At 73.6% G+C, this 54,385-nt stretch carries 58 protein-coding genes and 1 riboswitch (1 of these 59 cut by a window edge); of the genes, 17 read left to right on the top strand and 41 right to left on the bottom strand.

All coding sequences use genetic code 11. From position 1 onward, the window contains the following. Positions 1–258, bottom strand: partial view of a DMT family transporter gene (locus DSZ44_RS13460; protein WP_220035199.1) — the beginning only. It extends 759 nt beyond the left edge of the window; 258 of the gene's 1,017 nt are visible here — the first part of the coding sequence; the start codon lies at positions 256–258; its stop codon lies beyond the left edge, outside the window. Between the two features lie 145 nt (positions 259–403). Further along, positions 404–491, bottom strand: a riboswitch (glycine riboswitch). Positions 492–692: 201 nt separating this feature from the next. Between DSZ44_RS13460 and ald the strand changes: the two genes are divergently transcribed. After that, a complete protein-coding gene (gene ald, locus DSZ44_RS13455) occupies positions 693–1,808 on the top strand; it encodes an alanine dehydrogenase (protein WP_110853152.1) in 1,116 nt (371 codons plus the stop codon). Position 1,809: 1 nt separating this feature from the next. On the opposite strand, the gene purQ is transcribed toward ald, so the two are convergent. The 5 genes from purQ to purD form a co-directional block, all read right to left on the bottom strand. Continuing rightward, positions 1,810–2,544, bottom strand: a complete 735-nt coding sequence (gene purQ, locus DSZ44_RS13450) for a phosphoribosylformylglycinamidine synthase subunit PurQ (RefSeq protein ID WP_110853151.1) — start codon at positions 2,542–2,544, stop codon at positions 1,810–1,812. Continuing rightward, positions 2,544–2,807, bottom strand: coding sequence for a phosphoribosylformylglycinamidine synthase subunit PurS (gene purS, locus DSZ44_RS13445; RefSeq protein ID WP_110853150.1), 264 nt, complete (start codon positions 2,805–2,807; stop codon positions 2,544–2,546). Before purS ends, purQ begins: the two co-directional genes overlap by 1 nt. Positions 2,808–2,862: 55 nt before the next feature. After that, complete coding sequence (locus tag DSZ44_RS13440; protein WP_110853149.1) at positions 2,863–3,948, bottom strand: fatty acid desaturase family protein; 1,086 nt, start codon at positions 3,946–3,948, stop codon at positions 2,863–2,865. 107 nt (positions 3,949–4,055) lie between these two features. Further along, entirely contained in the window at positions 4,056–4,922 is an 867-nt protein-coding gene (locus DSZ44_RS13435) for a phosphoribosylaminoimidazolesuccinocarboxamide synthase (protein WP_110853148.1), read from the bottom strand. Beyond that, the gene (purD, locus tag DSZ44_RS13430) at positions 4,919–6,193 is read right to left on the bottom strand and encodes a phosphoribosylamine--glycine ligase (RefSeq protein WP_110853147.1); all 1,275 of its coding nucleotides are present in this window, start codon (positions 6,191–6,193) and stop codon (positions 4,919–4,921) included. Before purD ends, DSZ44_RS13435 begins: the two co-directional genes overlap by 4 nt. Positions 6,194–6,327: 134 nt before the next feature. On the opposite strand from purD, the gene DSZ44_RS13425 reads away from it, so the two are divergent. Next, positions 6,328–7,350, top strand: a complete 1,023-nt coding sequence (locus DSZ44_RS13425) for an LppM family (lipo)protein (RefSeq protein ID WP_110853146.1) — start codon at positions 6,328–6,330, stop codon at positions 7,348–7,350. A gap of 68 nt (positions 7,351–7,418) precedes the next feature. Here DSZ44_RS13425 and DSZ44_RS13420 read toward each other — a convergent pair whose 3' ends face one another. Together DSZ44_RS13420 and DSZ44_RS13415 are read right to left on the bottom strand one after the other, a co-directional pair. Continuing rightward, on the bottom strand, positions 7,419–7,718 hold the full coding sequence (locus DSZ44_RS13420; protein WP_110853145.1) for a DUF2249 domain-containing protein: 300 nt from the start codon (positions 7,716–7,718) through the stop codon (positions 7,419–7,421). Between the two features lie 107 nt (positions 7,719–7,825). Then, complete coding sequence (locus DSZ44_RS13415; protein WP_110853201.1) at positions 7,826–9,112, bottom strand: adenylosuccinate synthase; 1,287 nt, start codon at positions 9,110–9,112, stop codon at positions 7,826–7,828. A 167-nt stretch (positions 9,113–9,279) separates the two neighbouring features. On the opposite strand from DSZ44_RS13415, the gene DSZ44_RS13410 reads away from it, so the two are divergent. Further along, positions 9,280–9,609, top strand: coding sequence for an STAS domain-containing protein (locus DSZ44_RS13410; protein WP_110853144.1), 330 nt, complete (start codon positions 9,280–9,282; stop codon positions 9,607–9,609). Between the two features lie 8 nt (positions 9,610–9,617). Here the strand turns inward: DSZ44_RS13410 and DSZ44_RS13405 are convergent, their stop codons facing one another. Then, entirely contained in the window at positions 9,618–11,819 is a 2,202-nt protein-coding gene (locus DSZ44_RS13405) for an ATP-binding SpoIIE family protein phosphatase (RefSeq protein ID WP_110853143.1), read from the bottom strand. Between the two features lie 85 nt (positions 11,820–11,904). On the opposite strand from DSZ44_RS13405, the gene DSZ44_RS13400 reads away from it, so the two are divergent. Further along, positions 11,905–12,291 (top strand): STAS domain-containing protein, encoded by a 387-nt coding sequence (locus DSZ44_RS13400; RefSeq protein ID WP_258369500.1) that lies wholly within the window; start codon positions 11,905–11,907, stop codon positions 12,289–12,291. Between the two features lie 70 nt (positions 12,292–12,361). Here DSZ44_RS13400 and fbaA read toward each other — a convergent pair whose 3' ends face one another. The 5 genes from fbaA to pyrE form a co-directional block, all read right to left on the bottom strand. After that, positions 12,362–13,384, bottom strand: a complete 1,023-nt coding sequence (gene fbaA / locus DSZ44_RS13395; RefSeq protein ID WP_110853142.1) for a class II fructose-bisphosphate aldolase — start codon at positions 13,382–13,384, stop codon at positions 12,362–12,364. 34 nt (positions 13,385–13,418) lie between these two features. Then, entirely contained in the window at positions 13,419–14,078 is a 660-nt protein-coding gene (locus DSZ44_RS13390) for a TrmH family RNA methyltransferase (RefSeq protein ID WP_110853141.1), read from the bottom strand. Next, positions 14,075–14,713 (bottom strand): LemA family protein, encoded by a 639-nt coding sequence (locus DSZ44_RS13385; protein ID WP_110853199.1) that lies wholly within the window; start codon positions 14,711–14,713, stop codon positions 14,075–14,077. Before DSZ44_RS13385 ends, DSZ44_RS13390 begins: the two co-directional genes overlap by 4 nt. An 18-nt stretch (positions 14,714–14,731) precedes the next feature. Next, positions 14,732–14,911 carry a hypothetical protein gene (locus tag DSZ44_RS18105; RefSeq protein ID WP_146237558.1) on the bottom strand — a complete coding sequence of 60 codons (180 nt, stop codon included), beginning with the start codon at positions 14,909–14,911 and terminating at the stop codon, positions 14,732–14,734. Between the two features lie 150 nt (positions 14,912–15,061). Next, positions 15,062–15,643, bottom strand: coding sequence for an orotate phosphoribosyltransferase (gene pyrE, locus DSZ44_RS13380; protein ID WP_110853140.1), 582 nt, complete (start codon positions 15,641–15,643; stop codon positions 15,062–15,064). Positions 15,644–15,676: 33 nt separating this feature from the next. Here pyrE and DSZ44_RS13375 point away from each other — a divergent pair, with 33 nt between their 5' ends. Further along, the gene (locus DSZ44_RS13375; RefSeq protein ID WP_110853139.1) at positions 15,677–16,459 is read left to right on the top strand and encodes an exodeoxyribonuclease III; all 783 of its coding nucleotides are present in this window, start codon (positions 15,677–15,679) and stop codon (positions 16,457–16,459) included. 6 nt (positions 16,460–16,465) lie between these two features. Here the strand turns inward: DSZ44_RS13375 and DSZ44_RS13370 are convergent, their stop codons facing one another. From DSZ44_RS13370 to clpB, 3 genes are all read right to left on the bottom strand, one after another. Continuing rightward, positions 16,466–18,025 carry a patatin-like phospholipase family protein gene (locus DSZ44_RS13370; protein WP_110853138.1) on the bottom strand — a complete coding sequence of 520 codons (1,560 nt, stop codon included), beginning with the start codon at positions 18,023–18,025 and terminating at the stop codon, positions 16,466–16,468. A 15-nt stretch (positions 18,026–18,040) separates the two neighbouring features. Beyond that, the gene (locus tag DSZ44_RS13365) at positions 18,041–18,847 is read right to left on the bottom strand and encodes a serine hydrolase domain-containing protein (RefSeq protein ID WP_110853137.1); all 807 of its coding nucleotides are present in this window, start codon (positions 18,845–18,847) and stop codon (positions 18,041–18,043) included. 184 nt (positions 18,848–19,031) lie between these two features. After that, complete coding sequence (clpB, locus tag DSZ44_RS13360; RefSeq protein ID WP_110853136.1) at positions 19,032–21,644, bottom strand: ATP-dependent chaperone ClpB; 2,613 nt, start codon at positions 21,642–21,644, stop codon at positions 19,032–19,034. A gap of 165 nt (positions 21,645–21,809) precedes the next feature. Here clpB and DSZ44_RS13355 point away from each other — a divergent pair, with 165 nt between their 5' ends. Continuing rightward, on the top strand, positions 21,810–22,019 hold the full coding sequence (locus tag DSZ44_RS13355) for a hypothetical protein (RefSeq protein WP_110853135.1): 210 nt from the start codon (positions 21,810–21,812) through the stop codon (positions 22,017–22,019). Positions 22,020–22,056: 37 nt separating this feature from the next. Here the strand turns inward: DSZ44_RS13355 and DSZ44_RS13350 are convergent, their stop codons facing one another. Beyond that, positions 22,057–23,484, bottom strand: a complete 1,428-nt coding sequence (locus tag DSZ44_RS13350) for an amidase (protein ID WP_110853134.1) — start codon at positions 23,482–23,484, stop codon at positions 22,057–22,059. Positions 23,485–23,631: 147 nt separating this feature from the next. Here DSZ44_RS13350 and DSZ44_RS13345 point away from each other — a divergent pair, with 147 nt between their 5' ends. Beyond that, complete coding sequence (locus DSZ44_RS13345) at positions 23,632–23,796, top strand: antitoxin (RefSeq protein WP_110853133.1); 165 nt, start codon at positions 23,632–23,634, stop codon at positions 23,794–23,796. Positions 23,797–23,858: 62 nt separating this feature from the next. After that, a complete protein-coding gene (locus tag DSZ44_RS13340; RefSeq protein WP_110853132.1) occupies positions 23,859–25,940 on the top strand; it encodes a prolyl oligopeptidase family serine peptidase in 2,082 nt (693 codons plus the stop codon). A 60-nt stretch (positions 25,941–26,000) separates the two neighbouring features. Here the strand turns inward: DSZ44_RS13340 and DSZ44_RS18570 are convergent, their stop codons facing one another. The 11 genes from DSZ44_RS18570 to DSZ44_RS13285 form a co-directional block, all read right to left on the bottom strand. Continuing rightward, positions 26,001–26,858 (bottom strand): hypothetical protein, encoded by an 858-nt coding sequence (locus tag DSZ44_RS18570; RefSeq protein WP_220035198.1) that lies wholly within the window; start codon positions 26,856–26,858, stop codon positions 26,001–26,003. 49 nt (positions 26,859–26,907) lie between these two features. Further along, positions 26,908–27,354, bottom strand: coding sequence for a hypothetical protein (locus DSZ44_RS13330; RefSeq protein ID WP_110853131.1), 447 nt, complete (start codon positions 27,352–27,354; stop codon positions 26,908–26,910). Between the two features lie 23 nt (positions 27,355–27,377). Continuing rightward, on the bottom strand, positions 27,378–27,782 hold the full coding sequence (locus DSZ44_RS13325) for a heat shock protein transcriptional repressor HspR (protein ID WP_110853130.1): 405 nt from the start codon (positions 27,780–27,782) through the stop codon (positions 27,378–27,380). 19 nt (positions 27,783–27,801) lie between these two features. After that, entirely contained in the window at positions 27,802–28,788 is a 987-nt protein-coding gene (locus DSZ44_RS13320; protein WP_110853129.1) for a DnaJ C-terminal domain-containing protein, read from the bottom strand. Positions 28,789–28,865: 77 nt separating this feature from the next. Beyond that, positions 28,866–29,495, bottom strand: coding sequence for a nucleotide exchange factor GrpE (locus tag DSZ44_RS13315; RefSeq protein WP_110853128.1), 630 nt, complete (start codon positions 29,493–29,495; stop codon positions 28,866–28,868). Continuing rightward, positions 29,492–31,348: a molecular chaperone DnaK gene (dnaK, locus tag DSZ44_RS13310; protein WP_110853127.1), complete on the bottom strand. Its 1,857-nt coding sequence runs from the start codon at positions 31,346–31,348 to the stop codon at positions 29,492–29,494. Before dnaK ends, DSZ44_RS13315 begins: the two co-directional genes overlap by 4 nt. Before the next feature lie 158 nt (positions 31,349–31,506). Next, positions 31,507–32,178, bottom strand: coding sequence for a response regulator (locus DSZ44_RS13305; RefSeq protein ID WP_110853126.1), 672 nt, complete (start codon positions 32,176–32,178; stop codon positions 31,507–31,509). Continuing rightward, complete coding sequence (locus DSZ44_RS13300) at positions 32,175–33,518, bottom strand: sensor histidine kinase (RefSeq protein WP_110853125.1); 1,344 nt, start codon at positions 33,516–33,518, stop codon at positions 32,175–32,177. Before DSZ44_RS13300 ends, DSZ44_RS13305 begins: the two co-directional genes overlap by 4 nt. A 40-nt stretch (positions 33,519–33,558) precedes the next feature. Beyond that, the gene (locus DSZ44_RS13295) at positions 33,559–34,401 is read right to left on the bottom strand and encodes a hypothetical protein (RefSeq protein WP_146237557.1); all 843 of its coding nucleotides are present in this window, start codon (positions 34,399–34,401) and stop codon (positions 33,559–33,561) included. Continuing rightward, positions 34,394–35,215 (bottom strand): hypothetical protein, encoded by an 822-nt coding sequence (locus DSZ44_RS13290; protein ID WP_110853123.1) that lies wholly within the window; start codon positions 35,213–35,215, stop codon positions 34,394–34,396. Before DSZ44_RS13290 ends, DSZ44_RS13295 begins: the two co-directional genes overlap by 8 nt. Beyond that, the gene (locus DSZ44_RS13285) at positions 35,212–36,126 is read right to left on the bottom strand and encodes an ATP-binding cassette domain-containing protein (RefSeq protein ID WP_110853122.1); all 915 of its coding nucleotides are present in this window, start codon (positions 36,124–36,126) and stop codon (positions 35,212–35,214) included. The genes DSZ44_RS13290 and DSZ44_RS13285 overlap by 4 nt, the downstream gene beginning before the upstream one ends. 188 nt (positions 36,127–36,314) lie before the next feature. Between DSZ44_RS13285 and DSZ44_RS13280 the strand changes: the two genes are divergently transcribed. The 3 genes from DSZ44_RS13280 to DSZ44_RS13270 all read left to right on the top strand — a co-directional run bounded on the left by DSZ44_RS13280 (position 36,315) and on the right by DSZ44_RS13270 (position 40,163). Continuing rightward, a complete protein-coding gene (locus DSZ44_RS13280; RefSeq protein WP_146237556.1) occupies positions 36,315–37,208 on the top strand; it encodes a hypothetical protein in 894 nt (297 codons plus the stop codon). A gap of 134 nt (positions 37,209–37,342) precedes the next feature. Then, complete coding sequence (locus DSZ44_RS13275; RefSeq protein ID WP_110853120.1) at positions 37,343–38,653, top strand: alkaline phosphatase; 1,311 nt, start codon at positions 37,343–37,345, stop codon at positions 38,651–38,653. Between the two features lie 112 nt (positions 38,654–38,765). Next, on the top strand, positions 38,766–40,163 hold the full coding sequence (locus DSZ44_RS13270) for an APC family permease (RefSeq protein WP_110853119.1): 1,398 nt from the start codon (positions 38,766–38,768) through the stop codon (positions 40,161–40,163). A gap of 4 nt (positions 40,164–40,167) precedes the next feature. Here the strand turns inward: DSZ44_RS13270 and DSZ44_RS13265 are convergent, their stop codons facing one another. After that, positions 40,168–40,602, bottom strand: coding sequence for an NUDIX hydrolase (locus DSZ44_RS13265; protein WP_110853118.1), 435 nt, complete (start codon positions 40,600–40,602; stop codon positions 40,168–40,170). A gap of 100 nt (positions 40,603–40,702) precedes the next feature. Here DSZ44_RS13265 and DSZ44_RS13260 point away from each other — a divergent pair, with 100 nt between their 5' ends. Beyond that, on the top strand, positions 40,703–41,449 hold the full coding sequence (locus tag DSZ44_RS13260) for a DinB family protein (protein ID WP_110853117.1): 747 nt from the start codon (positions 40,703–40,705) through the stop codon (positions 41,447–41,449). Here the strand turns inward: DSZ44_RS13260 and DSZ44_RS13255 are convergent, their stop codons facing one another. Beyond that, the gene (locus DSZ44_RS13255) at positions 41,450–41,941 is read right to left on the bottom strand and encodes a GrpB family protein (RefSeq protein ID WP_181424643.1); all 492 of its coding nucleotides are present in this window, start codon (positions 41,939–41,941) and stop codon (positions 41,450–41,452) included. It lies immediately after the preceding gene. Positions 41,942–42,132: 191 nt separating this feature from the next. Here DSZ44_RS13255 and DSZ44_RS13250 point away from each other — a divergent pair, with 191 nt between their 5' ends. Genes DSZ44_RS13250 through DSZ44_RS13240 form a run of 3 tightly spaced genes read left to right on the top strand, consistent with a single transcriptional unit; the run spans position 42,133 to position 44,832 of the window. Continuing rightward, positions 42,133–42,936 carry an ABC transporter ATP-binding protein gene (locus DSZ44_RS13250; RefSeq protein WP_110853115.1) on the top strand — a complete coding sequence of 268 codons (804 nt, stop codon included), beginning with the start codon at positions 42,133–42,135 and terminating at the stop codon, positions 42,934–42,936. A gap of 26 nt (positions 42,937–42,962) precedes the next feature. Beyond that, positions 42,963–44,000: an aliphatic sulfonate ABC transporter substrate-binding protein gene (locus DSZ44_RS13245; protein WP_110853114.1), complete on the top strand. Its 1,038-nt coding sequence runs from the start codon at positions 42,963–42,965 to the stop codon at positions 43,998–44,000. Position 44,001: 1 nt separating this feature from the next. Then, positions 44,002–44,832, top strand: a complete 831-nt coding sequence (locus DSZ44_RS13240) for an ABC transporter permease (RefSeq protein WP_258369499.1) — start codon at positions 44,002–44,004, stop codon at positions 44,830–44,832. A 33-nt stretch (positions 44,833–44,865) separates the two neighbouring features. Here DSZ44_RS13240 and DSZ44_RS13235 read toward each other — a convergent pair whose 3' ends face one another. The 4 genes from DSZ44_RS13235 to DSZ44_RS13220 all read right to left on the bottom strand — a co-directional run bounded on the left by DSZ44_RS13235 (position 44,866) and on the right by DSZ44_RS13220 (position 46,788). Continuing rightward, positions 44,866–45,063, bottom strand: coding sequence for a DUF1918 domain-containing protein (locus DSZ44_RS13235; protein WP_110853112.1), 198 nt, complete (start codon positions 45,061–45,063; stop codon positions 44,866–44,868). Between the two features lie 92 nt (positions 45,064–45,155). Further along, positions 45,156–45,704 carry a DUF1697 domain-containing protein gene (locus DSZ44_RS13230; RefSeq protein WP_258369498.1) on the bottom strand — a complete coding sequence of 183 codons (549 nt, stop codon included), beginning with the start codon at positions 45,702–45,704 and terminating at the stop codon, positions 45,156–45,158. After that, positions 45,698–46,249 carry a hypothetical protein gene (locus DSZ44_RS13225; protein WP_110853111.1) on the bottom strand — a complete coding sequence of 184 codons (552 nt, stop codon included), beginning with the start codon at positions 46,247–46,249 and terminating at the stop codon, positions 45,698–45,700. The genes DSZ44_RS13230 and DSZ44_RS13225 overlap by 7 nt, the downstream gene beginning before the upstream one ends. Beyond that, positions 46,246–46,788 carry a hypothetical protein gene (locus DSZ44_RS13220; RefSeq protein WP_110853110.1) on the bottom strand — a complete coding sequence of 181 codons (543 nt, stop codon included), beginning with the start codon at positions 46,786–46,788 and terminating at the stop codon, positions 46,246–46,248. The genes DSZ44_RS13225 and DSZ44_RS13220 overlap by 4 nt, the downstream gene beginning before the upstream one ends. Positions 46,789–46,878: 90 nt before the next feature. Here DSZ44_RS13220 and DSZ44_RS13215 point away from each other — a divergent pair, with 90 nt between their 5' ends. Beyond that, the gene (locus tag DSZ44_RS13215; protein WP_110853109.1) at positions 46,879–47,235 is read left to right on the top strand and encodes a VOC family protein; all 357 of its coding nucleotides are present in this window, start codon (positions 46,879–46,881) and stop codon (positions 47,233–47,235) included. 4 nt (positions 47,236–47,239) lie between these two features. Here the strand turns inward: DSZ44_RS13215 and DSZ44_RS13210 are convergent, their stop codons facing one another. The 3 genes from DSZ44_RS13210 to DSZ44_RS13200 form a co-directional block, all read right to left on the bottom strand. Continuing rightward, positions 47,240–47,731 (bottom strand): pyridoxamine 5'-phosphate oxidase family protein, encoded by a 492-nt coding sequence (locus DSZ44_RS13210; protein ID WP_110853108.1) that lies wholly within the window; start codon positions 47,729–47,731, stop codon positions 47,240–47,242. 66 nt (positions 47,732–47,797) lie between these two features. Continuing rightward, positions 47,798–48,235 (bottom strand): ATP-binding protein, encoded by a 438-nt coding sequence (locus DSZ44_RS13205; RefSeq protein ID WP_110853107.1) that lies wholly within the window; start codon positions 48,233–48,235, stop codon positions 47,798–47,800. Between the two features lie 99 nt (positions 48,236–48,334). Continuing rightward, positions 48,335–48,637: an STAS domain-containing protein gene (locus DSZ44_RS13200; protein WP_110853106.1), complete on the bottom strand. Its 303-nt coding sequence runs from the start codon at positions 48,635–48,637 to the stop codon at positions 48,335–48,337. Positions 48,638–48,958: 321 nt separating this feature from the next. On the opposite strand from DSZ44_RS13200, the gene DSZ44_RS13195 reads away from it, so the two are divergent. Then, a complete protein-coding gene (locus tag DSZ44_RS13195; protein WP_110853105.1) occupies positions 48,959–49,681 on the top strand; it encodes a GAF and ANTAR domain-containing protein in 723 nt (240 codons plus the stop codon). Between the two features lie 9 nt (positions 49,682–49,690). On the opposite strand, the gene DSZ44_RS13190 is transcribed toward DSZ44_RS13195, so the two are convergent. Genes DSZ44_RS13190 through DSZ44_RS13180 form a run of 3 tightly spaced genes read right to left on the bottom strand, consistent with a single transcriptional unit; the run spans position 49,691 to position 54,168 of the window. Further along, the gene (locus tag DSZ44_RS13190; protein WP_110853104.1) at positions 49,691–50,896 is read right to left on the bottom strand and encodes an MFS transporter; all 1,206 of its coding nucleotides are present in this window, start codon (positions 50,894–50,896) and stop codon (positions 49,691–49,693) included. A gap of 24 nt (positions 50,897–50,920) precedes the next feature. Next, positions 50,921–53,251: a glycoside hydrolase family 65 protein gene (locus tag DSZ44_RS13185; protein ID WP_110853103.1), complete on the bottom strand. Its 2,331-nt coding sequence runs from the start codon at positions 53,249–53,251 to the stop codon at positions 50,921–50,923. After that, a complete protein-coding gene (locus DSZ44_RS13180) occupies positions 53,248–54,168 on the bottom strand; it encodes an SDR family oxidoreductase (protein WP_110853102.1) in 921 nt (306 codons plus the stop codon). Before DSZ44_RS13180 ends, DSZ44_RS13185 begins: the two co-directional genes overlap by 4 nt. Between the last annotated feature and the right edge of the window lie 217 nt (positions 54,169–54,385).

Below are 54,385 nucleotides of genomic sequence, written 5' to 3'. Positions count from 1 at the left end.
CAGCACCGACAGCCGGCGGCCCGCAGCGAGGACGAGGACCATCCCGAGAGCGCCCACGGCCATCCGTCCCAGCGTGAGCGTCTCGCCGATGACGGCGCCGGGCGGTGAGGCGAGCCGCCCGAAGAGGCCGGCCAGACCCATGGCACTGGCCGAGGCGACGATCGCGACGATCCCGAGCCGGCGGCGCATGCGCGGGACGACCGGACGGGCAGCGGTGGGCGCGGGGGCGCGCAGGGGGGTGTCGACAGCCAGGGCCAACGGGACTCCTCGGGATGGCGGGCGCGCACGAGCGCGCGTGAGCAGGGACCGTTCCCCGCTCTGTCATCGGACCTGAGAGTTTTCTGCGGGCGTGGTGCCCGCACTTCCCCGTCGGTGAGCCCTGAGGGCTGCTTTCCAGAGGTGCCTCGCCGTGGCGGTATGGGGGCCTGAGAGTTTCCGGGGAGGTTGCTCCTTCGGCGCCCGCCTGAGCGGGTCTCTCCCGCCGCGAATCGAAGGCTGTGAAGTTGTCGCGACAAGTCTCTCACACCGGCGGTGCCGACCCCGGACGAGCCTCCACAGCTCAGTCCACAGGCTGCGAGCGCTTCCTGTGTGTATGTGCACAACCCTGTGGACACAACCTGTGGACAGATGACCACCCGGTGACCGCCGGGTGAACACGCGCCCGGCTCGGACGAACCTGGGAGGATGCCCGCATGAGGATCGCCGTGCCGCGAGAGGTCATGGACTCCGAGGGCCGCGTGGCCATCACCCCCTCGGGGGTGCACGAGCTGGTCCGCCACGGGCACGAGGTGGCCGTCGAGGCCGCAGCCGGGACCTCCGCCTCGATCACCGACGCGGACTTCACCGCCGCGGGTGCCACGGTGCTCCCCGACGCCGCGGCCACGTGGGACTTCGGCGAGCTCGTGCTCAAGGTCAAGGAGCCCGTCCCGGAGGAGTACGGCCTGCTCCGCGAGGGCCAGACCCTGTTCACCTACCTCCACCTCGCGGCCGACCGGGAGCTGACCGAGGAGCTCCTGCGGCGCCGGGTCACGGCCGTCGCCTACGAGACCGTCGAGCTGCCCGACCGCTCGCTGCCGCTCCTCGCACCGATGAGCGAGATCGCCGGCCGGCTCGCCCCGCAGATGGGGGCCCACAGCCTGATGAGCGCCCAGGGCGGCCGCGGCGTGCTCCTCGGTGGGGTGTCAGGGGTGTACTCGGCACGCGTCGTCGTCATCGGCGCCGGCGTGGCCGGCATGAACGCCGCCGCGATGGCGGTGGGCATGCACGCGGACGTGGTCCTCATGGACCGCGACGTGAGCCGGCTGCGGCAGGCCGACGCCCTGTACCGCGGACGCTGCCAGACCGTCATGTCCAACGCCTACGAGATCGAGCGGGCCATCACCCAGGCGGACCTCGTCATCGGCGCGGTCCTGCTCCCCGGGGCGCGCACGCCCCGGCTCGTGACGAACGAGCAGATCGCGACGATGAAGCCCGGCTCCGTCGTCGTCGACATCTCCGTGGACCAGGGCGGCTGCTTCGCCGACTCCCGGCCGACCACGCACTCCGACCCGACCTACCGGGTGCACGACACGCTGTTCTACTGCGTGAGCAACATGCCCGGCGCCGTCTCCCACACCTCGACCTATGCGCTGACCAACGTCACCGTCCCCTACGCGCTCGCACTGGCGAACGGGGGCTGGCGCGAGGCGATGCGCGCGGACCGCGCCCTCGCCCTGGGCCTGGCCACCCACGACGGCGCGCTCGTCTCCGCCCCGGTGGCCGAGGCGCACGGGATGGAGCACACGCCGCTGGAGGCGGTCCTCGCCTGACTCAGGCGGAGACGAGGACCCCGAGGACGGAGGCGAAGATCGCCAGGCCGTCGGTGCCTCCACCGGCGGCGGAGTCGGGGCCGAAGCCCGGCTCGACGGCGTGCTCCGGGTGCGGCATGAGCCCCACGACGTTGCCCGTCGCGTTGCTGATGCCGGCGATGTCGTGGAGCGAGCCGTTCGGGTTGTGGCCCTCGTAGCGGAAGACGACCCGCCCCTCCCCCTCGAGCTCGGCGAGGGTGCGCTCGTCGGCGACGAAGCCACCCTCCCCGTTCTTCAGCGGGATGGTGATCGTCTGGCCCACGGAGTACCCGGTGGTCCAGGCGGTGTCGTTGTTCTCCACGCGCAGCTGCTGGTCGCGGCAGACGAAGCGCTGGGCCTCGTTGCGGATGAGCGCGCCGGGCAGCAGGTGCGCCTCGCAGAGGATCTGGAACCCGTTGCAGATGCCGAGCACCGGCAGCCCGCGGCCGGCGGCCTCGACGACGGCCGTCATGACCGGCGCGAAGCTCGCGATCGCGCCGCAGCGCAGGTAGTCGCCGTAGGAGAAGCCACCGGGCAGGACGACGGCGTCGACCCCGCGGAGGTCCTCGTCGGCATGCCACAGTGCCACCGGCTCACCGCCGGCCAGGCGCACCGCCCGCTGGGCGTCGCGCTCGTCGAGCGAGCCGGGGAAGGTGACGACGCCGATGCGCGCCCCGTCCGCGCGGGGCTGGGGCTCGGGGACGTCGAGGCGGTGCATCAGGCGCTCCGGACGTCGTCGGCCGCGGCGACGCGGACGACGTCCTCGATGACCGGGTTGGACAGCAGCATCTCGGCGGCGCGACGGGCCCGCTCGAGCGCGGCGTCGTCGACGTCGCCCTCGACCTCCAGCTCGAAGCGCTTGCCCTGGCGGACCGCGACGAAACCGTCCAGTCCGAGCCGGGGCAGCGCGCCGGCGACCGCCTTGCCCTGCGGGTCGAGGATCTCGGGCTTGGGCATGACCTCGACGACGATGCGTCCCATGGTGACTCCTGCTCGGGGGGTTCGGGCCGCCGCCGAGTCTACCCGGGCGGCGGGGTCAGACCCGGTACTGGGCAGTCAGTGGACAGGCCCACACGTCCAGACCGCCGCGTCCCACCGTGTTGAGGTACTGGTAGACCGCCCGGTAGGACTGCACGAGGGAGGTCTCCGTGTACCGGACGCCGAGGTCCTGGCAGTACTCCCGCACCATCGGGGCGACCTTGCGGAGGTTGGGCCGGGCCATCGACGGGAACAGGTGGTGCTCCACCTGGAAGTTGAGCCCGCCCATGAAGGTGTCCATGGCGCGCCCACCGGAGATGTTGCGGCTCATGAGGACCTGGCGGCGCAGGAAGTCGATCTTGACGTCCGACGGCACGACCGGCATACCGATGTGGTTCGGCGCGAAGGACAGGCCCATGTAGAGGCCGAAGACCGCAAGCTGCACGCCGATGAAGGCGAGCGCCTTGCCCGGGGACAGGACGAGGAAGACGAGGGCGAAGAAGCTGACGAGCCGGACGAGGATGAAGCTGAGCTCCACCCAGCGGCGCTTGAGGCGCTCGCGGCTCACCGCGCGCTTGATGCCGTGGACGTGGAGGTTGACGCCCTCGAGCAGGAGCAGCGGGTAGAAGAAGAAGCCCTGCTTGGTGGCGAGCCACTTCGTGAGCCGCGTCTTGCGCTGCTCGACCGCGTACTGGCTGAAGGCGAGCACGCCCGGGTCGATGTCCGGGTCCTTGTGGAGGGTGTTCGGGGCGGCGTGGTGCTTGGTGTGCTTGCGCTGCCACCAGGCCTGGCCCATGCCCACGAAGAGGTTGATGACGATGAGGGAGACCCACTCGTTCCACTTGCCGGACACGAAGATCTGCCGGTGCGCGGCGTCGTGGCCGAGGAAGGCGATCTGCGTCATGAGCAGGGCGAGGGCCACGGCCGTCACCATCTGCCACCAGGTGTCCCCGATGAGGACGAAGGCCACGGCGAGGCCGACGCCCAGCACCAGTGAGCCGATGAGCTTGGTCCAGTAGTAGCCGTAGGCGCGCCGCATGAGGCCCGCTTCCTGGACGCGCTTGGTCAGGGCGGTGAAGTCGCTGACCTGTCGCTCTCGGGCGGTTCCCCGCGCCGTCGTGGGGACACTGGTGTCTGCTGCCATACGTTCGGGCCTTCGCACTAATTCGCGAGCTGATGTCGCGGAGGAGGTGTTACTGCTCTCACAGTCTTGCACGGATCACCCGCGCAGGCAGGGGTGAGAGTCCGAGGTCACCCGACGAGGCGGTCGGCGGCCTCCAGGTAGCGCTCCCGGGTGCGCTGGACGACGTCGTCGGGCAGCGCGGGCGGCGGCGAGACACGGTCCCAGCCCGACTCCGGGGAGGTGAGCCAGTCCCGGACGAACTGCTTGTCGAAGCTGGGCTGCACCCGCCCCGGCGCGTAGCCGTCGGCCGGCCAGAAGCGCGAGGAGTCGGGGGTGAGCACCTCGTCGCCGAGGACGACGTCCCCACCGGGCCCCAGCCCGAACTCGAGCTTCGTGTCGGCGACGATGATGCCGCTGCGGGCCGCGACCTCCGCGGCGCGGGCGTAGATCCTCAGCGTGAGGTCGCGCAGCCCGGCCGCGCGCTCGCGGCCGAGCCGCTCGGCGACGGCCTCGAAGGTGATGTTCTCGTCGTGGTCGCCGATCTCGGCCTTGCTCGCGGGCGTGAAGATCGGCTCGGGGAGGCGGGAGGCCTCGCCCAGGCCCGGGGGCAGCGGCACCCCGCACACGGCCTGGCCCTCGCGGTACTCGACGAGGCCCGAGCCGGTGAGGTACCCACGTGCCACGCACTCGACGGGGAACATCTCCAGGCGCCGGCACACCATGGCCCGTCCGACGACGGCGTCCGGGACGTCGAGCGACACGACATGGCTCGGCACGATGTCGGCGAGCTGCTCGAACCACCACAGGCTGAGGCGGGTGAGCACCTCGCCCTTGCCGGGGATCGGCGTGGGCAGGACGTGGTCGTAGGCGCTGATGCGGTCGGAGGCGACGACGAGCACGACGTCGCCGTCCGGGTGCGGCGCCGCCGGCCGGTACAGGTCGCGAACCTTGCCGGAGTAGACGTGCTCCCAGCCGGGCAGCACCGGCGCGGTCACGAGCGCACCCGCGCGATGTCGGTCCGGTGCTGGGAGCCGGCGAGGCTGATGCGGTCGATGCCCGCGTAGGCACGGGCGCGCGCCTCCTCCTGGTCCGCCCCGACGCCGACGACGGACAGCACCCGTCCACCGGCGCTCACCAGGGTGCCGTCCGCGGCGGTCGCGCTGCCGGCCTGGAGGACGTGGACGCCGGGCAGCTCCTCGGCGTCGGCGACGCCCTCGACGACGTCACCGGTGCGGGAGGTCCCGGGGTAGCCGTGGGAGGCGAGGACGACCGTGACGGCGGCCGCGTCCCGCCACGTGGGGCGGGGTGCCTCGGCGAGGCTGCCGGTGGCGGCGGCGTGGAGCAGCTGCGCCAGGGAGGAGCCGAGGCGGGCGAGCACCACCTGCGTCTCGGGGTCCCCGAAGCGGGCGTTGAACTCGATGACCCGCAGGCCGCGGGAGGTGAGCGCCAGCCCGACGTACAGGACGCCGGTGAAGGGGGTGCCGCGACGGGCCATCTCCCGCACGACCGGGCGCGCGACGCGCTCCATCACCTCCTCGACGAGCCCTTCCGGCGCCCACGGCAGCGGGCTGTAGGCGCCCATCCCGCCGGTGTTGGGGCCGGCGTCGCCGTCCCCGAGACGCTTGAAGTCCTGCGCCGGGGCGAGCGGGACGGCGTCGGTGCCGTCGCACACGCAGAAGAGGGAGACCTCCGGGCCGTCGAGGCACTCCTCGACGACGACGGCGGGACGCTCCCCGCCGGGGGTGGCGGTGCGGGCGAGGCAGGCACGGGCGTGCGCGAGGGCGGCGTCGCGGTCCTCGGTGACGACGACGCCCTTGCCGGCGGCGAGGCCGTCGTCCTTGACGACGTAGGGGGCGCCGAAGGCGTCCAGCGCCTCCTCCACCTCCTCGGGGCTCGTGCACACGTAGGCCATCGCCGTGGGGACCTCGGCGGCCGCCATGACCTCCTTGGCGAAGGCCTTGGACCCCTCGAGACGGGCCGCGGCGGCGTCGGGGCCGAAGCACGGGACCCCGGCGGCGCGGACGGCGTCGGCGACGCCGGCGACGAGCGGCGCCTCGGGGCCGACGACGACGAGATCGACGCCGCGCTCGACGGCGAGCGCCGTCACTGCCTGCGGGTCGAGCGGGTCGACCGCGACGTTGGTCGCGACCTGCGCAGTCCCCGGGTTCCCGGGGGCGACGAGGACCTCGTGGGGCGTGGACTCGGTGGCGAGGGTGCGGGTGATGGCGTGCTCGCGCGCGCCCGACCCGACGACGAGGATCTTCACGTGCCACGAGCCTACCCACCGCGGCGGGCCTCGCGCTGCACCGTCCACCGGACAGCATCCGCCGGGGAGTTGTCCCCATCCTGGCGGGCCTCCTGGACACGTCGCCGTGACGCCCGACCGGTAGGGTTCGCGGCATGACAGCACACCCCAGCACGTCCCGGGCCCGCCGCGGCCTGTCGGCGCTCCTCCTCCTGCCCCTCCTGCTCGTCCTGGCCGGCTGCTTCCGCCTGGACATGGGCCTGACCATCAACGAGGACGACACCCTCGACGTCTCCATGGAGGTCGGCGACCTCACCGGCATGGCCACCCGCGAGGACATGGACTGCTCCTCGATGGAGTCCGAGCTCTCCGGCGCCCCGGACGAGGCGGACTTCGCCGTCGAGGACATCGAGGACGAGGACGGCAACGTCGGGTGCCGCATCTCGGCGACCGGCGCCCCGATCGACTCGATGAGCGGTGAGGGCATGAGCATCGAGAAGGTCGACGACACCTATGTCTTCTCCTTCGACGGCGACGACACCGGCATGGGTGACACGAGCAGCCTCGAGGACATGCCGGCCGGCATGGAGCCCCAGGTGGCCATCTCCGTCACCTTCCCCGGTGAGGTCATCGAGGCAGACGGCGAGATCGACGGCAACACCGTGACGTGGACCGGCATCGAGGCCTTCGCCGCCGGCGGCAGCGCCACCGGCGAGGCCACCGGCTCCGTCCTGGGCGGCAGCGGCGGCGGCGTGTCCACCGCCGTGTGGGTCATCCTCGGTGTCGTCGCACTGCTCGCGATCGCCGCGCTCATCTTCTTCATCACCCGCAAGAACCGCGGGAGGTCCGGCGACGCCGACGCCCCCTACGGCGGGCCGGCGGGCCCCGGCGGGCCGGCGGGCCCCGGCGGTCAGGGCGGCCAGCCCGGCCAGGTCGCCAACGAGCCCGGCCCCGGCTTCCCCGCGCAGCCGGGCGCGGGCCAGCCGGTGGGCGGCTTCGGCCCGTCCGACCAGGTCCCGGCCGACCCGGGCCCGGGCTACCCCGGCCAGCAGGCGCCGTCGGCGCCGGCCTCCTTCGGCGCCGCTGCCGCGGACGCGCCGGTCGACCGCCCGGAGGGTTCGCCCTTCGCGCCGTCGCCCGAGCCCCCGCAGCAGCCGGGCGAGGACCAGCAGCGCTAGAACCCGACAACCCGCCGACAGCTGAGTTGTTACCGGTAACAACTCAGCTGTCGGCGGGTTGTGGCATGTCAGGGCAGCCGACGCGTGAGCCGCACCGTCCAGGCCTCGGGGCCCTCGACGAGGTAGGTGACGGCGAAGGCACCGGGCTGGCGCTCCTCGACCTGTGCGAGCAGCGGGAGCGGGTCGTGCGGCGCGAGGAGGTCCAGGGAGAAACCGGGCGCGATCGCGGTGAGCGCACCGAAGACGGTGGCGTGCCGGATGGCGTGCGGGACCTGGCGGACGTCGAGCACCGGGGTGGCGTCGTCGTGCCCGCCGCAGGCGCACCCCCCGCCCGGCCGGTCCGTGATCGCGATGTCCTCGACAGCCATGGCCGTCCCCTCTCGTTGGCGAGAGGCCAGGTTAGGCACGGACGTGCCCGTGCCTACGGGACCATCGGCCCACGCCCCGCCCGTCACCGGGCGGGGCGCCGGCGCACTCAGTCCAGCAGGGAGTGGCGCACGATCGTGGCGGCGCGGTCCGGGCCGACGCCGATCGAGGAGATCCGCGCCCCGGACATCTCCTCGAGCGCGAGCACGTAGCGCTGGGCGGCGTCGGGCAGGTCGGAGAACTCGCGGGCGCCGCTGATGTCCTCGCTCCAGCCGTCGAGCTCCTCGTAGACCGGGCGCGCATGGTGGAAGTCGGTCTGGTTGGGGGGCATCTCGTCCACGCGGCGGCCGTCGACCTCGTAGGCCACGCACACCGGGATCTTCTCCAGGCCGGTGAGGACGTCGAGCTTGGTGAGGACCAGGTCGGTGAGCCCGTTGACCCGGCTGGCGAAGCGGGCGACGACGGCGTCGTACCAGCCGCAGCGGCGAGGGCGCCCCGTCGTCGTGCCGTACTCCCCACCCACGCTGCGCAGCCGCTCGCCGGCGTCGTCGTGGAGCTCGGTGGGGAAGGGGCCTTCGCCGACACGGGTCGTGTACGCCTTGACGACACCCACGACGCGGTCGATGCGGGTCGGGCCCACACCGCTGCCGGTGCAGGCGCCACCGGCGGTGGCGGAGGAGGAGGTGACGAAGGGGTAGGTGCCGTGGTCGACGTCGAGCATCGCGGCCTGGCCGGCCTCGAAGACGACCGTGCGGCCCTCGTCGAGGGCCTGGTTGAGGACCAGGGAGGTGTCGGCGACCATCGGGCGCAGCCGCTCCGCGTAGGAGAGCAGCTCGGCGGTGACCTCGTCGACGTCGACGGCACGGCGGTTGTAGACCTTGAGGAGCAGCTGGTTCTTCTGCACGAGCGCACCCTCGACCTTCTGCCGCAGGATCTTCTCGTCGAAGACGTCCTGGACGCGGATGCCCACGCGCGCCATCTTGTCGGCGTAGGTGGGACCGATGCCGCGGCCCGTCGTGCCGATCTGCCGCTTCCCGAGGAAGCGCTCGGTCACCTTGTCCAGGGTGCGGTTGTAGGACGGGATGAGGTGGGCGCCGGAGGACACGAGGAGCTTGGAGACGTCCACGCCCCGCGCGCTGAGCCCGTCGAGCTCGGCGAAGAGCACCTCGAGGTCGACGACGACGCCGTTGCCGATGACCGGTGTGCACCCCGGGCTGAGGATGCCGGAGGGCAGCAGGTGGAGGGCGTACTTCTCCTCGCCGACGACGACCGTGTGCCCCGCGTTGTTGCCCCCGTTGAACTTGACGACGTAGTCGACCTGGGAGCTGAGCTGGTCGGTGGCCTTCCCCTTGCCCTCGTCGCCCCACTGGGCTCCGACGACGACGACCGCTGGCATGTTCATCCCTTTCGCTGGAGGCGGGCGCCGATCGGCTCCCGGGACAGGTTACCGAACGCTGCCTCCGGGCGGTTCGGCGTGCACCGGACGGCTCTGCCGCCTAGGCTCGTGGAGGTAACGGACCGGGCACCGCCGCGCGCGCACGAGCGGCGGCCAGAGGGAGCAGCATGATCGAGATCGCGGCGTCATCGACCACGACGACGGTGACGATCAGCGGGGATCTCGACCTTGCCGAACGCGGACAGTTCCCCGAGGCCACGGCCCGGGTGAGCGGGCTGCGCCGTCAGCTCCTCGTCATCGACATGTGCGACGTCACCTTCATGGACTCCACCGGTGCCGCGTTCCTCATCGCGCTCGCCGACGCCGCGGGCAAGCGCGGCGGCGCGGCCGTCCTGCGCGGCTGCAACGACCGCGAGCTCTTCGTCCTGGAGATCTGCGGCGCCCTGGGCAGCTTCCGGATCGACACCGACCACCGCTGCGAGCGCCGGGCCTCCTGAGCCGCCGTCTACTCCTCGGCCGGGCGCTGGGCCCAGGCCTCCTTGGCGCGCACGCGCGCCCACACGACCTTCCCGGCCGGGGTGGGCCGCCACCCCCACTCGGCGAGGCGGGAGATGATGTGGAGCCCGAAGCCGCCCACACGCCCCACGCGTCCCTCGCGGACGACCGGCGGGCTCGGGTTGGCGTCCTCGACCTCGATGCGCAGGCCGTCACCGGTGTCCCGCAGCCGCAGGTCCACCCGGCCCCACCCGTGCATGACGGCGTTGGCGACGAGCTCGGAGGCGACGAGCTCGGCCGCGGCGGTGTCCGCGATGTCCCAGGCCTCGCAGGCGCGGAGCACGGCGTGCCGCGCCCGGGCGATCGTCTTGGGGTCCATCGGCATCTGCCAGCGCCGCTCCCGGGGCCCTGACCACGTGTGGGTGGGGTCGGAGGCCGGGTCGGGCACGCGCAGGACGACGACGGCGATGTCGTCCTCGGGCGCGTCGGCGAGCTGCTGGAGCAGCTCCTCACCGATCCCGGCGGCGTCGGGCGCGTCGATGTGCTCGGCGGCCGAGACGAGGGCGGCGACGCCGTCGCGCATCGACCGGTCGCGGCGCTCGACGAGGCCGTCGGTGTAGAAGACGAGGACGTCACCGGGCCGCACGACCGCGTGCCCGGTGTGCCGCGGGCGGCCGCCGAAGCCGACGAGGGGGCCGTTGGCGCCCTCGAGCTGGGTGGCCCGCCCGCCGCTCACGTGGACGATCGGCAGGTGCCCGGCGCGCGAGTAGGCGACGTCCCAGGTCTCCCCGCCCGGCCGGGGGTGGAGGGTGGCGTAGACGAAGGAGGCGGGCCGGGCGATGCGCATGCCCGCGACGAGCCGGTCGACACGGCCCAGCACCTTCCCGGGCTCGACGAACTCGGCGGCGTAGGCGCGCACGACCGAGCGCAGCTGGCCCATCGCCGCCGCGGCCTCGACGTCGTGCCCGACGACGTCGCCCACGACCACACCGACCCGTCCCTCACCCATGTCGAGGACGTCGTACCAGTCCCCGCCCACCTGGGCGTGCTCGGAGCTGGGGGCGTAGTAGCTCCACACGTCCACGCCCTCGACGTGGCTCTGCTCGGGCAGCATGGCGCGCTGGAGCGTCTCCGCGAGCCGGTGCTCGCGGTCGTAGAGCTGGAGGTTGTCCATCGCCATGCCCACGCGCCGGGCGACGAGCTCGAGGACGGTCGTCAGCTCGCCCGCCGGCAGCGCGCTCTCGTCGGCCTCCAGGTCCGGGGGGCGGACGGCGAGGACGGCGAGCACCGCCTTGCGGCCGAGCACGGGCAGCAGCCACAGCGGCCCGTCGTCGGGCGCGGAGTCGTCCTGCGCGACGAGCGCGAGCAGCTCACCGGTGAGGGTGCCCTCGTCGACGGGCTCGCGCGGGTCGACGACGACGGTCTGCATCCGGGTGTCGAGGAAGAGTCCGACGACGGGGTCGGGGACCTCGCGCACCCGGGCCTGACGGCGCAGGTCGCGGCGGTGGTAGGAGATCCCGGCGAGGTCGGTGACCTTCTGCAGCTGGGTGCCGTCGGCGTAGAAGGCGGCCCACGGGACGATGCGCCGCTCGAGCAGCGCGGAGATCTCCACGAGGGCGGTCGCGGAGTCGACGTCGGCGAGGATGTCGGAGACCCGCGCGACGAGGCTGAGGCCGCGCTGGGCGCGCTCCTCCGCGGCGGCCCGTTCCTCGGCGAGGACGGCGGAGGCGAGCTCCTCGGTGGCGTCGCGCACGGTGACGAGCCAGCGGCCCCAGCCACCGGCGCCGGGCCCGAGCGGGCTGAAGGACACGGTGGCGCGGTAGGAGGTGCCGTCCTTGCGCGGCACGGAGCGCACGACGGAGACGGGCAGACCCGCTGCGAGCGCCTCCCGCAGGGCCGTGCGGACCCGCCCGTGGGCGGTGACCAGCTCGGGCGCGGAGTCGCGCAGCTCGGCCACCGAGTACCCGGTCATCTGCGCCAGCGAGGAGCTGACCCACACGACGCGGTACCCGGCGGGCCGGGTGGAGAGGTCGACGTCGACGACGTAGGTCGGGTCGGGCAGCGCCTCGAGCAGGTGCTCGGAGCGCCCCAGGAAGGTCTCGGGCAGCTCGCGCGCGGGCTCCGCGCGCCGTCCCGGATGCGTGCGGATGACACCCTCAGGAGGCGTCGGAGAGTCCACCGGTGCGGGCACGCCGCTGTCCGGTCCGGTCATGTTGTCTCTCCGATCGCCTCGAGTCTCCTAGGATGCCGTGGAGGACGTTCCGGCGCGAACCGCCGGACCAGCAGAAGGAGAGCCTGTGCGCGACGACAGTTCGACAAGCGACCGCGGCCCCGAGACCGGCACCGCGTCGGTCATGGTGGCGCAGGGCCGCACCCGGCTCGTCCTGTCCGGTGAGATCGACGTCGCTCTCAGCAGCGAGCTCACCGAGGCGGTCTCGGAGGCCGAGTCGTCCCGCAACCCCGTGGAGATCGACGCCCGGCACGTCACCTTCATGGACTCCTCGGGTGTCGCGCTCCTCGCGCGGCTCGCCCACCGCACGCCCGGGCCGCTCACGATGATCAAGCCGCCGGACGTCGTCCGCTTCCTGCTCGACATCACGCGCCTGGGCGACGTCGTGACGATCGTCGAGGAGGACCCGGGCTTCCCCGAGCCCACCGACCCCCCGGGCGACGACGCCGCGTGACGCACCAGCGAGACGACGAAGGGCCCGCCGGCAGCTGCCGGCGGGCCCTTCGTGCGTCAGTCGGTCTGCGTCAGGCCATCTTCGTGCCGGCCGAGCGCAGCCACTGGCAGGCCTCGACGACGCGGGCGGCCATGCCGGCCTCCGCGGCCTTGCCCCAGGCGCGGGGGTCGTAGGCCTTCTTGTTGCCGACGTCGCCGTCGATCTTGAGCACGCCGTCGTAGTTCTTGAACATGTGCTCGACGACGGGGCGGGTGAAGGCGTACTGCGTGTCGGTGTCGACGTTCATCTTGATGACGCCGTTGTCGACGGCGAGGGCGACCTCCTCGGCCGTCGAGCCGGAACCACCGTGGAAGACGAGGTCGAACGGCATGTCCTTGCCGATCTCCTGGCCGACGACGCGCTGGATCTCACCGAGGATCTCCGGACGGAGCTTGACCGCGCCCGGCTTGTAGACGCCGTGGACGTTGCCGAAGGTCAGGGCGGTGAGGTACCGGCCCTTCTCACCGGCGCCGAGCGCCCGCACCGTGGCGAGGCCGTCCTCGGGGGTCGTGTAGAGCTTCTCGTTGATCTCGGCCTCGTGGCCGTCCTCCTCGCCACCGACGACGCCGACCTCGATCTCGAGGATCGTGCGCGCCTTCTGGGAGAGCTCGAGCAGCTCCTCGGAGATGACGAGGTTCTCCTCCAGCGGGACGGTGGAGCCGTCGTACATGTGCGACTGGAACATGGGGTTCTTGCCGGCGGCGACCTCCTCGGCCTCCATGGCGAGCAGCGGCCTCACCCAGGAGTCGAGGTTCTCCTTGATGCAGTGGTCGGTGTGCAGCGCGATGGTGACGCCGTAGTTCTTCGCCACCTCGTGCGCGTAGGCGGCCAGGGCGCGCGTGCCCGCCACCCGGTCCTTGATCGTCGAGCCGGAGGCGTACTCGCCACCGCCGACGGAGACCTGGATGATGCCGTCGCTCTCCGCCTCGGCGAAGCCGCGGATCGCCGCGGTCACCGTCTGGGAGGAGGTGATGTTGATGGCCGGGTAGGCGAACTTGCCCGCCTTCGCCCGGTCGAGCATCTCGTTGTAGGACTCGGGGGTTGCGATGGGCACTGAATGCCTCCTGTGGATAGACGCAGCGATACGCCTAGATTGTGTCATGCCCGGACTGAGCAGGGTCGGGACGTCCGACCTGCGGCCCGTGCTGCAGGATCCACGAGTACATCGCCACCGCGGCAGCGGCCCCGACGTTGAGGGACCGGGTGGAGCCGTACTGGGTGATGTGGAGGATCTGCGCGCAGGCCGCCCGCGCCTCCTCGGACAGCCCGCCGGACTCCTGCCCGAAGAGGAGCACGGCGCGCTCCGGCAGCGGCCGGTGCTCGAGGGGCACGGACCCCGGGACGTTGTCGATGCCGATGACCGGTATCCCCTCCCCCTGCGCCCACGCGAGCAGCCCGGCGACGTCGTCGTGGTGGTGCAGGTGCTGGTAGCGGTCGGTGACCATCGCCCCGCGCCGGTTCCAGCGCCGTCGGCCGACGATGTGGACGGCGGCGACCGCGAAGGCGTTGGCCGTGCGGACCACCGAGCCGATGTTGAAGTCGTGCCCGAGGTTCTCGACCGCCACGTGGAGCGGGTGGCGGTGGGCGTCGATGTCCTCGACGATCGCCTCGAGCCGCCAGTAGCGGTACCGGTCCAGGACGTTGCGCCGGTCCCCCTCGGCAAGCAGCTGCGGGTCGAGCCGGGGGTCCGGGGGCCACGCGTCGGGCCCGCCGGGCCAGGGCCCGACGCCGACCTGCTCCTCGCTCAAGCGTCGCGTCGCGGGTCGAGGCCCCCGCCCTGACCACCGCCGTCGACGGCCGCGGCGGGGCCGGGCGCCTCGCCGGCGGTGAAGTGGACCGAGGGGACGGCACGGACCGCGGGGTCGTTGGCCTCGAAGTACTCCGCCCGGCTGAAGGAGAACGCGTTGGCGACGACGTTCGGCGGGAAGGACTCGATCCTCGTGTTGAGCTGGCGCACGTTGGCGTTGTAGAAGCGGCGGCCCGCGGCGATGCGGTCCTCGGTGTTGGTGAGCTCGGCCTGGAGGTCGGCGAAGTTCTCCGAGGAGCGCAGCTGCGGGTAGTTCTCCGCGACGGCGAAGAGCCGGCTCAGCGCCCCGCTGAGGGCGTTCTCGGTCTCGGCCTGCTGGGCGGGGCCCACCCCGCCGCCGGCCGCTGCTGCGCGGGCACGGGTGACGTCGTCGAAGACCTCCCGCTCCTGGGCGGCGTAGCCCTTGACGGTCTCGACGAGCGCCGGGACGAGGGCGTGGCGCCGGTGGAGCTCGACGTCGATCTGCCGCCACGCCTCCTGGACGAGGTTGCGCAGCCGGACCAGGCCGTTGTACGTCGCGACCGCCCAGACGGCGACGACGACGAGCACGGCCAGGACGACGAGCACGGCGAGCATCTCCACGCGCTCAGCCTTTCACAGCGGGCCCTGGTTGCCTCGCCGACCGGCGAGGACGATCGCCACGCCGTAGGGCACCACGCAGACCAGGGCGAGCTGCCACCAGGGCCAGTCGACCACGAAGCTCAGCGCGCCGATGACCGCGAAGCCGACGATGGTGACGAGCGTCTGCCGCTTGCGGACGTCCACGGCCCTCACCTGCCGTTCCTCGCACTGACGGCGGCGCGACCGGCCTGCGCGTGAGTCCCCCGCCGTCGCGGTTCAGCCATTGAGGGAAACTAGCACCGGCGCGACCGTCAGGGCCCTAGACCTTCCGCTACCGCACGGTGGGCGGCACCGCGGCCCTTCTCAGCCGCGGGCGGCGAGCCCGAGGTCCTCCAGGCCGAGGGCGGCGAGGTAGCGCACGCCCGCCTCCTCCACGCGCTCGCGCGCACCGGTGTCGCGGTCGACGACGACGGCGGCCCCCACGACCTCCGCGCCCGCCTCGCGCAACGCCTCGATGGCGGTGAGGAGGCTGCCGCCGGTGGTCGAGGTGTCCTCGACGGCGACAACACGGCGGCCGGCGACGTCCGGGCCCTCGACGCGCCGCTGCAGGCCGTGGGCCTTGGCCTCCTTGCGCACGACGCAGGCGTCCACGGTGAGCCCGCGGGAGGCCGCGGCATGGAGGATCGCGGTGGCGACCGGGTCGGCGCCCATCGTGAGACCACCGACGGCGTCGACCTCCTCGGGCCCGAGCCCCGCCTCCTCGAGGAGGTCGAGCATGACGTGGCCCACGAGCGGGGCGGCCGCGTGGTGCAGGGTGACGCGCCGCATGTCGACGTAGTGGTCGGAGGTGCGGCCGCTGGCGAGCGTCACCTCGCCCCGGATGACGGCGAGGTCGCGGACGTGCTGGGCCAGGGAGCTGCGCAGGGAGTCGTTGGGGGAGGTCACGGCTGCAGGGTACCGGCCGGTAGCCTCGCCCCCATGCGCCTGGCCACGTGGAACGTCAACTCCGTCCGCACCCGGGTGGACCGGGTCCTCGCCTTCCTCGAGCGCTCCGGGACGGACGTGCTGGCGGTCCAGGAGACCAAGTGCCGCGACGACCAGTTCCCGCACCTGCCCTTCGAGGCCGCCGGCTACCACGTCGCCCACCACGGCCTCAGCCAGTGGAACGGGGTGGCCGTCGTCTCCCGGCTCCCCGTGGAGGACGTCGAGGTCGGCTTCCCGGGGATGCCGACGTGGGGAGAGCCGGCCGCCGCCGAGGCCCGCGCCCTGGGCGCGACGGTCAGCGGCGTGCGGGTGTGGAGCCTGTACGTGCCCAACGGCCGCACGCTGGAGGACCCGCACTACCAGTACAAGCTCGACTGGCTGGCGGCGCTGCGCGACGCCGCCCACGGCTGGCTCGCGGCCGACCCCGCCGCGCAGGTCGCCCTCGTGGGTGACTGGAACGTCGCCCCGCGCGACGAGGACGTGTGGGACCCCGCCGCCTTCGCCGGCGCCACCCACGTCTCCCCGCCCGAGCGAGCGGCGCTCGCCGCGCTGGGCGAGGCCGGCTTCGCGGAGGTCACTCGCGAGCACACCCCCGGCGCCTACACGTACTGGGACTACCAGCGCCTGCGCTTTCCCCGGAACGAGGGCATGCGCATCGACCTCGTCCACGCCTCCCCCGCGCTCGCTGCCCGGGTGACCGGCGCGCACGTCGACCGGGCCGAGCGCAAGGGCAAGGGGGCCAGCGACCACGTGCCCGTCGTCGTCGACCTCGCCTGAGCGCGCTCAGGTGCGCGGGGTGGCCCAGCTCGGGGCGAGGGTGATCTCCGTGCGGTGGTGCTCCCACGTGCGCCACCACTCCTCGGCCCCCTCGGGCAGACGGTCGGCCGGCACGCGGCGCAGCAGGTCGCGCAGCGTGTACTTGAGGCCGGCGATCTCCGCGACTCGCTCCAGCCGCGCGGGCTCCTCGAGGTCCGCGGCGAAGGCCTCCTTCTCGGCGTGCCAGATGCGGCGGCGCAGGAGCACCAGGTCGCGGGTGACGGACTGCTCCTCCGCGCTCGCCCCGAGGACGGCCTCGGCCGCGCGGAGGTAGCCGTAGTCCATCGCGAGCGCGACGAGGCCGGGCTCGATGGTGAGGGTGTCGTGGACGTCGAACTCCGGCTCGATGACGACGGCGCCCGCGGCCCGCGCGCGGACCACCTCGTCGCGCTGCACCTCGTCGGTCATGATGGCCGTCGTCGTGCGCATGAGGATGCCGAGCATGTCCTTGTCGTCGTAGGAGTCCTCGCGGCGCAGGCCCGACGGTCCGGCGACCACGGCGTAGCAGGTGTCGACACCGAGGTGGGTCATCGCGACCTCCGCGGGCAGGGACTCCCGCACCCCGCCGTCGACGTAGTTCTCCTCCCCCAGCCGCACCGGCGCGAAGACCATCGGGATCGCGCAGGACGCGCGGACGGCCTCGACGAGGTCGACGGGGTCGGCCCCCAGGGGACGGTCGTCGCGGTCGACGAGGGTGCCGTCCTCGGTGACGTAGCGCAGCTCGCCGCTCTCGAGGGCGACGACGGCGACACGCAGGGTGACACCCGAGGCCGCGACGGCGTCGGGCCGGAAGATCTCGGGGTCGACGAGGTGGTCGACGATGGGGCCGGGGCGGTACATCGAGCGCTCACGGCGGGCGCCGTCGACGATCGTCTCGAGGTCGGCGCTGGCGCGGCCCACCGTCCGGAGGATGTCGATCGACTCGAGGAAGCGGCCCGGGCCTAAACCGGTCCCGCCGGCGCGCTCCCTCCCGGTGCCCGCGGCCTCCTCGTCGGCGGGCTCACCGGCCGGGGTGAGCCGGCTGGGCGGGGCCGGGACGGGCGGGAGCTCGACGGGCTGCTGGTGCGGGGGCTCGTCGGGGCCGGGGTCCTGCGTGCTGCGCCCGTCACCGCTGGCCGGGCGGACCACCCGCTCGGCCGCGGTGGAGATCTCGTCGCGGAGCACGGCCACGCGCTTGAAGGATCGGCCCAGGGCACCCTGGCGCCGCTTGCGCCGCTCGAGAGCCTCGGCCCACACCGGGCCACGCTCGCGCAACCGGCTGAACCACGGCAGCTCCTCGAACATGTCCGAGGAGTCGGCCATCCCCCGCCACAGCTCCTCGAGGCGCGCGAGGGCAGCGCGCTGCCCCTCCCGCTCGGCCGACTGGGCGAGGACGGCCGCGACGATCGAGCCCGCCGAGGTCCCGGTGATGACCGAGGGGGCGATACCCGCCCGGTCGTAGAGGTAGCGCAGCGCCCCGAGCTGGAAGCTGGCCCGCGCGCCGCCACCGCTGAGGACAAGACCGACGACGTCTGGAGCGTCTGGCATGGCAGCAGGCTAGCGTCAGCGCAGGTCGGTGAGGACGGCGTCGGACAGGCCCGGCCACAGCCCGGCCGCCCACTCCCCGAAGGGCTCGGCGCCGAGGAAGGCCGTGGCCAGACCTGCCCGCGGGTCGACCCACAGGAAGCTGCCGGACTGGCCGAAGTGCCCGAAGGTCTCCGGCGCGTTGCCGCCGCCGGTCCAGTGCGGCGACTTGGTGCCGCGGATCTCGAAGCCCAGCCCCCAGTCGTTGGGGTCCTGACGCCCGAAGCCGGGCAGCACGCCGGGCAGGCCGGCGAGCTGGACGGTGGTGGCCTCGGTGAGGAGCTCGGGGTCGAGGACGGTGGGGGCGAGGAGCTCGCGACCGAAGGCGGCGAGGTCCTCGGCGCTGCCGCTGGCGCCGTGGGCGGGTGACCCCTCGAGCACGACGGTGCTCAGGCCCAGCGGGACGAGCACCGTGTCCTCCAGCCAGTCGGCGAAGTCGGTGCCCGTCGCCTCGGCGACGTGCTCGGCGACGAGCTCCATGCCGCGGTTGCTGTAGATGCGCCGGCGTCCGGGGGCGCCGAGGACGTCGTCGGAGTCCATCGCCACGCCCGAGGCGTGGGCGAGCAGGTGCCGCACCGTGGAGCCCTCCGGCCCGGCCGGCTCGTCGAGGTCGACGAGGTGCCGGGACACGGCGACGAGCGTCGCGGTCGCCGTGAGCAGCTTGGTCACCGACGCCCAGGGGAAGGACCGGCCGGTCTCCCCGTGGGTCAGTCGGGTCCCGCTCGCGTCGGTGACGACGACGGCGTGCGGGAAGTCCGGCAGCTCCACCTGATCGAAAGCGCTCATGGCTCCCAGGGTGCCACCTGTGGACGGACCCGGTGTCCCCAGCCCCCGGAAGAACTCAGCTCTCGGCGAGAGTGGTGGCGGCCCCTCCCGGCGAGAGTGGTGGCGGCCCCTCCCGGCGAGAGTGGTGGCGGCCCCTCCCGGCGAGAGTGGTGGCGGCCCTCCCGGCGAGAGCTGAGTTGTTCCGTCAGAGGGTGGCGACGGTGGTGCCGGCGTCCACGGTGAGGACGAGGCCCTCCTCGGGGGTGCGGTCGACGGCCACGGTGGCGCCGTCGGCCACCTGCCCGCCGAGCATGAGGCGGGCGAGCTGGTCACCGATCTCACGCTGGACGAGCCGGCGCAGCGGACGTGCACCGTACGCGGGGTCGTAACCCTCGAAGGCGAGCCACTCGGAGGCTGCCGACGTCACGTCGAGCGTGATGCGGCGCTCGGCGAGCCGGTCACGCAGCCGCGCGACCTGGAGCTCGACGATCTGGCCGAGCTCCTCGAGGCTGAGCGCGTCGAAGAGGACGACGTCGTCGAGCCGGTTGAGGAACTCGGGCTTGAAGGCCGCCCGCACCGCCCCCATGACCGCCTCGCGCTTGGCCTCCTCGGGCATCGTCTGGTCGACGAGGAACTGCGAGCCGAGGTTGGAGGTGAGGACGAGGATGACGTTGCGGAAGTCCACCGTGCGGCCCTGGCCGTCGGTGAGCCGGCCGTCGTCGAGCACCTGGAGGAGGATGTCGAAGACCTCCGGGTGGGCCTTCTCCACCTCGTCGAGCAGGACGACGGAGTAGGGGCGGCGGCGCACCGCCTCGGTGAGCTGGCCGCCCTCCTCGTAGCCGACGTACCCCGGAGGGGCACCGACGAGCCGCGAGACGGAGTGCTTCTCGGAGTACTCGCTCATGTCGATGCGCACGATGGCGCGCTCGTCGTCGAAGAGGAAGTCGGCCAGCGACTTGGCCAGCTCGGTCTTGCCGACGCCGGTGGGGCCGAGGAAGAGGAAGGATCCGGTGGGCCGGTCAGGGTCGGACAGGCCCGCCCGCGAGCGCCGCACGGCGTCGGACACGGCCTGGACCGCCGTGCGCTGCCCGATGAGCCGGTGCCCGAGGACGTCCTCCATGCGCAGCAGCTTCTCGGTCTCCCCCTCGAGGAGCCGGCCGACCGGGATCCCGGTCCAGGCGGCGACGACCTCGGCGACCTCGTCCGCGGAGACGCGGTCGGCGATCATCGGGGACTCGGCAGGCTGGTCGGCCTCGGCGGCCTCGGCGGCGCGGATCTCCCGCTCCACGGCCGGGATGTCGCCGTAGCGCAGGCGGCCGGCGTCCTCGTAGCGGCCCTCGCGCTCGGCGCGGTCGGCCTCCGTGCGCAGGGAGTCGAGGCGCTGCTTGAGGTCACCGATGCGGTTGTGACCGGCCTTCTCCGCCTCCCACCGGGCGGTGAGGGCGGCGAGCTCCTCGGAACGGTCGGCGAGCTCGGCGCGCAGGCGCTCGAGGCGGTCCTGGGAGGCGGGGTCGTCGGCGTCGGCGGACTCGACGAGGTAGGCCTCCTCCATCCGCAGCCGCTCGACGGCGCGACGCAGCGCGTCGACCTCCTCTGGGGAGGAGTCGAGCTCCATGCGCAGGCGGGACGCGGCCTCGTCGACGAGGTCGATGGCCTTGTCGGGGAGCTGACGGCCGGTGATGTAGCGGTCGGAGAGGGTCGCGGCGGCGACGAGCGCGCCGTCGGAGATGGTCACCTGGTGGTGGGCCTCGTACTTGGGCGCGATGCCGCGCAGGATGGCGACGGTGTCCTCGACGGAGGGCTCGCCGACGAAGACCTGCTGGAAACGGCGCTCAAGGGCCGGGTCCTTCTCGATGTGCTCGCGGAACTCGTCGAGCGTCGTGGCGCCGACCATCCGCAGCTCCCCCCGGGCGAGCATGGGCTTGAGCATGTTGCCCGCGTCCATCGCGCCCTCGGCGGCACCGGCGCCCACGACCGTGTGGAGCTCGTCGATGAAGGTGACGACCTCGCCGTCGGAGTCCTTGATCTCCTGCAGGACGGCCTTGAGCCGCTCCTCGAACTCGCCGCGGTACTTCGCGCCGGCGACCATCGAGCCGAGGTCGAGGGCGATGAGCCGCTTGTCGCGCAGCGACTCGGGGACGTCCCCGTTGACCATGCGCTGGGCGAGCCCCTCGACGACGGCGGTCTTGCCGACGCCGGGCTCGCCGATGAGGACGGGGTTGTTCTTCGTCCGGCGGGAGAGGACCTGGATGACGCGACGGATCTCGGCGTCTCGGCCGATGACCGGGTCCAGGCGACCGTCGCGGGCGGCGGCGGTGAGGTCCTGGCCGTACTTCTCCAGGGCCTTGTAGGTGCCCTCGGGGTCGGCGCTCGTGACGCGGCCGGAGCCGCGGACCGTGGGCAGCGCGTCGAGGAGCGCGTCGCGGTCGGCGCCGAGGTCGCGCAGGACCTGCCCGGCGGGGCTCTCGCTGCGCGCGAGCGCGAGGAGGAGGTGCTCGGTGGAGACGAACTCGTCCCCGAGGGCGGTCGCCTCCTCGCCGGCCTGGGTGATGACGGTCATCATCGGGCGCGACGGGGAAGGCTGGGCCACGGAGGACCCGGAGGCACCGGGCAGGGCGGCGGCCGCGGCCGTGGCGCGCTCGACGATGGCGGCGCGGTTGGCACCGACCGCGTCGATGAGAGCAGGCGCGACGCCGCCGGGCTGCTCGAGCAGCGCGACGAGCACGTGGACGGGCTCGAGCTGGGGGTTGCCGGCCGTCGCGGCCGAGCGCATGGCGGAGGCGATCGCCTCCTGCGACTTGGTGGTCAGCTTGTCCATCGGGTCCTCCGGGTGAGTTCAGGTTCCACTGAGGTCAACGCCGCAGGGTTGAGTCTATTCCACTCAAGTCTGTCGGTGCACGCGTCCTGGCTCCCGACAAGATGCGGTGCACCACCAGGGGGCGCACCCTCGGACGCACGAGCACCTACCGAAGGAGCCAGGATCATGTCGACACTCCCTCCCCCCGGTCCGGGTCCCGGTGGGCCCGCCGTCCCGCCGGGCGAGCCCGTCCCCTCGCAGGACCCCGCGGCGCCGCTCGCGGACCCGCCGCCTCCCGGGCAGCCGCCCACCGCACCCCCGAGCGCGCCGCCCCTCGAGCCGGAGGAGACGCCGGACGGGTCCCCCGGCCCGCCGACCGTGGAGCCGCCCGACTGACGCCCCTCCCGGACCCCTGCCCTCGGGCGAGGCGGCCTCAGGCCGGCTCGACGGGGCTCGTGGGCCAGGGGTCGGCCTCCTCGAGGGCCGCGGCCAGGCCGAGGAGGAGCTCCTCGTCGCCCAGGCGGGTGGCACCGAGCTGGACGCCGACCGGCAGCACGACGCCGTCGACCTCCGCCCGGTGGAGCGGGACGGTGATCGCCGGGGCACCGAGCATGTTCCACGGGCTCGTCCACGGCGTGAAGGACTTCTGCGCCTCGAAGTCCGCCGCGGGGTCGGCGTCGTCGCGCATCGCGCCGATGAACGGTGCGGGGGTCGCGAGCGCCGGGGTGAGGACGACGTCGAGGTCGCGCCACACCTCGGCCGCCGAGCGCGCCAGGCGCTGCACCGCGGCGACGGCGGCGGCGTAGTCGACCCCGGAGTACTGCCGGCCCTGCTCGCGCATCCAGCGGGTGAGGGGCACGAGGAGCTCCTCCGCCTCCGGCGGGACCGGCGCGGACAGCGCCCCGACGGCCCACAGCGGGTTGAAGTGGTCCCACTCCTCGGGGCTGAAGGGCACCTGGGCGGTCGTCACCGCGTGCCCCATCTCCTCGAGCAGCCGCACGGCGCGGTCGACGGCGGCGAGGGACGTCTCGTGCACCGGCGCCTCGTGGACGTTGATCGGCCGGGTGAGCACGCCGATGCGCAGCCCGCGCGGCGGCTGGCCGCAGGCCGCGAGGAAGGAGGAGCGCGGCCCCGGGAGCAGGTAGTGGTCGCCGGGCCACGGCTCGGCGAGGACGTCGAGGAAGGCGGCGGTGTCGCGCACCGTGCGCGTGACGACGCCGTCGACTGTGAGGCCGGCGCCGTCGACCCCGAGCGGCCCCTTGGAGACCCGGCCGCGGCTCGCCTTGAGCCCGACGAGCCCGCACGCCGCGGCGGGGATCCGGATGGAGCCGCCGCCGTCGCTCGCGTGCGCGGCGGGGACGATCCCTGCGGCCACGGCCGCGGCAGCCCCGCCGGAGGAGCCGCCCGCGCTGCGGCGCGGGTCCCACGGGCTGCGGGCCGGGGGTGCGACGTCGGGCTCGGTGTAGGACGGGAGCCCGAGCTCCGGCGTCGTCGTCTTGCCGACCATGAGGGTGCCCGCCTCCCGGAGACGGATCGCCACGCCGTCGTCGGCGGGGGCGACGTAGCCGCGCAGGGCGGCGCTGCCGGCCTCGAAGGGCTGCCCGGCCACCATCGCAAGGTCCTTGACGGGGACGGGGACGCCGAGGAACGGCGGCAGCTCGCCCCCGTCGCGCAGCCGGCGGGTGGCGGCCGCGGCCTGCTCGCGGGCCAGGCCGGGGGTGAGGTGGGCGAAGGCACCGACGGCCGGCCCCAGGCGCTCGGCCCGCTCGAGGGTGTGCTCGACGACGGCGTCGGGGGCGATCTCGCCGGAGCGGACGGCGGCGGCGAGGTCGAGGGCGCTGAGCTCGTGGATGTCACTCATCCCTCGAGGCTAGCGACCCGGCCCGCGGTCCCCGCCGCCGTCGCAGCGGCCCGGCGCCGGGTGCTCTCCCGTTGCGGGCGTCGGCGGGCGGGCGCACTGTCGTGGGACGAGCCGCGACCCGGCGGCGCAGACGGAAGGGGACTGAGCATGGGTATCGGTGACAAGGCCAAGGACGCCCTCGGCGACGAGCAGAAGAGCGACGCCGCTCTCGACAAGGCCGGCGACGCCGCTGACGACAGGACCGGCGGCAAGCACAGCGACAAGATCGACAGCGCGCAGGACGCCGCGGACAAGAAGCTCGGCAGCGAGTGACCCGACGGCGGCCGGGCGCCCTCGCGGCGCCCGGCCGTCGACGCGCGTGATGGGATGTCCCCATGGCACCCGACTCCCACACCGACCCCCACGCCTGGCTCGAGGACGTCGAGGGCGACGCCGCGCTCGACTGGGTCCGCGCCCACAACGAGCGGGCCGTCAGCACCCTGGAGACCGAGCGCTTCGCGCAGCTGCGCGAGGAGATCCTCGAGGTCCTCGACTCGACGGAGAAGATCCCCGCCGTCGTCCAGCGCGGCGAGCACCTGTACAACTTCTGGACCGACGCCGAGCACGAGCGCGGGCTGTGGCGGCGCACCACCTGGGAGTCCTACCGCACCACCGAGCCGGAGTGGGAGGTGCTCCTCGACGTCGACGCGCTCGCCGCCGAGGAGGGCGTCAGCTGGGTGTGGCACGGGGCGCAGGTGCTGCGACCCGCCTACGAGCGGGCGCTCGTCGCGCTGTCCCGCGGCGGCGCCGACGCCGACGTCACCCGCGAGTTCGACCTCGTGACCAAGACCTTCGTCACCGACGGCTTCGTCCGCGAGGAGTCCAAGGGCGCACTGCGCTGGGCCGACACCTCCGGCGACGTCGTCTACGCCTACACGGACTTCGGGGAGGGCTCGATGACGCCCTCCGGCTACCCGCGCACGGTGCGCCGGTGGGAGCGCGGCACCGCGCTCGAGGACGCGCCGGAGGTCTTCGCCGGCGAGCACACCGACATGTCGATCGGCGCCGGCCACGACTTCACCCCGGGCTTCGAGCGGGACGTCGTGTGGCGGGCGCGGGCCTTCTACGACTCCGACACCTACCTCCTCGGCGACGACGGCCTCACCCGCATCGACGTCCCGCGCTCCGCGGAGCCCGACCTCCACCGCGAGTGGCTCACCGTGGAGCTGCGGGAGGACTGGGAGACCGGCGGCCGCGTGCTGCCCGGCGGCGGTCTCCTCGCCATCCGCCTGAAGGAGTTCCTCGCCGGCAGCCGTGACTTCACGGTGCTCTACGAGCCCACGGAGTCGACGGCGCTCGTCGGGGCGACGTGGACCCGCCACCACCTCGTGCTCAACGTCCTCGACGACGTGACCAACCGGCTCGAGGTCCTCACGCCCACCGACGGGGCCTGGCAGCGGCGCCCCCTCGACCTCACCTCCGCGGGGACCGGCTGGGAGGCGCCGCAGCTGGCGACGCTCGCCGTCGGCGCCGTCGACGCCGACGAGTCCGACGCCCTGTGGCTCACCGTGACCGGCTTTCTCACCCCGACGACGCTCGCCCGGCTCGACCTCGACGAGGACGCCCGCGTCGTCGCCCTCGAGCCGCTCAAGGCGCTGCCGGCCTTCTTCGACACCGAGGGCCTGCACGTCGAGCAGCACTTCGCCGTGTCCGACGACGGCACCCGGGTGCCGTACTTCCAGGTCTCCCCCACGCCCGTGGCGGACAACGAGGTGGTGCGCCCGCTGCCGACGCTCCTGTCCGGCTACGGCGGCTTCGAGATCCCCCGGCTGCCGGCGTACTCGGCCACGGTGGGGCGGGCCTGGCTGGCGCGCGGCGGCGCCTACGTCGTCGCCAACATCCGCGGCGGCGGGGAGTACGGCCCGCGCTGGCACCAGGCCGCGCTCAAGGAGAAGCGCCACCGCGCCTACGAGGACTTCGCCGCCGTCGCGCGGGACCTCGTCGCCCGCGGCGTCACCGACCCCGCGCACCTCGGCGCGCAGGGCGGCTCCAACGGCGGGCTGCTCATGGGCAACATGATCACCGGCTACCCCGAGCTCTTCGGCGCCGTCGTCTGCCAGGTGCCGCTGCTCGACATGCTGCGCTACAGCCACCTGCTCGCCGGAGCGTCGTGGATGGCCGAGTACGGCGACCCGGACGACCCCGAGCAGTGGGAGTTCATCCGGACGTTCTCCGCGTACCACCGCTTCGACCCGGCCGACGAGCACCCGCCGGTGCTGTTCACGACGTCGACCCGGGACGACCGCGTCCACCCCGGCCACGCGCGCAAGATGATGGCGCTCATGGCCGAGGCCGGCAAGGACGTCACGTACTACGAGAACATCGAGGGCGGCCACGGCGGCGCCGCGACGAACGCCCAGGCCGCCTTCATGCAGGCGTTGGCCCACGAGTTCCTCTGGCAGCGCCTCGGCGCCTGAGCTCAGGGAACGACCGAGCCGGCCCCAGCTGCTGCCGGGGCCGGCTCTGTGCTTCGCCGCTCAGTACTGGCCGGTGCGGATGCGCTTGTTGACGCGCACGAGCCAGACGATGCCGACGATGAGGAGGATGAAGGCGATGAAGCCGATCGCCAGGCCGACGAGCACGGCGACGCCGATGCTCGTGAGGTCGCCCATGTCGAGGGGCGGGCCGATGGTGAGGGTCGAGCCGACGCCCTGCGGCAGGTCGCAGTCGACGGTGTGGTCCCCACCCTGCGCCGTCGTGAAGCCGAGGCCGACGGCCGCGTCCGGCACGTCCAGCCCCAGGGTGTCCGGCGCCGTGGCGATGTCCTGGCCGCCGGGCCCGGTGATCGTGCACTCGATGTCGGCGGCGTTGACGGACGAGCTGTCGAAGTAGAGGACGTAGTCGGTGTCGGCCTCCAGGCCGGTGGACCCGCCGTTGGTGACCTGGGCGCCGGACACGGCACCCTCGACCGAGTCGAGGATCGACGCGAAACCGATGAGGAAGCCGATGATCGGCGCCGCGACCATGGCGATCGCCGACACGACGATCATGACGATCGGGCCGGTGCGCTTGGGCGGCGGGCCGCTCGGACCGGGCCCGTAGCCGTAGCCGCCGGGCTGGCCGTAGCCCTGCTGCCCGTAGCCGGGCTGCTGGCCGTAGCCGGGTTGCTGGTACCCGTACCCGCCGGGCTGGCCCTGGCCGCCCTGCTGACCGTAGCCCCCCGACTGCTGGCCGTAGCCACCCTGCTGACCGTAGCCACCCGACTGCTGGCCGTAGCCACCCGGCTGGCCGGCGTCGCCCTGCTGGTCGTAGGACGGGGCCGTGGGGGGCTGCTGCCCCTCGGGCAGACGCCGTCCGTAGCGCGGCTCGTCGGGTCCGCCGTCGTTCGCGGTCATGTCGGCTCCTTCATGCGTCGTGGGCAGCACCAGCATGCCAGGTGAGTGGTCACGGCCGCCGAGGCAGGCCGGAGATCCAGCCGTTGAGCGGGCTGGTCGGCACCCACGGCACCGCCTGCGTGTAGGTCGCGCCCGGCACGTCGACGGCGAGCTCGTCGAGGAACTCGAGCCTCAGCCGGCGCGAGACGACGCCGAGCAGGCCCCGCGGCGCCCGCGTGTAGACGCCGTCCTTGGAGAGCAGGGCCCTCACGACGTCGACGGTGTGCCGCCGCGGCACGTCGAAGGTCACGTAGGTGTCGAGGTGGACGGCGTCCTCGCCGTCGTCGTGGAGACGGACGCGCAGGTGCGGCGGACCGGGGAAGACGACGACGACGGGGCTGCGCGCGTCGAGAGGGTCGTCGGGATCCCAGGGATCGGCCTCGGGGACCGGCTCGGGCGGGCGTCCGAGGCTCGCGCCGGTGGCATGGAGCCGGCGCAGGACGTCGTCGTCGACCATGGGTCCAGTGTGCCGGGGGCGCGTCAGCCGCGGTAGGGCGGGCGCCAGATGACGAGGGCACCGCCGGAGCGGCGCGGGCGACGGCCCGGCGCGAGCTCGCTCACCTCTCCGGAGGGGTCCGCGGCGAAGACCCTCGCCGTCGTGAAGGCACGCAGCCGCCGGAGCTCGTCGCGGGCCCGGTCGAGCTCGCGCTCGAGCTCGATGATCCGGCGGATCCCGGCGAGGTTGATGCCCTCGTCCTGGGACAGGCGCTGGACCTCGCGCAGCGAGTCGACGTCCCGCCGCGAGTAGCGCCGCCCGCGCCCGCGGGCGCGCTGGGGGGTGACGATGCCGAGGCGGTCGTACTGGCGCAGGGTCTGCGGGTGCATCCCGGCGAGCTCGGCGGCCACGGAGATGACGTAGAGGGGTGCGTCGTCGTTGATGTCCATCACGCTCTCCTCCCGTGTGTCAGCGCGCCGCGCGGGCCCTGAGGTCGGCGCGCGGGTCCTCGTCCTGCGTGGCGGCCGCGAAGGCCTCGACGGCCTTGCGCGCGTCCGACGGCAGGTGGGTCGGGACGGCCACCTGGACGGTGACGAGCAGGTCCCCCGTCCCCTTGGCGGTGTCGACGCCGCGGCCCTTGACCCGCAGCGTGCGTCCCGACGGCGTCCCGGCGGGCACCTTGACGCGCACCGTCTCGCCCGAGAGCGTGGGCACGTCGATGGTCGCGCCGAGCGCGGCCTCGGCGAAGGTCACCGGCACGGTGACCTTGAGGTTGAGGCCGTCCATCGCGAAGACGGGGTGCGGCTCGACGTGCACGGTGACGACCATGTCCCCGGGTTCGCCGCCACCGCGGCCGGCCTGTCCCTTGCCCCGCAGGCGGATCTTCTGGCCGTCGCTCACGCCGGCGGGGATCCGCACGTTCATCGACCGGCCGTTGGTGGTGAGCTGGACCGTGGAGCCCTCGACCGCGTTGCGGAAGGGCAGCGTCGCGCTCGTCGTGATGTCCCCACCGCGCTGGGTGGTGCGGCGCGAGCTGAAGCCTCCGCCACCGCCGCCGCCGGAGAACATGTCCTGGAGGATGTCCTCGAAACCGCCTCCGCCTCCGGTGGAGAAGCGGGTGCGGCCACCGCCGCCCCCGCCGAACATCCCACCGAAGAGGTCCTCGAAGCCGGCGGCGCCGGAGGGGCCACCGGTCCCGGCGGAGAAGCGAGCACCACCGCCGGCCATCGCGCGGAGGGCGTCGTACTGCTTGCGCTGCTCAGGGTCGGAGAGCACGGAGTAGGCCTCTCCGACGTCCTTGAAACGCCCCTCGGCGGACGCGTCGCCGGGGTTGCGGTCGGGGTGGAGGTCCCGGGCGAGCTTGCGGTACGCCTTCTTGATCGTCGCGTCGTCGGCATCCTTGGAGACGCCGAGCGTCTTGTAGAAGTCCTTCTCGATCCAGTCCTGGCCGGTCACCGGGCCTCACCTCCTCGTCGTCGTGTCGTGGTGCGGTGCCGGCCGCGCCCCTGGGGGACGCGGCCGGCACGTGCTCGCTACTCGGGGCTGGTGACCGCGACGCGCGCGGCGCGCAGCACCCTCTCACCCATCCGGTAGCCGGGCTGCATGACCTGGGCGATCGTCGTGGAGGTCGCCTCCGGGTCCGGCGTGCTCATGAGCGCGTCGTGCAGCTCGGGGTCGAACTCCTCGGCGGGGGCACCGAAGCGCTCGAGGCCGAAGCGCTGCGCGAGGGTGCCCTCCATCTTCTCGGCGGTCGCGCCCAGCGGACCGGTGAGGTCGCCGTGCTGGCGGGCCAGCTCGAACTCGTCGAGGACGCCGAGCAGCGCCTCGACCACCTCCGCCTGCCCCGCGGTGCGCTGCTCGGAGGCAGCGGCCTTGGAGCGCCGCACGTAGCCGTTGTACTCCTGCTGGAGGTTGTACAGGTCGGCGTTGCGGCGGGCGAGCTGCTCGCTGAGGTCGGCGGCCTCCGCCTTGGCGGCGGCCAGGGCGCCGTCCTGCGGCTGCTCCGGCTCCTGCTCCTCGGCGGGGGCGTCGTCCGCTGCGGCGTCGTCCGGTGCCGCCTCGCGCACCTTCCCGGTCTCCGGGTCGATGCGCCGCTTGTCGCGCACGACCGGCTTGACCGGCTGCTCGGGCGGACCCTGGGCCTGGGGGTTCTCCTCGCTCACTTGGTCTCGTCCTCGTCCACGATCTCGGCGTCGACGACGTCCTCGTCCGTGCCGGACGACGGCGCCTCACCCTCGGCGGGAGCATCCTGCGGGGCGCTCTGCTGCTGGGCGTAGAGGGCCTCGCCGATCTTCTGCGAGACGGTCGTCAGCGCCTGCTGCTTGGCGGTGATCTCGGCGACGTCGTCGCCCTCGAGCGCCTTCTTGAGGTCGTCGACGGCGGTCCGCACCTCGCTGGAGACGTCCTCCGGGAGCTTGTCCGCGTTGTCCGTCAGGAGCTTCTCGGTCGAGTAGACGAGCTGCTCGGCGGTGTTGCGGGCCTCGGCCTCCTCCCGGCGCTGCTTGTCCTCGGCGGCGTGCGCCTCGGCCTCCTTGACCATGCGGTCGATCTCGTCCTTGGGCAGGGCCGAGCCGCCGGTGATGGTCATCGACTGCTCCTGGCCCGTGCCGCGGTCCTTGGCGGACACGTGGACGATGCCGTTGGCGTCGATGTCGAAGGTGACCTCGATCTGCGGCATGCCGCGGGGGGCCGGGGCGATGCCGGTGAGCTCGAAGGTGCCCAGCGGCTTGTTGTCCCGGGCGAACTCCCGCTCACCCTGGAAGACCTGGATGAGCACGCTGGGCTGGTTGTCCTCGGCGGTGGAGAACACCTCCGAGCGCTTGGTCGGGATGGCCGTGTTGCGCTCGATGAGCTTGGTCATCACCCCACCCTTGGTCTCGATGCCGAGGGACAGCGGGGTGACGTCGATGAGCAGGATGTCCTTGCGGTCACCCTGGATGACGCCCGCCTGCAGGGCCGCGCCGACAGCGACGACCTCGTCCGGGTTGACGCCCTTGTTGGGCTCCTTGCCGCCGGTCAGCTCCTTGACGAGGTCCGTGACGGCGGGCATGCGGGTGGAGCCACCGACGAGGACGACGTGGTCGATGTCCGCGACCTTGATCCCGGCGTCGTTGATGACGGCCTGGAAGGGGGCCTTGGTGCGGTCGAGGAGGTCCTTGGTCATCTCCTGGAACTGGGCCCGGGTGAGCTTCTCGTCCACGTGGATGGGGCCGTTCTCGCTCATCGACAGGTACTGCAGCGAGATGTTGGTGCTCGTCGTGGACGAGAGCTCCTTCTTGGCCTGCTCGGCCGCCTCGCGCAGCCGCTGGAGGGCGATCTTGTCCTTGGACAGGTCGATGCCGTCCTTGTTCTTCACCTGCGAGACGAGCCAGTCGACGATCCGCTGGTCCCAGTCGTCACCACCGAGGCGGTTGTCACCGTTGGTGGCGCGCACCTGGATGGTGGAGAAGTCGTCGTCGTCCTTGCCGATCTCCAGCAGGGAGACGTCGAAGGTGCCGCCACCGAGGTCGAAGACGAGGATGAGCTCGTCCTCCTTGCCGCGCTCCAGGCCGTACGCCAGGGCGGCGGCCGTGGGCTCGTTGACGATGCGCGTGACGTTGAGGCCGGCGATCTGGCCGGCGTCCTTGGTCGCCTGGCGCTCGGCGTCGTTGAAGTAGGCGGGGACCGTGATGACCGCGTCGGTGACGGACTCGCCCAGGTACTGCTCGGCGTCGCGCTTGAGCTTGCCGAGGACGCGCGCGGAGATCTCCTGCGCGGTGTAGGTCTTGTCGTCGATCGCGGTGGTCCAGTCGGTGCCCATGTGACGCTTGACGGACGTGATCGTCCGGTCGACGTTGGTCACGGCCTGTCGCTTGGCGACCTCACCGACGAGCACCTCGCCGGACTTGCTGAAGGCGACCACCGACGGCGTCGTGCGAGCACCCTCGGCGTTCGCGATGACGGTGGGCTCGCCACCCTCGAGGACGGACACCACGGAGTTGGTGGTGCCCAGGTCGATTCCGACCGCTCGTGCCATGTGTCGTTCTCCTGTCCTAGTGCGCGGGTCGGGAGGTTCCGGCCCTTGAGTCGTCCACGCTCAAGTTTGCGCGTCTCCGCCGACATGTCAACTCGGCGCGTGCGAACTTGAGTCTATGTGGCTCAACCTCGTCGCGCGGCGGTTCATTCCCGACGGCGTCACGGACGGCCCGCGAGCCCGCTCTCGTAGGCGAAGATCACCAGCTGCACCCGGTCGCGCAGGCCGAGCTTGGCGAGCAGGTTGCCGGTGTGGGTCTTCACGGTGGTGGTGGACAGGTAGAGCCGCTCGGCGATCTCGGCGTTCGACAGCCCGGCGGCGACCAGTCGCAGGACCTCCGTCTCCCGCGGGGTGAGCAGCCCCAGGCGTGTGTCCTCCGGCTCAGCGCGGTCCTCGCCGACCCCGGTCGGCAGCTGCCCGGCGAACCGCTCGAGGAGCAGCTGGGTGATCCGCGGCGCGACGACGGCGTCCCCGGCGGCGACGGCCCGGACGGCGCGGACGAGCTCGGCCGGCTCGGCGTTCTTGAGGAGGAAGCCGCTGGCCCCCGCGCGCAGGGCCCCGAAGGCGTACTCGTCGACGTCGAAGGTCGTGAGGACGAGCACCCGCGTCCCGGGGTGCGCGGCGACGATGCGCCGGGTCGCCTCGATACCGTCCCCGCCCGGCATCCGGACGTCCATGAGGACGACGTCCGGCACGAGGGAGGCGACCTGCTGGACGGCGACGACGCCGTCCGCGGCCTCACCGACGACTGTGAGGTCGGGCTCGGCCTCGAGCACCATGCGGAAGCCCTTGCGGAGCAGGGCGTGGTCGTCGACGAGCAGGATCGTCGTCATCGCTGTCCTCCGTCCACCGGCAGGGTGACGGCCACGCGCCAGCCGCCGCCGGGGCGCGGACCGGCCTCGGCGCGGCCGCCGAGGATCGCCGCACGCTCGCGGATCCCGACGAGGCCGCGCCCGCTCCCCTGCGTCGGCGCCTCGGGCACCCCGCCGCGCGAGCCGTCGTCGAGCACCTCGATCTCCACGGCGTCGCCCGTGCGGAGGACCGTGAGGACCACCCGCGGGGTGCCCGGGGCGTGCCGCAGGGCGTTGGTGAGCGCCTCGCCGACGATCCGGCGCATCGCGAGGGCGACCGGCCCGGGGACGTCGACGTCGAGGCCGGTCGCCGCCACGGGCAGGCCGGCGGCACGGAACCGGTCGACCATGGCCGTGAGGTCCGCCGTCTCCTCGGCAGGGTCGGGAGCGGTCTCGTCGAGCGCCGCGAGCACGCGCCTCATGTCGGCGAGCGCGCTGCGGCCGGTCGCGGAGACCTCCCGCATCGCCTCCAGCGCCCGGTCCGGCGAGCGGGACGCGACGGCGCCGGCACCGTCGGCCAGGGCCACCATGACCGAGATGCTGTGGGCGACGACGTCGTGGACCTCGCGGGCGATGGTGGTGCGCTCGGTGCTCCGCGCCATGAGGAGGTCCTGCCGGTGCTCGCGCAGCCGAGCCTGCACCTGCGCCCGCGCAGCGGCCTCGCGCTGGCGCCTGCTCCGCACGTTGAGCCCGACCACGACGGCGCTGACGAGCAGCAAGGCGTAGAGGGTCGCCTCGAGGACACGGTTGTCGTGGCTCGTGAGGAGCGCTCTGCCCATGCCGGTCCACTCGTGCGGCAGCAGGGGACCCGGAGGGTAGTCCGGTGCCCCCGCGGTCAGGTTGGACAGGCCGATGACGACGGCCCACAGGTGCAGGCTGAGCCCGAAGAGCGTGGCGCCGCTGACCGCGGCGACGGCGCCGATCACCGCCGGCCAGGTCCGCACGGACGGCCAGGTCGCGGCGAGCGAGTAGACGGCCAGCGCCGCGCCCAGCACGGTCGCACCCGGGGCGCCGACCAGGGCGAGGCTGAGCGCCGCGAGCGCCGCCGTCGCCACCACCGTCCGGGCCGGGTGCCGGCGCCGCCGGCGCAGGGCCAGGGCCCCGAGCAGCCCCGCGGCGGCGGGGACCGCAGCCAGCGTCAGGGCGCCCCGGGACCCGGGCGGGTGCGGGTACCAGATGACGCTCGGGACCAGGTACACCGCCGTCATCACGAGCACCGCCGCGAGGTAGCCCAGCCAGACGGCCCGGTCCGCGAGGTCGGGGCGCTCGGCGAGGGTCCGCCGCGCCCGGTCGACCCGCGCACGGGCTCGGTCGGCTGTCACGCCCCGAGTGTGCCAGCCCGCCTTCCCGCCCGGCACCGCCTCAGACACCGCTGCGTCGCAGCCGCACCGCGGCGGCGAGGAGGAGTGCGAGCACCCACGCCGCCATGACTCCGAGGCCCACCCACGGGGTGAGCCCCACTCCCGCCTCGGCGGCCTGCGCGGCGGCAACGGCGTCTGGCGCCACGACGAGCCGGCCGGCCCAGCCCGGCAGCGCCGCCACCAGCCACGGGGTCCCGACGAGCGGCACGAGCCGCTCGAGGAGGAACACCAGCCCCACCCCGGCCACCAGCCCGGCGGCCGGGGCGCGTGCGAGCGTGCCCAGTGCGGCGCCGAGGAGGCCGACCGCCGCGAGGTAGAGGACGACGCCGCCGAGCATGCGCGCGGTCGCCGGGTCGGTGGTGTCGAGCGTCATCGCGACGTCCGCCCGGAAGGGCAGCACTGCCAGGAACGTCACCGCCAGCACCACGACCGCCGTCACCGCCGCGACGCCGGCGACGGCGAGCACCTGGGCGGCGAGCACGGGCAGCCGGCGCGGGACGGCGAGGAAGGTGGAGCGCGCCGCGCCGCTCGGGTACTCCGCGGCGCTGACGAGCACACCGAGGACGAGCACCGGGAGCTGGGTGGCCACCAGGCCGAGCGTGAGCAGGCCGAGCAGGCCCGGCGGCGCGGACCCCGGCTCGTAGCGCGCGTTGTACGCGACGAAGGCCGCGACTGCGGCGTTGACGACCACTGCTGCAAGGACGCCCCACCGGGTGGAGGGCAGCGCAACGGCCTTGCCCACCTCCGCGCGCAGGACGCGGGGGAAGGACACCCCGGGGCGGGCGGGCAGGCCCACCGGCACCCCCGCCCGCGCGACCCGGTCCGGCACCACGCGCTCAGACATCACGCGCCCGCAGCGACACAGCGGCTCCGACCACCGCGAGGGTGGCCCACGCCGCCGTGACCGCGACGCTCCCCCACGGCCCGACCGGCAGCTCGCCGATGTCCCGCAACAGGTCGACGAAGCTGTCGGACGAGGTGACGAGGGTGCCGGCGTGGCCGGGCAGGAAGGCCGCGACGGGCCGCAGCGCGTCCGGCAGCGCGACCTGGGCGAGCTCGACGACGAAGACGACGAAGGCGACGACGACGGCGGTCGCGCTCCGTCGCAGGAGCACCCCCACGCCGAAGCAGAACACGGTCGCGGCGACGAGGTAGGCGCCGGTGCCGAGCCACATCCGCACCGTCTCCGCGGTGAGCGCGGTCGACAGCTCCGGGCCGAGCGGGGTGAGGAGCACCGCCGCCGCCGCGAGTCCGAGGGTCGCGGTCGCGGTGACGGCCGCAACCGCCGTCGTGACGAGCGCCTTGGCGAGGACCACGGGGGTGCGGGTGGGGACGGCGACGAAGGTCGGTCCGGCGCTCCGGCTGGAGAGCTCCCCGCTGCCCAGGAGGACCCCGAGGAGCAGGATGGGGAACTGCGTCACCACGAGGGTGCTCGTGACGAAGTAGGCGAGGCTGCCGTACCCGTCGGCCCCGACCAACGAGTCGCTGCCCCCGAGGTAGGACAGGCCGACGGTGAGCAGCACCATGACAGCGACCGTCCAGCGGGTGGAGCGCAGGCCCCAGGTCTTGGACCACTCGGAGGCGAGGACGCGGCCGAACGTCACCCCGGAGCGCGCCGGCAGACCGACGGGGGCGGGCAGCGCGGCGACGGCGCTCATCGGGCCGCCTCCGCCCGGTACTGCACGGCACCGGCCGTGAGGCCCAGGTAGGCGTCCTCGAGCGTGCCGGAGACGGTGGACAGCTCGAGCAGGGTGATACCGAGCCCGGCCGCGAGCGCGCCCACGGCGGCGGCGTCGGTGCCCGCGACCTCGAGCACCCCGCCCTCCTCCAGGGTCACCGGCGTCCCGCGACGTTCGAGGGCGCGGGCCAGCGGGGCCGCGTCGGTCGCGCGGACGCGGACGACCCCGGCGCGGGCGGTCGCGGCGACGAGGGTGTCGATGTCCTCGTCGGCGAGCAGCCGACCCTGGCCGATGACGACGACCCGGCTCGCGGTCTCCGCCAGCTCGCTCATGAGGTGGGAGGACAGCAGGACGGTGCGTCCCTCGGCGGCCAGGGCCTGCAGCAGGTGGCGGATCCACAGGACGCCGTCGGGGTCCAGGCCGTTGACCGGCTCGTCGAGGATGAGGATGCCCGGGTCACCGAGCAGGGCGGCGGCGATCCCGAGCCGCTGCGCCATGCCGAGGGAGAAGGTGCCGACCCGGCGGCGGGCGACGGACTCCAGCCCCGCCAGCCCGATGACCTGGTCGACCCGTGCCCGGCCGATCCCGTGGGTCCGCGCCAGGCCGGTGAGGTGGCCGACGGCGGTCCGGCCCGGGTGCGCGTTCCGGCCGTCGAGCATCGTGCCGACCTCCTGCAGCGGTGCGGGCAGGTCCGCGTACCGCTGCCCGGCCACCGTGGCCGAACCCGAGGTGGGCCTCTCGAGGCCGACGACCGCGCGGATGGTCGTCGTCTTCCCGGCTCCGTTGGGCCCGAGGAAGCCGGTCACCGTGCCGGGCCGCACGGTGAAGCTCAGGTCGTCCACCGCCGTCGACGCGCCGTAGCGCTTGGTCAGGTGTGTCACCTCGATCATGGCTCTGCTCCAGTTCCCGCCGACGCACTGCCGACGACCCCACCGACGCTAGGAGCGGCGCCGCGCCGGCAGATCGTCCGCGGCGACGAGATCGGTCCCGTGATCGTCTCCTCCTCGAGGAGGAGACGCGCGGAACCGGTGCTGCCCGAGGTGGACAGCGAGCACACTGGGGTCAGGAGGTGGCGCGGGTGCGGAGGTCACGACGACGTGAGGCAGCGGCCGTGCTGCTGGCCGGCCTGCTGCTGCTGGGCGGGTGCGGCTCGGTCGGCGGCACGGAGCCCGGGCGCAGCACCTCTCCGAGCGGACCTGCGACGGCGGCGGTGGAGCAGCCGACGGCGGGCGAGGGGTGGCGCCTGCTCGGGGAGGGCCTCACGGGCGAGCCCTACCGGACGGGCGTCGCCACCACCGACGACCAGCTGGACGCGCTGTGGCGGACGGCCGGCCTGGACGATGACCCGGCCGAGGTGGACTGGGAGCGGGAGATCGCCGTGTGGTTCGGCGCCGTCTACGGCTCCGGGTGCCCGGTCCGCCTGGACGGCGTCGTCGTCGCGGACGATCTTCTCCACGCCGAGCTCACGCTCCCGGGGGAGCCGGACGCCTGCCCCGACGACGCGAACCCGCACGCCTTCGTCGTTGCCGTGGCCCGGGACGTGCTGCCGGACGGACCGTTCCACATCCAGCTCGAGGCGCGCGACCCGTACCCGGGCGAGCCGGAGGAACGCACCCTCGTGGACGTCGGCCTCACGGCCCCCGGCAGCACCGCCACCGTCGAGCAGCTCCGTCCCGACCCGGCTCTGGCCGGCCCGGCGGAGCCGCTCGTCGCGGACGGGGACGACCTTCCCGGGGACCGGGCCGTCCGGTACGTCTACCGCGCCGACCCCGCGTGCGACACCCCTGTCCTCGGTCCGCTCGACGGGTCGCTGTGGCGACCTGCCGACGGTGAGGCGCCGTGGGACGTCGCCGACGGCACCGAGCTGACGTTGTACCCGCTCGGTGGTGAGGGGGCGCCCGAGATGGTCGCGTCCTCACCGCAGACGGACTGGCTGCTCGTGCGCCTCGACGAGGGCCACGGCTGCCCCTGAGGCCCTGCCCGCGGCCCCGGTCGCCGCACCTGCGCGGTCGCCGGGCCGGGCGTACGGTGGCCACGGAGCCGCCCCGGTCATGACCACTGGGGGCGTGACCGTGAGAGCGGTGCGACTCCGGGGGTGTGGCAACGATGCGTACACGAAGCACCAGACTGGCCGGCACGGCACTGGCCCTGGTCCTGGCAGGCGGCGTGGGGGCCGGTCTTCCGGGCTGGGGCGACAACGCCCGGGGCGGGCCCGACCGCGACGACCGGCACCACGAGCGCGGCCGCGACCACGACCGTGGCCGCGCGAAGAACGTCATCGTCATCGTCGGTGACGGCATGGGCATCGCCCACCGCGAGCTCATCCGGCTCGCCACCGTCGGTCGGGAGGGCGACCTGGAGATGAACCAGCTGCGCTACCAGGGCTGGACGCAGACCGACCCGGCCGACCCCGAGGAGGTCGTCACCGACTCCGCGGCCGGCGCGACCGCCTTCTCCACCGGCGTGCGGTCCTACAACGGGGCCATCGCCGTCGACCTCGACGGCGACCCGGTCCGGACGCTGCTCGAGCGGGCGGAGCGGGCGGGGAAGTCGACCGGCCTGGTCACCACCTCCCAGGTCACCGACGCCACGCCCGCGTCTTTCGGGGCGCACGTGGCCGACCGGGGCAACCAGAGCGAGATCGCCCGGCAGTACCTGGAGGAGACCGGGGTGGAGGTCATCCTCGGCGGTGGCGAGGACTGGTGGTACCCGGCCGGGGACGAGGGCCGGTGGCCCGACAACCCGCCGACCGACCCGACCGAGGCCAGCAAGGGCACGGCCGGCAACCTCGTGGAGCGTGCCCAGGAGCTGCGCTACCGGTACGTCAGCACCGCCGAGGAGCTCGCGGACGCCCCGGACCGGGGCCGGCTGCTCGGGCTGTTCGCGAACGAGGAGATGTTCGAGCACGTCGGCCCGGCGTCCCCGCTCTACGAGCCGTCCGTGCCGCTGCGGGACATGGCGGACAAGGCCCTGGACATCCTGTCGCGGGACCGTGACGGCTTCTTCCTCGTCGTCGAGGAGGAGGGCATCGACGAGATGGCTCACCACGGGCACGCCCAGGAGGTGATCGACTCCGGCCAGGCACTGGACGAGACCGTCGCCCTGGCCCGCGACTTCGCCGCCCGCCACCGGGACACGCTCGTCGTCGTCGTCGGGGACCACGAGACCGGCGGGTTGGCGATCGAGCTCGTCGACGACGCCGACGAGTCGGGCGAGGGCGAGCAGGCCGAGGAAGGGCCCTTCACCCTCGCCGGCACCGACCTCACCTTCACCGTCGACTGGACCACCGGCGGGCACACCGGCGCGGCCACCCCGGCGAGCGCCGAGGGCCCGGGCGCCGACGCGATGGTCGGCGTGCGGGACAACACCGACATCCACGACCTCGTTCTCCGGGCCATGCGGCTGGGCCGCCGCTGACGGCCCGGTCCGCCCGGCCCCGCACCCTCGGGTTGCGGGGCCGGGTGGCGAGGACGACTCTTCCCGCACGAGCCGTCCGGAGGGGACGTGCCCGAGCCCCGAAGGGACTGGGATGACCACCTCGACGTCGTCGGCCGGGACCGAGCCGGACCTCAAGCGGGCCATCGGCCCGAAGCTGCTGCTCCTCTTCATCGTCGGCGACATCCTCGGCACGGGCGTCTACGCCCTCACCGGCGAGGTCGCCGGCGAGGTGGGCGGCGCGGGCTGGGCCGCGGTCCTGCTCGCCTTCGCCGTCGCCACCGTCACCGCGTTCTCCTACCTGGAGCTCGTGACGAAGTACCCGCAGGCGGCCGGTGCGGCGCTCTACACGCACAAGGCCTTCGGCGTGCACGTCCTCACCTTCCTCGTCACCTTCGCGGTGCTCAGCTCGGGCCTGACGTCCGCGTCGACCGCGGCGAAGTTCCTCGCGGAGAACGTCATCATCGGCTTCGACCTGGACTGGGGGCCGGGTGCCGTCACGATGATCGCGCTGGCCTTCATCACCCTGCTCGCCCTCATCAACCTCCGGGGCGTGGCCGAGTCCCTCGCCTTCAACGTCGTCCTCACGCTCATCGAGCTCACCGGCCTCCTCATCGTCATCCTCATCGGCTTCTGGGCGATGTCGCAGGGCAACGTCGACCTCGGCCGCGCGACGGTCTTCGAGACGAGCGAGGACAAGACCGTGCTCCTGGCCCTCACGTCCGCGACGGCGCTCGCCTTCTTCTCGATGGTCGGCTTCGAGGACTCGGTCAACATGGCCGAGGAGACCAAGGACCCCGTCCGCATCTTCCCGCGGGTCATGCTCACGGGCCTGACCCTCACGGCGGCCATCTACGTGCTCGTGTCGATCACCGCCGTCGCGGTCGTGCCCGTGGGTGAGCTCGCCGACAGCACGACGCCGCTGCTCGAGGTGGTCCGCCGCGGCGCCCCGGGCCTCCCGGTCGACGTGATCTACCCGTTCCTGTCGATCTTCGCCGTGGCCAACACCGCGCTCATCAACCTCATGATGGCCAGCCGCCTCGTCTACGGGATGGCCCAGCACGAGGTGCTGCCGCCGTTCCTCGGCAGGGTGCTGCCCGGCCGTCGCTCGCCGTGGGCGGCGATCGTCTTCACCACGCTCCTCACCTTCGGGCTCGTCTGGGGCGTCACCCAGGTCGCCGGGGAGGAGACCATCACCGCCCTCGGCGGCACGACGGCGCTGCTCCTGCTGGCGGTGTTCGCCGTGGTCAACGTCGCGGCGATCGTGCTGCGGCGGCGGCCGGTGGAGCGCGACCACTTCCACGCGCCCAAGGTGCTGCCCTACGTCGGCGCCCTCACCTGCGCCTTCCTCGTGGGTCCCTGGGCGCAGGACCCGATCGAGTACCAGATCGCCGGTGGGCTCATCGCGATCGGCCTCGTGCTGTGGCTGCTCACCTGGGCCTTCTACCGGCGGGGACGCCCGCCGCTCGAGCCCGGCGCCGCCGGGGACTGACCGCTCAGCGCAGGCGCCGCACCGCGAGCTCGACGATGTCGGCCGTCCGCTCCCGGAGGGGGAAGTCGGCGAGCGGCACCCAGCGCGCGAAGTCGGTCGTCCCGCCCACCTCGGTGGTGCCCAGCCGCCCGCCGACGACGCGGGCGTGGAAGAGGAGCCGCTGGGACCGGTAGGGGCGGGCGAAGGGCCCACCGGCCGGTGCCGTGTGGTGGTCGATCGCCAGGAGCTGTCCGAGCTCGACGTCGTAGCCGGTCTCCTCGTACGCCTCGCGCACCACCGCGTCCTCGACGGCCTCGTCGTACTCGACGCCGCCGCCCGGGAGCGACCAGCTCGGCCGTCCGCCGTCCCCGCCGTTGAACCAGGTCAGCAGGATCTCGTCGGCCTCGTTGACGAGGACCGCGTAGGCGGCCAGGCGGGTGTCGTACTCGGTGAAGTGCACGCGGTGACTGTACGGCGCCCTCGCTGGGACCGTCTCGTGAGCAGGGCCGGCGAGGCCGCGGGCACTACCGGTGAGCGTGCTCGCGTGCCAGGGTGGGCGGATGGAGGCCACCGAGCCCGAGAGCCTGCGCGGACGCACCTTCCGCGGCCGGAGCCTGCGGGGGTCGCGCTTCGTCGGCTGCGACCTGAGCGGCGTCGTCGTGCGCGGCAGCGACGTGGCGGGGATGGAGGTCGACTCGCCGTGGCTGCTCGAGGAGGGTGGCACGCTCGTCGTCAACGGCGTCGACGTCGTGCCGCTGGTCGACGCCGCGCTCGACCGCCGCTTCCCCGGGCGTGAGCTGCGGAGGGCGACGGACCCGGAGGGGCTGCGCCGCGCGTGGACGGCCCTGGAGGGAACCTGGGCGGCCACCGTCGCGAGGGCGGCCGCGATGCCCGCCGGCACGGTCGACCGGGCGGTCGACGGCGAGTGGTCCGTCGCCCAGACCCTGCGGCACCTCGTCATGGTCACCGACCTGTGGCTCGGCAGGGCGGTCCTCGAGGAGGCCCAGCCTTTCCACCCCGTCGGCCTGCCGGACGACGACGACGGCGCTGGCACGGCCGCGTACGACGGCTCGGAGTTCTCCACCGGAACGCCCTCCCTCGAGGAGGTCCTCGGGGCGCGTGCCGACCGGCAGGCGCGGGTGCGCGCGTACCTCGACGGCGTCACCGCGACCGACCTCGCCGCACCGCGGAGGAACCCGCACGCCCCGGACCACGAGGAGACGGTGCTCTCGTGCCTGCGCACGGTCCTCGAGGAGGAGTGGGAGCACCACCGCTACGCCGTGCGGGACCTCGACGCGCTCGGCTGACTACGCCTCGCCGAGCAGCTCGGCGACCACCGGCGACTTGGCCTGCGTGTAGTCGTCCCAGCCCTGGGACTCCCGCGCGGCGGCCTCCTTGACCCGGAGGTAGCGCCCGCGCGCGTCGGCATCGCGTCGCAGCAGGTCCCGGAAGGCGAGCCGCCTGGTCCACGGCCGACCACCGTGCTCGACGACGTGGACGACGTAGTCGCGCGAGCGCCGGTCGGGGGCACTGAGCCAGCAGTGGTGGGCCCGTTCGCCCTCGAGGTCGAGGCCCGCCGCCCGGAGCCGGTGCGCCGCCTCCACCACGTCCGCGGCGTCCACCCCCACGAGGACGTCGACGACGTCCTTGGCCGGCAGGCCGGGCACCGCGGTGGAGCCGATGTGCTCGACGTGGGCGCCGGGGAGCAGCACCGCGAGGCGGCCGGCCATCCCGGTGTACCGCAGGTGCCACTCCTCGTGCCGGCTCGGCACCAGCCGCACCGTCTGCTGCTCGTCCACGCGGCAATCCTCGCACCTCGCCCGCCGGTCCCCTCCCGGCAGCGAGGCGTCCGCGCGGCGCGGGCCGCCAACCGGCCGAGGAGTGAGACGAAGCGTTCCGGCATACCGGACTGTGGGACGGCCCGGTCCCGGCCGTTGTCGCCCACCACGCCCGCTCCTAGCGTCGAGCCGTCCACCCCTGAGGAGTCCCCATGAGCATCACCGCCGTCCGTGAGCACCCCGCCCACGCCGTCGAGCTGGCCGGCGTCGCCCGCACCTTCGCGCCGCGGCGCGCGGGCCAGGCGCCCCGCACGGTCCTCACCGGGATCGACCTGGCTGTCGGTGCGGGGGAGATCGTCGCCCTCCTCGGCGCCTCCGGCTGCGGGAAGTCCACGCTGCTGCGCCAGGTGTGCGGCCTGGACTCCCCCACGGACGGCCGGATCACCATCGCCGGCGAGCCGGTCCGCGGGGCGGACCCGCGCTGCGCCTTCGCCTTCCAGGAGCCCCGCCTGCTGCCCTGGCGCAGCCTGCGCCAGAACGTGGCCCTGGGGCTGCCCCGGGGCACCGACCGGGCGACGGGGGCCGAGCGGGTGGCCGAGCTCCTCGCCCTCGTCGGTCTCGGCGACCGCGCCGAGGACCGCCCGCGCCAGGTGTCCGGCGGGATGGCCCAGCGCGCCTCCCTGGCCCGTGCCCTCGCGCGCCGTCCCGGGGTGCTGCTCCTCGACGAGCCGTTCGGCGCCCTGGACGCCCTCACCCGCCTCAACATGCAGGACCTGCTCCTCGAGCTCCACGCCGCCGAGCCCACCACCGTGCTCCTCGTGACCCACGACGTGGAGGAGGCCCTCTACCTGGCCGACCGCGTCGTCCTCCTCGGGCCGGGCCCGGGCGGGGCGAGCACGGTCCAGACCGTCGTCGACGTCCCCGGCGCCCGTCCGCGCGACCGCGCCGACGCCGAGCTCGCCCGGCTGCGCGCCGAGCTGCTCGACGGCCTCGGCGTCGACACCCACCACGCCTGAGCCCACCCCACCCGGAAGGCACGCCCATGACCCGCACCCCCACGTACGCCGCGCTCACCGCCGTCGGCGCTCTCCTCCTGTCCGGCTGCGTGGCCGGCGAGGGCTCCGCCGTCGCCGACGACGACGGCGGGGAGGGCGCCTGGAGCGCCGACACCCTCACCGTCGACTTCGCCACCTACAACCCGCTGAGCCTCATCGTCCGCGAGCAGGGCTGGCTCGAGGCCACCCTGGGCCCGGACGTCACGGTCGAGTGGGTGCAGTCCGCCGGCTCGAACAAGGCCAACGAGCTGCTGCGCTCGGGTGCCGTGGACGTGGGCTCGACGGCCGGCTCGGCCGCGCTGCTCGCCCGGGCGAACGGCGCCCCGATCCACACGATCGCGCTCTACGACCAGCCGGAGTGGTCGGCGATCGTCGTCCCCGAGGGCTCGGACATCGACTCGGTGGAGGACCTGGCCGGCCGCTCGGTCGCGGCCACCCGCGGCACCGACCCCTACTTCTTCCTCGTCCAGAGCCTGGAGGAGCACGGCGTCGACATCGACGACGTCGAGGTGCAGAACCTCCAGCACGCCGACGGCCGCGTGGCCCTGGAGAACGGCTCCGTCGACGCGTGGGCGGGCCTGGACCCGATCATGGCGGACACGGAGATCAACGCCGGTTCGCAGCTGATCTACCGGAACGTCGACTTCAACACCTACGGCTTCCTCAACGCCACGGAGGACTTCCTCAGCGAGTCCCCGGACCTCGCGCAGGTCGTCGTCGACGCCTACGAGAAGGCGCGCGAGTGGGCGGCGGAGAACCCCGAGGAGACGGTCGAGATCCTCGCCGAGGTGGCGGGCATCGAGCCGGCGGTCGCCGAGAAGGTGGTCCTCGAGCGCACGAACCTCGGCATCGACGCCGTCCCCGGCGACGCGCAGCGCGCCGTCCTCGAGGTGGTCGGGCCGATCTTCGTCGAGACCCGCGACGTGTCGACCCAGGAGGAGATCGACGAGGCGCTCGAGACACTCATCGACGACACGTGGGCGCGCGCGGCCGATGCCACGACCATCACCGAGGGCGGGTCCTGACATGGCCGCCCTCACCCTCCCGCGGGCCACCACGCCCCACGACGCAGAGACGGCGGCGGAGCCCACCCCCGCGGAAAGGGCACCCTCACGCTGGCGCCCCCTCGCCGTCGTCGCCGTCCCGCTCGTGATCCTCGGCCTGTGGCACCTCCTCACCGCCGTCACCGGCGTCTTCGCCTCCTACCAGCTGCCCTCGCCCGCGGCGGTGTGGGCGGCGGGGACGGAGCTCGCGGCCGACGGGACGCTGTGGACGCACGTGGCGATCTCGACCCAGCGGGTGCTCCTCGGGTTCGCCGTCGGGGCGGTGGCCGGGCTGGCCGTGGGGGCCCTGGTCGGCCTGTCCCGCTGGGCCGACACGCTGCTGGCGGGGACCGTCGGCGCGGTCCGCGCCGTCCCGTCGCTGGCGTGGGTGCCGCTCCTCATCCTGTGGCTCGGCATCAACGAGGACTCCAAGGTCACCCTCATCGCCATCGGTGCGTTCTTCCCCGTGTACACCACGGTGGCCTCCGCGCTGCGGCACGTCGACCCGCACCTCGTCGAGGTGGGACGCGCCTACGGGTACCGCGGCGTCGGCCTGCTCACGCGGGTACAGCTGCCCGCGGTGACGCCGTCGGTGGCCGCCGGGCTGCGCCTGGCGCTGGCACAGGCGTGGCTCTTCCTCGTCGCCGCCGAGCTCATCGCGTCCTCGATGGGCCTGGGCTTCCTCCTCACCGACTCGCAGAACAACGGCCGGGTCGACCGGATCCTCCTCGCGATCATCGCGCTGGCGGTGCTCGGCAAGGTGACCGACAGCCTGCTCGGGCTCGTCGAGCGGCGCCTGGCGAGCCGCTGGTAGTGGCCCGGCGCCGACGGCGCCGGGCCACCCGGCTCAGCCCGCGCTCTCGCGCGCGGCGGGCTCGATCACCGTGCCGGGCCCGGGGAAGAACAGCGACTCCTCGCCGGTTCGCGTCCAGCGCACGACGTACGGGGGACCCCCGTCCTGGCCCTGCACGTCGACCACCTCCCCGTCCCGGTCCGCTCCGCGCTGGGAGCGGACGACGACACGGTCCCCAGGAGCAGCGGACATGGCTCTCACCTCCCTCCTCGTGAGCGGGCCGGCCACCTCGCCGGTCCTGGTCCCATCGTGGCCCGGCCGACGCCCGACGGGAAGACCCCACCTCAGGCCTCGAGCCTCCCGGCGACCCGCTGGACCGTGAGCCAGGTGCGGACGGTCACCTCCTTGCCGTACGTCCGGCCCACCCACGCCATGAAGTCCGGGGTCCTTCCCGGGTCGCTGTTGTCGATGACGGCGAGGAACGCGCGGGCGACGGCGTCGTAGCCGACGACGCGCGTGCGGGGGTCGGGGTCCTCCGGCAGGACCACGGGGGCGGCGGGCCGGTTCTTGAGGAAGACGACCGTGAGGTAGCTGCCCCGCCCGTGGGTGAGGCCCGGGAACGGGTCGGAGTCCAGGAGGGCGCGCAGCTCGTCGCCGGTCCGCACGAGCGTCCCTCCGGGGATGCCGAGCCTCTCGTGCAGGGCGTCCTGGATGCGCTCCTCCAGGGCGGCGGTGTCCTGCGCGGGGGCGTGGAACACGATGTTCCCGCTCGCCAGGACGGAGGCGACCCGCTCGAGGCCGAGCTCCTCGAAGACCGCGCGCAGCCGCTCGTTCCTCATCGCCGGGTTGGACGGCATGATGCCGCGCAGGAGGGCCGCGTAGCCGGTCACCACGCCAGGTCCTCGATCGCGATCCCGAGGCCGACTCCGACGGTGATGTCGAAGTCGAGCACCTCCGTCCCGCGTCGCACGCCGTCGCGGTAGGTGACCGCGACGCCGTCGACGACAACGGTTCCCTCGGACGCACCACGGACCTCGACGAGGAGCTGGTCGTCAGGGGTGAGAGGGCCAGCCGGCTCACGCACCGAGAGGCAGCCCTCGGCGACCATCTCGCTGTCACCGGCGCCCACGCCGCCCTTGTCCCCCGTACCGACGCACACCACGGCGGCTACCGTGGCGTCCACGCTGCCGGGGACCACGAGCGGGCGCACCTCGAGGATCTCGAGGCCGCGCGGCGGGTGACCGAGGCCGAAGTACCTCGCTTCGCCCACCTCGGTCACGGCACCGAGTCCCGCACCGTAGCCCTCGAAGGCACGCGGGTGGCTCCACCACCACAGCGCGGCACCGAGGATGAGCGCGACCACCGGCAGCAGGACGAGGAAGCGCCGCCACGCCCGGCCGGTCCGCCACGGTGCGGGCCGCTCCGCCGTCGTCGTCACGGCGTCGTCCCGGGAGGCCCGACCTCGACGGTAGCGTGCATCCCCGACCACTGCGTCCCCCGCTGCGCACCCGTGCGGTAGAAAACGTCGAGCCCGTCGATGACGATCTCACCCTCCCGCTGCGGGACGACCTCGACGACGATCTGGTCGAGTGGCTCGAGCGGGCCGGTGGGCTCGCGCAGCGACGCGCAGATGTCGTCGACGTGGTCGTAGGCGTTGCCCACCGCCAGGTGGGGGTCGGCGATACGGCAGACGTGGACCGTCACCTGGGCCGAGGTGTCGTCGGAGACGACCCTGGGGCGCACGTCGACGAGGTCGACCCGGGAGTCCTGGGGAGCGTGGTCGAGCCCCATGAACACCGAGCGCCCGGGCTCACCCAGCATGGACATGCTGTTGCCCGGCCCCAGGAACGCCCGCGGGTGGCTCCACCACCACAGCGCGGCACCGAGGACGAGCGCGACCACCGGCAGCACGACGAGGAGACGTCGCCGTGCCCGCCCTGAGCGCACGGGGTCGCGGCTCTCCGCCGTCGTCGTCATGGCCGCACAGTAGACCCGTCACCCCGTGGTCATCCGGTGAACGGTGCCACGGGGGCTGACGGACCCGGGCCGCCGCACTACGGTCCCGGTATGGCGATGACCCTGAGCATGGTGACCTTCGACACGACCGACGCCGACTCCCTGGCCACCTGGTGGGCGGAGCAGACCGGCGGTGAGGTGGTCGAGCGCAACGACGGCTGGTTCGTCATGGTGGCGGGCGGCTCGCTGCCGGTGCTGCTGGCTTTCCAGAAGATCGAGGACCCCACCCCGGGGAAGAACCGCATCCACCTCGACCTCACCGCCGAGGACCTCGACGCCGAGGTGGACCGGTTGCTCGGGGCCGGAGCCACCCTCGTGGCGCGGCGAGGCGACGAGAGCTTTCGCTGGGTGACGCTGGCCGACCCGCAGGGCAACCAGTTCTGCGTGGCCGCCGCCGACCACGTGTGAGGGCCTACGCCACGGTCCCGTAGCCGACGAGCCACGTCGGCTCCACCCGGAACATCCGCACGTCGGCGCCCCACGTTGTCGGGTCGGGGCCGTAGTGGGCGGTCCAGTGCTCGATGGTCTCCGTCCACAGCGGGTCGGCCGGCGTCAGGCGGACCGCGCGGCCGTGGCAGAAGACGCCGAGCCGTTCCCCGTCCACGTGCGCGGCACTGACCGCGGGTCGTGCCGCCAGGTGCGTGGCCTTCGCGGCACGGCCGTCCGTCCCGAAGGTCCAGCTGCCGTGGAGGAGGTGGCCGTCGACGGCGCTCAGCCGCGGCTCCCCGGCCGCCGTCACGGTGGCGAGAGTGAGCACCTTCATCCCGACGAGCTCGGCGAGCACCTGCTCGGCGGTGAGCCGGCGTGGCCCGCTGACGATCTCCCGCAGGTGGCTCGTGCTACGGGCGTAGGACGCGTCCATGAGCGCCTGCATCGCGGCGACCTCGTCGGCGGTCTCCCTCATCGGTGACTCCTCTCCGTGGTGGCACGGAGGGTAGCGCGCGCTACCGGCTGTCGTCAGCGCTCTCGGTCACGCGCCCGCCGCCGGCACGACGGCCCACACGTGCTTGACGCCGTCGTCCGGGCCGGGGTACCACCCCCAGGCGGTGGTCACGGTGTCGAGGATGCGCAGGCCGTAGCCGCCGGGGCGCCCGTCGTCGCGTGCGCGGTGCCCCGGCGGGGTGCGCCAGTTCCCGTCCCTCACGTCGAGGAGCCAGCCCCCGTTCGCGGCGTGGAGGGACACGGTGACCGGCTGGGACCCGTACTTCAGGGCGTTGGTGGCCAGCTCGGAGAGGACCAGCAGGAGCCGCTGCGCCGCCTCCTCACGCGGTGCCGGGTGCAGCGCCGCGGTGGCCGAGCGTCGCAGTACACCGAGCTCCCGGGCGTCCGTGAGCGTCCAGGATCCAAGTGAGGGACCCGCGTCCGCTGGCGGGGTCGCCGTCGGGCGCGGGCCGTGGGGGTCGGCCATGTGCACCCCTTGTCTGAGGCGGTCATCGGTCCGGCGTCCGCCGGCCGGGCCGTGCCCGCGACACGCTACGTCAGGGACGCCGTCCCCGCGCGCCGCAGGTCAGTGCGTCAGCGGTGGCGCCAGCTCGAGAGCCGGGTCGAGGACGTCGAGGAGGAGCTGCAGTGAGGGGCAGGGACCGTGGAGCACGAGCTCGCTACCGAGGCCGTCCAGCGTCCTGCGCGTGGCCAGCAGCCGGTTGAGCCCGGACACGTCGCAGAAGGTCACCCCGCTGAGGTCCAGGGCGATTCGGGTCGCGCCCTCGGCGATGAGCGGGCTCAGAGCCGCCTCGAGGACCGGGACCGTCGAGAGGTCGATCTCGCCGACGACGGCGAGGCGCACCTCCGCGTCCGCGGGGTCGCTCATGGGACGGACGTCGAGGGCGGGTCCATCGGCGCGCGGGAGTCCGCGAGGATCGAGTGCCACGGTGAGGACCTCCGGCAGGGCGACGACGAGGGGCCCACGGGAGGTCGACCGTACCCGTGGCAGCGCTGCGCTGTGGCTATGGTCCTAACCACGGCCCAGCGTAGGGCCGGAGCCCGGCGCCGTCCACCCTGCGATCCCCGCCGCGCGCGTCCCATCCGTGCGACGATGGCAGGGTCGGAGACCCTTCGAGCACGCCACGTCGCGGTGTGCCGCCTTCGCTGTACGTGAGTGCGGGACTCTGTCTCCCGAGATTGCCCAGTGATGGCCGTGACCGACGTGTCCGCCCGCCAGAACATCGCCGACAGCCTGCAGGACCTCCTGCTCGCCACCGAGGACGTGGAGAACTTCCTCAAGCAGCTCGTCGACGTCGCCGCCGCCACGATCCCGGCCGAGGTCTCCGCCGGCATCACCCTCGCGCGCGACGGTCACCCGATGACGGTGGCCAGCAGCGACGCGGACGCGGCCCGCTACGACGAGGTCCAGTACGGCCACGACGAGGGACCGTGCCTGGCCTCGATGCGGACCGGCGAGGTGCTCGTCATCGAGGACCTCGCGCAGGACGAGCGGTTCGGCGACTACCGCGCGCACGCTCTCGCCCTGGGGGTGCGGTCGGCGCTGTCGCTGCCGCTGCACGGCGGGGAGGATGCGGTGGGCGCCCTCAACCTCTACGCCAACCACACTCATGCCTTCGGGGCTCAGCAGCTCGAGGTGGGGCGGCGCTTCGCCGACGAGGCGTCGCGCGCGCTGACCATGGCGGTGCGGCTCGCCCGGCACGCGGAGCTCAGCGCCCAGCTTCAGGCGGCGCTGACCTCCCGGGCGGTCATCGACCAGGCCATCGGCGTCGTCATGGGGCAGAACCGCTGCGACGCCGAGGAGGCCTTCGCGATCCTGCGGACCGCCTCGCAGCACCGCAACGTCAAGCTCCGCACCGTCGCCCAGGAGATCGTCACCGCCGTGAGCCGCGGATCGTCCGGCAAGGGCTGACGCCGGGACCTACCGCCGTCCGGCGAGCGTCTCGCGCGCGCCGAGCCAGGCGAGCCCGGCGAGGAGCGTGATGGCGCCCGAGACCGCGAACGCGACGTCGTAGCCGAAGCGGTCCGCGAGCGCGCCGGCGAGCACCGGACCGAGGATCGCCCCGGCGTCCTGGGCCATCTGGAAGCCGGCAAGCACCTTCCCGCCGCTGCGCTCGTTGCCGACGACGTCGGCCACCGTGGCCTGCTGGGCCGGGTTGAGCAGGCCGGCGCCGACACCCGCGAGTGCGGAGACGACGAGCACGACGACGATGTTTCCCGACAGCCCGAGGACGGCGGTGAAGACGCCGTTGACGACGAGGCCGGCCATGACGAGCGGACGGCGGCCTCTGACATCGGCCTGGCGGCCGGCGACGTTGAGCGCCAGGGCGTTGCCGACCGCGAAGACGGCCAGCGCCGCGCCGGCTGCCCACGGGCCGGCGTCCAGCGCCGCCGCCGCGAAGAGCGGCAGCAGCGCGACGCGCACCCCGAAGTTCGACCAGCCGTTGGCGAAGCCCGACACGAGCGCGGCCCGGAAGGCGCTGTCGCGCAGCGCCTCCCCGAAGAGCATCGGCGGCTGCGCCGGCGCGTCGCCGGTCCTGGCCGCGCCCCGCGCGCCCGTCTCGGGCAGCAGCCGCCACACGACCCCGGCGGCGAGGACGAGCGCGACGGCGTACACCACGAAGGGCACCCGCAGCCCGAGCTCGGCGAGGAGCCCGCCGACCACCGGGCCGCCGATGTTGCCGAGGAGGAAGGCCGTCGCGTACAGCGAGGACGCGCGCCCGCGCGCCGTCGGCGGGGCGAGCCGGACGATGAGGCCCATCGCCGAGACGGTGAACATGGTCGACCCGATGCCGCCGAGCCCGCGGAAGATGAGCAGCTGGACGTAGTCCTGCGCCAACGCGGTCGCCACGCTGGAGAGCGCGACGACGAGCAGCCCCGAGAGGTAGATGCGCCGCTCCCCGAGACGGGCGATGAGGGCGCCGCCCGCCGGCGCGAAGAGCAGCCGGCACAGCGAGAAGGCGGAGACGACGAAGGAGGCGGCCGCGACGGACACGTCGAACGAGCGCGCGAACTGCGGCAGGACCGGAGCGACGAGGCCGTAGCCGAGGGCGATGAGGAGGGCGGCGCCCGCGAGCACCCAGATCTCGCGGGGCAGGGCGGGGCGAGGTGAGGTCTGTGGGGACATGTCCCCGCCAGTATCGCCCCGGGCTCAGACGCCCGGTGCGCGGCCCTCGGGCTGGGTGGGTTCGGTGCGCAGCGGGGCGGGGTCGCGCAGCGGGACCGTCACCGGCTTCCCCCCGACCTCGTGCCGCACGCCGTCGACGACGACGGCGACCGGCGCGGGACCGTCCAGGACGCTGAGGGTGGTGCCGCCCGTCGTCGTCTCCACCCGCAGGAGCGACCCGCGCCAGGTGACGTGGAAGCAGGTGCGGGTCAGGCGCGCTGGCAGGAGCGGGGCGAGCTCGAGCTCCTCCCCGATCTCACGCAGGCCACCGAGGCCGGCGGCGAGCGCGAGCCACGAGCCGCCCATCGAGGCCAGGTGGAGGCCCTCGGCGGTGTCCTCCTGGATGTCCCGGAGGTCCACGAGGGCGGCCTCGCGCAGGTAGCTCAGGGCGAGGTCCGGGTGCTCGGCCACCGCGCAGGCGACGGCCTGGGCGGACGCGGACAGCGAGGAGTCGCGCACCGTGCGGGCCTCGTAGTACTCGAGGTCCGCGGCGGCCTCCTCGTCGGTGAAGTCCTCGCGGCACCACCACAGCGCCAGCTCGAGGTCGGCCTGCTTGACCACCTGGCGGCGGTAGAACTTTGCGTAGTGGTGGTGCTTCTCCACCGGGTAGGAGTCGCGCTTGTCGGCGAAGCGCCACTCCCGGTAGGTGGTGAACCCCGCGTTGGCCGGATGGACGCCGCGGTGCTCGTCCCACGGGACGTGCACGGCATCGGCGGCGGCGCGCCAGGAGCGCACCTCCTCCTCGGTGACGCCGAGCTCGCGCGCCCGCTCGGGGGCGGACTCGCAGGCCTCGGCGGCGCGGATGAGGTTGCGGCGGGCCATGAGGTTGGTGAAGACGTTGTCGTCGACGACGCCGGTGTACTCGTCCGGTCCGGTCACCCCGAGGAGGTGCCAGCCGCCGTCGGCGCCCTCGTGCCCGATCGACATCCACAGGCGCGCGGTCTCGACGAGCACCTCCCGGCCGCCCACCTCGTCCAGCGACCGCCCGGTGACGTTGGAGTGCACCCAGAACGCGCGCGAGACCGCGGCGTTGACGTGGACGGCGGCGGTGCTCGCCGGCCAGTAGGCGGAGGTCTCGTGACCGTCGATCGTGCGCCACGCGAAGGTGGCACCCTGCCAGTCGAGGACGGCCGCACGCTGCCGGGCGGCGTCGAGCGTGGAGGCGCGCCAGCGGAGCACCTCCGCGGCGGCGTCCGGCACGAGCAGCGAGAGGACCGGCAGCACGAAGCCCTCGATGTCCCAGAAGGTGTGCCCGTTGTAGCCGGCGCCGGTGAGGCCCTTGGCTCCCACGGGTGCGTGGGAGATCCGCGCCGAGGAGCAGTGCAGCTGGAACAGGTCGTACCGCAGCGCCTGCTGGAGCTCGGGGTCCCCGTCCACCTCGACGTCGGCCCTGGCCCAGAAGTCGTCCAGGGCGCGGCGCTGCCCGGTGAGCAGGCCGTCCCAGCCCAGCTCCTCACCGGCGCGGACGGCGGCCACCGCCCGCTCGACGAGGGAGTCGGCCGGCATGTCGTGGGCCCACGTGTACCCCACGGTCTTGGTGAGCCGCAGGTCCCGGCCTGGTGCGAGGTCCGCGACGACCGTCATGACGACCCGGTCCTCGCCCGCCTCGGACTCGACCGTCGTGGCGCCGTCGACGTCGTGCTCCACGGCCGCGGCGACGCCGATCCCGGTGCGGCGGGTGCGCAGCGCGAGGCTCCCGCCGCGCTCGGCGGCCTGCGCCGTGAGCACCTCGAACGGGTGCTCGAGGGCCTCGGAGACGCGGGGGTCGTCGCTGTGGATCTCCGGAGGACACGTCCCGAGGGTGAGCTCGGAGCGCACGACGACGTGGGCCGGCCCGTCCAGCGCACGCAGCTCGTACCGGACGGCGAGGACTGAGCGCTCGGTGAGGGAGACGAGCCGGCGGGTGCGCAGCTCGAGCGTCGTCCCCGACGGCGCTCGCCACCGCAGCACGCGGTCGAGGGTGCCGGCGCGCAGGTCGAGACGGCGCTCGTGCACCTCGGGCTCGATCTCCCGGACGTCGAGCGCGGCGCCGTCGACGGTGAGCCGCAGCGGGGTGCCGTCGGCGACGGCGACGATCGCCTGCCCCTCCTCCGGGTGCCCGTAGCCGCCCTCGGGGTAGGCGAGGGGGTGGGTCTCGAAGACCCCCGAGAGGAAGGAGGCCCGCGAGACGCACGGGTCGGCCTCGTCGAGCGTGCCCCGCACCCCGAGGTACCCGTTGGACAGGCTGAACAGCGCCTCGGCGGCGCCGAACCTCTCCGGGTCCACGCGCGGTTCGCGGACCTCCCACGGGTGGACCTCGAGGTGCGGCGCGGTCACGGGGTCGGCATGCCGCCGGTGACGGCGAGCGTCTCCCCGATGACGTAGCTCGACTCCGCCGAGGCGAGGAAGACGTAGGCGGGAGCGAGCTCCGTCGGCTGGCCGGCGCGGCCGAGCGGTGTGCTCTTGCCGAACTCGGGCAGGTCCTCGGTCGGCTGGCCGTGGGAGGGCTGCAGCGGCGTCCAGATCGGCCCCGGCGCCACCGCGTTGACGCGGATGCCCTTGGGGGCGAGCTCCTGGGCCAGCCCCTTGGAGAACGTGTTGATCGCCGCCTTCGTCGAGGCGTAGTCGATGAGCGGCGGCGGCGGCTGGTAGGCCACGACCGAGGTCGTGTTGATGATCGTGGAGCCGGGCTGCAGGTGTCGCAGCGCCGCCTTCGTCACCCGGAACATCGCGAGGATGTTGGCCTCGAAGGTCTCCACGATCTGCTCGTCCGGGGTCTCCTCCAGACTCTCGTTGGCGACCTGCTTGGCCGCGTTGTTGACGAGGATGTCGAGGCCACCGAGCTCGCTGACCGTGCGCTCGACGATGTCGCTGCACACGGTCGCCTCGGTGAGGTCCCCGGGGATGAGGACCGCGGTGCGGCCGCTGTCGGTGATGATGCGGGCGACGTGCTGCGCGTCCTCCTCCTCGTCGGGGAGGTAGTTGATCGCGACGTCTGCGCCCTCGCGGGCGAACGCGACCGCCACGGCCGCACCGATGCCGGAGTCACCGCCGGTGACGAGGGCCTTGCGCCCCACCAGCCGGCCGGTGCCGCGGTAGGAGTGCTCACCGATGTCCGGCTGCGGCGTCATGTCGGCCTGCAGGCCCGGCTCCGGCTGCTCCTGCTCCGGAGGCGTGACCTCCGGGTAGCGGGTGACGGGGTTCTGGAAGGTGAGCTGGTCGGTGCGGGTGGTGTCGGCGTCCTCGGAGGCCATGGGTGTCTCCTTCGCTGCGTCTGACGTGGCCCGTCCAAGTCTGCGGAGGGGGCGGCGAGGTCGCATCCGGTGGACGGCCGACGCCGCCCCGGGGCCGTCGGCGGTCCCGGGGCGGGGCTCGAATGATGCTCCTATGGTCTGTCAAGCGGCGAGGAGCCATTGGCGGTAGCGGTGGGCGAGGTCGTCGTCGCGGCGTTTGCCGCGCTCGATGGTGGAG

Origin of the sequence: Georgenia satyanarayanai, from assembly GCF_900116375.1 — a bacterium.
Taxonomy (GTDB): Bacteria; Actinomycetota; Actinomycetes; order Actinomycetales; family Actinomycetaceae; genus Oceanitalea; species Oceanitalea nanhaiensis.
This window is presented reverse-complemented; position numbering and strand designations above follow the sequence as displayed.

Excerpts from the sequence above, each read along its gene's own strand:
- ald (WP_110853152.1), top strand. The coding sequence starts at position 693 with ATGAGGATCGCCGTGCCGCGAGAGGTCATGGACTCCGAGGGCCGCGTG.
- purQ (WP_110853151.1), bottom strand. The coding sequence starts at position 2,544 with ATGCACCGCCTCGACGTCCCCGAGCCCCAGCCCCGCGCGGACGGGGCG.
- purS (WP_110853150.1), bottom strand. The coding sequence starts at position 2,807 with ATGGGACGCATCGTCGTCGAGGTCATGCCCAAGCCCGAGATCCTCGAC.
- DSZ44_RS13440 (WP_110853149.1), bottom strand. The coding sequence starts at position 3,948 with ATGGCAGCAGACACCAGTGTCCCCACGACGGCGCGGGGAACCGCCCGA.
- DSZ44_RS13425 (WP_110853146.1), top strand. The coding sequence starts at position 6,328 with ATGACAGCACACCCCAGCACGTCCCGGGCCCGCCGCGGCCTGTCGGCG.
- DSZ44_RS13420 (WP_110853145.1), bottom strand. The coding sequence starts at position 7,718 with ATGGCTGTCGAGGACATCGCGATCACGGACCGGCCGGGCGGGGGGTGC.
- DSZ44_RS13415 (WP_110853201.1), bottom strand. The coding sequence starts at position 9,112 with ATGCCAGCGGTCGTCGTCGTCGGAGCCCAGTGGGGCGACGAGGGCAAG.
- DSZ44_RS13410 (WP_110853144.1), top strand. The coding sequence starts at position 9,280 with ATGATCGAGATCGCGGCGTCATCGACCACGACGACGGTGACGATCAGC.
- DSZ44_RS13405 (WP_110853143.1), bottom strand. The coding sequence starts at position 11,819 with ATGACCGGACCGGACAGCGGCGTGCCCGCACCGGTGGACTCTCCGACG.
- DSZ44_RS13385 (WP_110853199.1), bottom strand. The coding sequence starts at position 14,713 with ATGCTCGCCGTGCTCGTCGTCCTGGCCGTGCTCGTCGTCGTCGCCGTC.
- DSZ44_RS13375 (WP_110853139.1), top strand. The coding sequence starts at position 15,677 with ATGCGCCTGGCCACGTGGAACGTCAACTCCGTCCGCACCCGGGTGGAC.
- DSZ44_RS13370 (WP_110853138.1), bottom strand. The coding sequence starts at position 18,025 with ATGCCAGACGCTCCAGACGTCGTCGGTCTTGTCCTCAGCGGTGGCGGC.
- DSZ44_RS13365 (WP_110853137.1), bottom strand. The coding sequence starts at position 18,847 with ATGAGCGCTTTCGATCAGGTGGAGCTGCCGGACTTCCCGCACGCCGTC.
- clpB (WP_110853136.1), bottom strand. The coding sequence starts at position 21,644 with ATGGACAAGCTGACCACCAAGTCGCAGGAGGCGATCGCCTCCGCCATG.
- DSZ44_RS13355 (WP_110853135.1), top strand. The coding sequence starts at position 21,810 with ATGTCGACACTCCCTCCCCCCGGTCCGGGTCCCGGTGGGCCCGCCGTC.
- DSZ44_RS13350 (WP_110853134.1), bottom strand. The coding sequence starts at position 23,484 with ATGAGTGACATCCACGAGCTCAGCGCCCTCGACCTCGCCGCCGCCGTC.
- DSZ44_RS13345 (WP_110853133.1), top strand. The coding sequence starts at position 23,632 with ATGGGTATCGGTGACAAGGCCAAGGACGCCCTCGGCGACGAGCAGAAG.
- DSZ44_RS13340 (WP_110853132.1), top strand. The coding sequence starts at position 23,859 with ATGGCACCCGACTCCCACACCGACCCCCACGCCTGGCTCGAGGACGTC.
- DSZ44_RS18570 (WP_220035198.1), bottom strand. The coding sequence starts at position 26,858 with ATGACCGCGAACGACGGCGGACCCGACGAGCCGCGCTACGGACGGCGT.
- DSZ44_RS13330 (WP_110853131.1), bottom strand. The coding sequence starts at position 27,354 with ATGGTCGACGACGACGTCCTGCGCCGGCTCCATGCCACCGGCGCGAGC.
- DSZ44_RS13325 (WP_110853130.1), bottom strand. The coding sequence starts at position 27,782 with ATGGACATCAACGACGACGCACCCCTCTACGTCATCTCCGTGGCCGCC.
- dnaK (WP_110853127.1), bottom strand. The coding sequence starts at position 31,348 with ATGGCACGAGCGGTCGGAATCGACCTGGGCACCACCAACTCCGTGGTG.
- DSZ44_RS13305 (WP_110853126.1), bottom strand. The coding sequence starts at position 32,178 with ATGACGACGATCCTGCTCGTCGACGACCACGCCCTGCTCCGCAAGGGC.
- DSZ44_RS13295 (WP_146237557.1), bottom strand. The coding sequence starts at position 34,401 with ATGTCTGAGCGCGTGGTGCCGGACCGGGTCGCGCGGGCGGGGGTGCCG.
- DSZ44_RS13290 (WP_110853123.1), bottom strand. The coding sequence starts at position 35,215 with ATGAGCGCCGTCGCCGCGCTGCCCGCCCCCGTCGGTCTGCCGGCGCGC.
- DSZ44_RS13285 (WP_110853122.1), bottom strand. The coding sequence starts at position 36,126 with ATGATCGAGGTGACACACCTGACCAAGCGCTACGGCGCGTCGACGGCG.
- DSZ44_RS13275 (WP_110853120.1), top strand. The coding sequence starts at position 37,343 with ATGCGTACACGAAGCACCAGACTGGCCGGCACGGCACTGGCCCTGGTC.
- DSZ44_RS13270 (WP_110853119.1), top strand. The coding sequence starts at position 38,766 with ATGACCACCTCGACGTCGTCGGCCGGGACCGAGCCGGACCTCAAGCGG.
- DSZ44_RS13260 (WP_110853117.1), top strand. The coding sequence starts at position 40,703 with ATGGAGGCCACCGAGCCCGAGAGCCTGCGCGGACGCACCTTCCGCGGC.
- DSZ44_RS13250 (WP_110853115.1), top strand. The coding sequence starts at position 42,133 with ATGAGCATCACCGCCGTCCGTGAGCACCCCGCCCACGCCGTCGAGCTG.
- DSZ44_RS13245 (WP_110853114.1), top strand. The coding sequence starts at position 42,963 with ATGACCCGCACCCCCACGTACGCCGCGCTCACCGCCGTCGGCGCTCTC.
- DSZ44_RS13240 (WP_258369499.1), top strand. The coding sequence starts at position 44,002 with ATGGCCGCCCTCACCCTCCCGCGGGCCACCACGCCCCACGACGCAGAG.
- DSZ44_RS13235 (WP_110853112.1), bottom strand. The coding sequence starts at position 45,063 with ATGTCCGCTGCTCCTGGGGACCGTGTCGTCGTCCGCTCCCAGCGCGGA.
- DSZ44_RS13220 (WP_110853110.1), bottom strand. The coding sequence starts at position 46,788 with ATGACGACGACGGCGGAGAGCCGCGACCCCGTGCGCTCAGGGCGGGCA.
- DSZ44_RS13215 (WP_110853109.1), top strand. The coding sequence starts at position 46,879 with ATGGCGATGACCCTGAGCATGGTGACCTTCGACACGACCGACGCCGAC.
- DSZ44_RS13210 (WP_110853108.1), bottom strand. The coding sequence starts at position 47,731 with ATGAGGGAGACCGCCGACGAGGTCGCCGCGATGCAGGCGCTCATGGAC.
- DSZ44_RS13205 (WP_110853107.1), bottom strand. The coding sequence starts at position 48,235 with ATGGCCGACCCCCACGGCCCGCGCCCGACGGCGACCCCGCCAGCGGAC.
- DSZ44_RS13200 (WP_110853106.1), bottom strand. The coding sequence starts at position 48,637 with ATGAGCGACCCCGCGGACGCGGAGGTGCGCCTCGCCGTCGTCGGCGAG.
- DSZ44_RS13195 (WP_110853105.1), top strand. The coding sequence starts at position 48,959 with ATGGCCGTGACCGACGTGTCCGCCCGCCAGAACATCGCCGACAGCCTG.
- DSZ44_RS13190 (WP_110853104.1), bottom strand. The coding sequence starts at position 50,896 with ATGTCCCCACAGACCTCACCTCGCCCCGCCCTGCCCCGCGAGATCTGG.
- DSZ44_RS13180 (WP_110853102.1), bottom strand. The coding sequence starts at position 54,168 with ATGGCCTCCGAGGACGCCGACACCACCCGCACCGACCAGCTCACCTTC.